The following is a 56,658-nucleotide window of genomic DNA, read 5'->3' as shown; positions in this document are numbered from 1 at the left end:
GTGCCGTGCGACGAGTTGCACGTACCCCGAGCCGAGATCCTGTACGCGCCACTGCTGGTTGGTGCCGCCGTTGCAGCTCCACTGGATCACCCGGGCACCGTCGGCGGTCGCGGTCGCGCCGCCGTTGACGTCGAGGCACTTGCCGCTGTGCACGCTGACCACCGTCTGGTAACCCCCACCGGCGTCCTGGAAGCGCCACCGCTGGTTGGGCTGACCGTTCGCGGCCCACTGCACCATCTCGGCGCCGTCGGTGGTCGCGTTGTTGTACACGTCCAGCAGCTTGCCGCTGTGCCGCGCGGCGAGGGTGTACGTGGTCGGGACCGGCACTGTGGTGTCCGGGGCCAACCGGTACAGCCCGGAGCCGTGGGCGGGGAGCGACCGGGTGAGGGTGCCGGTCACCGTGCCGAGGGCCGCACCGGACCACAGGTCGGTCACGGCGGCCGCCCCGATCCCGAGGTCGGCGAGGTTCACCGACACCTGCGCCGCGCTGCTGTTGCGGTTGAACAGGGCGACGTACCGATCGTCGCTGCCCGGCACGTCGGCGGTCCACACCTGCTGGCTGCCGCCGTAGAGCTGGCGGTTGTTCGCGCTGTTCTGGTTGACTCCGATGACCGCGGCGTTTGTCATCAACGCCAGCTCAGCGGCGCGGTTCTCGACCAGGTTGCCGCCCCACATCAGCGGCGCCCGGTTGATCGCCCAGAGCGACATCAGGGTGCGCTGCTCGTCGGAGGTCAGGTTGGAGTATCGCGGCGACCCGACCGGCCCGTACTTGGAGAGCCGGCCGATCGGGATCATGTCGGCGTCGGGCCAGGCGCCGGTGGTGCGGTACGGGGTCCAGTTGCGCAGTTGGTCGAAGAGCGCGTCCACGGACGACCAGTTGTCCCACAGGTCGTTGACGATCCGCCACATGTGCGCGTTGGCCTGAACGTGTGCGCCGTTGGCCACCGAGGTCGGGCCGGGTGACAGGCTCAGCACCATCGGTCGGCCGCTGCGCTGGATGGCAAGGCGGTACCCCTCGACCTCCGACTGCCGGTACGTCGGGGCGGCGATGTCGTCCACCTTCACGTAGTCGACCCCCCAGGACGCCAGCAACTGGAACATCGAGTCCAGGTAGGTCTGCGCGCAGGGGTTGGACATGTTCAGGCCCCACATCAGGTTGAGCCAGTTCGCGGTGGTGGTGTTGTTGATCTGGTTGGCGCGGCAGGTGGTGCCGAGGATCGGGACGTTGTCGGCGACCGCCTGGCGGGGAATGCCGCGCATCAGGTGGACGCCGAACTTCAGCCCCTTTCCGTGGACGTAGTCGGCCAGGGGCTTGAATCCGTTGTCACCGGCGGCGGACGGGAACCGGGTGGTGTCCGGCAGCAGCCGTCCGTTGGCGTCCATTCGGAGCCGGGGTTGCAGGTTCGCGTTCTGGTTGGGGCTGTTGTTGTGCTGACCGGGGTAGTACCAGGCCCAGTCGATCACCACGTACTCCCAGCCGAACTGCCGCAGGTTGGTGCCCATGTAGTCGGCGTTGGCCCGGACGTCGGCCTCGGTAACACTCCAGTTGAACGAGTCGTAGCTGTTCCACCCCATCGGCGGGGTGTCGGCTACCCCGTTGTCCCACGCGACCGCCCGCTCGGGCGGGTCGGCGACGACCATCCCGGCAGCCACGAGAAGCATCACCAGCAGGGCCGCGACGCGGCGGAACGCCAGAGGTACCAGAACCACACGCATCAGAGCCTCCCCGACGACGCCCACATATCCATCGTGCGTCGTCGATGTTAACGCTCACAAAACCCCGAGGTCAACCCAAGCCGTGATCTTGCACGTTCTGCGGGGCCAAAATGAGCAAAGGCTGACCAATCAACAACCGAAAGTGCAAGATCGGCGCGGGGATCAGGTGTTGAAGCGCCTTTGCACGGCGGCGCGGGTGGGCATGGCGGTGGCGCCGCCAGGCGATTCGCAGACCAGGCCGGCCACCCGCAGCGCGAAGGCGACCCGGTCGGCCCAGCCCGACGGGCTCTCCGGCTCGCCGTCGAGGAGCAGGTCGGCGATCAGCGCGGCCATCACCGAGTCACCCGCGCCGGTGGCGTCGATCGCGTTGACCTTGGGCGCCGGCACCCGGACCGGGTCTGCCTCGGCGGCGGCCAGCACCGCGCCGGCCGCGCCGAGCGTCACCACCACCGTGCCCGCCCCCAGCTCACGCAGGTACGCCGCCACCCCTTCGACCGGCTCACCGGGATAGAGCAGCACCGCGTCGGCGGCGCTCAGCTTGACCAGGTGCGCGCCGGCGGCGAACTCGGCCACCACCTCGCGCAGCCCCTCCAGCGCGGCCGGCCCGTTCAGCAGCCGGGGACGTACGTTCGGGTCGAAGACCCGCAGGCCGGGGGCGAGCGACCAGGCACGTCGGGCGGCGGCCAGCGTGCCGGGTTGGAGCAGCACGATCGAGCCGCAGTAGAGCACGTCGGCGCCCTCCAGCAGCGCCAGGTCCAGATCGTCGGGGCCGAGCAGCGCGTAGGAGGGCGGCTCGCCGTAGAAGCGGAAGTCCGGCTCCGGCCCGGCGTACGTGACCACCGCGAGCGTGGTCGGCGCCGGCACCGTGATCGCACCGGCCACCCCGACGTCGGCAGCGGTGAGGAACGCGCTGATCCGGCCGCCCAGCGCGTCGTCACCGAGCGAGCCGACGAACTGCGCCGCACCGCCAAGCCGGGCCACCCCGACGGCGACGTTGAGCGGCCCGCCGCCGATGGCCTGCCGGTAGACCCGCTCCCCGTCGAGCTCACCGTCGAGCAGGTCGACGAGCGCCTCGCCGAGCACCACCGCGTATCCCATGCCGATCCTCTCGTCGTCGCCACCGACCGCTGCTCGCCGAGCCGATCGCCGTGGCACCAGGCTGGCACAACGCGCGGCCAGATGGGCGCCGAAGGCCGCGCACGGCCGCCGCGCTACCCCGGCCGGTGCAGCGGTCCGTCGAGCGCCGCGAGGGGGCGGCCGGTGCCACCCCACCGGGCCGCGACGATCTGCGCGGCCACACTCACGGCGGTCTCCTCCGGGGTACGACCACCGAGGTCCAACCCGATCGGGGAGGCGAGCCGGGCGAGTTGGTCCCGGCTGAGCCCCGCCTCGCTCAGCAGCTTGTGTCGCTCGTCGTGGGTGCGCCGTGAGCCCATCGCGCCGACGAACGCCAACCGGTGGCGAAGCGCCAGCTCCAGCAACGGCACGTCGAACTTCGGGTCGTGGGTGAGCACGCACACCACCGTCCGCTCGTCGAGCCGACCGGCCGCCAACTCCGTACGCAGGTAGCGGTGCGGCCACTGCGCCACCACCTCGTCCGCCTCGGGAAAGCGCCGCGCGGTGGCGAAGACCGGCCGGGCGTCGCAGACGGTGACCCGGTAGCCGAGGAACACGCCGATCCGGGCCACCGCCGCGGCGAAGTCGATCGCCCCGAAGACGATCATCCGGGGTGGGGTGGCGTACGCGGTCACGAAGAGGCTGAGGCCGGCACCCCGGCGCTGCCCGTGGTACCCGTACCGGAGCATCCCGCTGCGCCCGGCGGCGAGCAGCCCGAGGGCGTCGGCGCCGGCGGCGTCGTCGAGCCGGTCGTCGCCGAGCGAGCCGACGGACCGCTGGCCGGTCAGCACCAGCCGCCGGCCAAGCCGCCGGGCCGGATCGTTCGTCCCGGTGCCGGAAGGAATACCGCCGCCGACGGCTGGGGCGTTGGCGTCGAGGGCTGGATCGTCGGCGTCGGCGGGTGGGGCGTTGGCGTCGGCGGGTGGGGCGTTGGCGTCGGCGGCCACGCAGGTGATGATTGCCGCCGGGTGGCCGCCGTGGCGGGCGGTGGCGACCACGTCCAGTGCCGGCAGGCTGCTCGCGTCGACGCGTTCCACGAACACGTCGAGGATGCCGCCGCAGGTCAGGCCCACGGTGTACGCGTCGTCGTCGCTGATCCCGTAGCGGCGCAGCTCGGGTTGGCCGGTGTCGAGCACCCGGCGGGCCCGTTCGTAGAGATCCGCCTCGACGCAGCCGCCGGAGACGCTGCCGACGACCGTGCCGTCGGTCGCGACGACCATGGCGGCGCCGGGTGGCTGCGGGGCGGAGTGCCAGGTCGCCACCACGGTTGCCAGCGCGACCGGCTCGCCGTCGCGGCAGCGGCGGTGCACCTCGTCGAACACGTCCGGCACCGGCTGCCGCCTCTCCGTTCCCGCTCCCCGTAGGCAGGATATGGCGTCCAGCGGCGACCGGCGGGGCTTCTCACGCATCGAGGAAGCCCTATTGCGCTCGGCCCCTGGGGCGTGGTGGGATGACGCATACCGGGCGGTGCGAGGGCTGCGGCGCCGCCGGTTGCCGGGTTGGTTAGACGCGAGGGCACCGGTCCAGGACAGGACCGTCGACGGCGCACGTCCACTGGCTGTTTCCGCCGGGGCACGTCGCCGTGATCGTCGCACCGCTCACGACAGCGGGGCGATCACGCCACATCCCACCCGATTGCGGCGGGGCGGCTCAGCCAGCGCCCCTCGCGAGTCAGGAGAACCCGTGAACCGTTCCCGTATGGCCACAGTGCTCACTGCGGCCGTGACCCTGGCGCTGGGCGCTGTCGCCCTGGCGGCCAATCCGCAGCCGGCCGCCGCGCACGGCGCGGCGATGACGCCGGGCAGCCGCACCTACCTGTGCTGGCAGGACGGCCGCAGCCAGACCGGTGAGATCAAGCCGAACAACCCCGCGTGTTCCGCCGCCGTGGCGCAGAGCGGGGCGAACTCGCTGTACAACTGGTTCAGCGTGCTGCGCTCCGACGCTGGTGGCCGGACCACCGGCTTCATCCCGGACGGGCAACTGTGCAGCGGTGGCAACACCGGTTACCGCGGCTACGACCTGCCGCGCACCGACTGGCCGCTGACCCACCTGACCGCCGGGGCGCGGTTGGACTTCAAGTACAGCAACTGGGCGCACCACCCGGGCACGTTCTACTTCTACGTGACGAAGAACAGCTGGAGCCCGACCCGAGCCCTGGCGTGGAGTGACCTGGAGGAGCCGTTCCTCACGGTGACCAACCCGCCGCAGCGCGGGTCGGTCGGCAGCAACGACGGCCACTACTACTTCAGCGGCAACCTGCCGTCGGGCAAGAGTGGCCGGCACATCATCTACTCCCGCTGGGTCCGCTCGGACTCGCAGGAGAACTTCTTCGGCTGCTCCGACGTGACCTTCGACGGCGGCAGCGGCCAGGTCACCGGCGTGGGTCCGGGTGGTACGCCGACCGACCCGACCGACCCGCCGACCGACCCGACCGACCCGCCGACCGACCCCACGGATCCGCCGACCGACCCGACCACCCCGCCGCCGTCCGGCGGTGACTGCATGGCCACCTACAAGGTGTCCAGCACCTGGCAGGGTGGCTTCCAGGGCGAGGTCACGATCATGAACCACGGCAGTACGCCGTTCGCCGGTTGGACCGCGAGCTGGACCTGGCCCAACGGACAGTCGATCAGTCAGATCTGGGGCGCCACACAGTCGTCGTCCGGCTCGACGGTGACGGCGACGAACGTCGGTTACAACGGCACTGTCGCACCGAATGGCACCACGACGTTCGGCTTCCTGGCGAGCTCCACAGGAACCAACGGACTCCCCACGGTCACCTGCGCCCGCCGCTAACCACCACCACCGCACCACCAACACCCTGAAATGATCAAGAGGTTTGCGTCACCGGAACCGCTCCGGATGACGCAAACCTCTTGATCAACAGGGTGGGGCAGCAGGGTCAGCGGACCATGGAGCCGACCACCGGCTTTGTGAGCAGTGCGGACTGGTTGCGCTGGATACCCGGGTCGAGGGTCTTGGCCACGAAGATCGCGTGCCAGATGCAGAAGATCAGCACCGTCCACACCTTGCGGGAGTGGTCGGCCTCCTCCCGCTTGTGCTCGTCGAGCAGCCGCAGCGCGTACGACAGGTCGAGCAGGTCGCCCGCGCCCGAGGTGCTGAGCACGTGCCGGGCCCACTCGTACATCTCGCCGCGCAGCCAGACCCGGGTGGGGGTCGGGAAGCCCAGCTTCTTGCGGTTGACGATGGCCGGCGGCACGACACCCTGCAACGCCTGACGCATCGCGTACTTGGTGGCGTCGGAGCGCGGCGGCAGCTTCAGGTCGACCGGGATCTTCGCCGCGACGTCGAAGACCTCACGGTCGAGGAACGGCACCCGCACCTCCAGCGAGTGCGACATCGAGATCCGGTCGGCCTTGACCAGGATGTCGCCGCGCAGCCAGGTGTAGAGGTCGACGTACTGCATCTTGGTGACGTCGTCGAGCTCCGTGCACTCGGCGTAGATCGGGGCGGTGACGTCCGTGTAGCGCACCGAGGGGTCGTAGCGGCGCATCAGGTGCTGCTTCTCCTCCTCGGTGAACATCCGGGCGTTGCCGTAGTAACGCTCCTCGATCGGGGTGGTGCCGCGCTCCAGGAAGCTCTTGCCCTTGACCCCCTGCGGGATCGCCTTGGAGACCGCGCGCAGCCCCTTCTGCACACCGCCGGGCAGGCCGTTGACGGTGCCCAGCGACAGCGGCTCCCGGTAGATCGTGTAACCGCCGAAGAACTCGTCCGCGCCCTCACCGGAGAGCACCACCGTGACGTGCTCGGCGGCCTTCTTCGCCACGAAGTAGAGCGGCACCAGCGCCGGGTCGGCCACCGGGTCGTCCAGGTGCCAGACGATCTTCGGCAGCGCGTCGATCATGTCCTGCGGACCGATCTTGGTGGGGATCGTCGTGACGTCGAGGTGCCGGGCCGACTCCTGGGCGACGTCGATCTCCGAGTAACCCGGCACGTCGTAGCCGACGGTGAAGGTGAGGATGTTCGGGTTGAACTCCCGTGCCAACGCCACCACCGCTGTGGAGTCGATGCCGCTGGACAGGAACGAGCCGACCGGCACGTCGGAGCGCATGTGCATGCGCACGCTCTCCCGCAGCGTCTCGCGGATCTCGTGGTAGAGCTTCTGCTCGTCGTCGACAGGCGCCGGCCGGAACACCGGCCGGTACCACCGGCGTACGTCGATCCGGCCGCCCGGGGTCCAGTTCAGGTACTCCCCGGAGCCGATCCGGCTGATGCCCTTGTGCAGGGTGCCGGGCTCGGGAACGTACTGCAGGGTCAGGTAGTGGCTCAGGTTCGCCGTGTCGACGCCCGCGTCGCCCTGGTAGTTGCTGTGCGCGAACGGCAACAGCGCCTTCTTCTCCGAGGCCAGGTAGAGGCCGTCGGCAGTCTCCAGGTAGTGCATCGGCTTGATGCCGAAGTAGTCGCGGGCACCGAACGCCCGGCGCTCCTGCCGGTCCCAGATGACGAAGGCGAACATGCCCCGCAGTCGGGTGAGCACCTGCTCACCCCAGAAGTGGTAGCCCGCGACGATCACCTCGCCGTCACCGGCGGTGGCGAACTGGGCACCGAAGTTCCTGATCAACTCCTCGCGCAGCTCGATGTAGTTGTAGATCTCACCGTTGAAGGTCAGCAGGTAACGGCCGTTCGCGTAGGGCAGTGGCTCGTGGCTCGACGCGACGTCGATGATGGCCAGCCGCTTGTGGGCGAACACGCCGTCCGCGTACCGGCCGGAGGCGTCGCCGACCACCTCGACCCCGGTCTCGTCGGGGCCGCGGTGGTGCAGGCATTCCAACGCTCCGGCGATGTGGTCGCGATGCGCGGCGGCGTTGCCGTTCGCGCTGAAGAAGGCCAGAAGTCCGCACATGGTGGCCATCTTTCCACGCGCCCTGTCGGCCCTTGCAGCCGTCCGTCGATCCGCCCGACTCACAGGGGGCGTTACCGCCAACCGGACGCGCGGTACCGTCGGGACCAGCAACGAAGCGGAGGGAGCGGCGCAATGACCGAGGGACAGACCGACGGTACGCCGACGGACGGTACGGAATCGCACGATCCGGACTTCCCGGAGGCGTTCCTGTCCTTCATGCGGCAGGGCTGGCGCGACACCGCGCTCCCCGTGACGCCCCGGCCGGAGACGCCCAACTACGCCAAGCGGCGGGCGGCCCTCTCGGCGGCCTTCCCCGGCGAGACGCTGGTGATCCCCACCGGCACCGAGAAGGTCCGGGCCAACGACACCGACTACCCGTTCCGGCCGGGCAGCGACTTCGCCTACCTGACCGGCGACCACGACGCCGACAGCGTGCTGGTGCTGCGCCCGAACGGCTCGGGGCACGACGCGACGCTGTACATGCGGCCCCGGTCCTCCCGGGAGACCGACGAGTTCTTCCGCAGCCGCAACGGCGAGCTGTGGGTGGGCCGACGGCACACCCTCGGCGAGAAGTCGACCGAGCTGGGCCTGCCCACCGCCGACCTGACCGGCCTGGAGGCGACGCTCGCCGACCTGGCTCCGGGGCGTACCCGGGTGCTGCGCGGTTTCGACGCCCAGGTGGACGCGGCCGTCCGCCCCTACGACGGGCCCCGCGCCGAGGGCCAGCCCGCCCGGGAGCGGGAGCTGGCGATCGCCATCTCGGAGATGAAGCTGGTCAAGGACGAGTGGGAGATCGGCCAACTCCAGGACGCGATCGACGCCACCGTGCGCGGCTTCGAGGACGTGGCCCGGATCCTGCCGGCCGACCGGGCGGTCTCCGAGCGGCTGCTGGAGGGCGTCTTCGCGCTGCGGGCCCGCCACGACGGCAACGACGTCGGGTACAGCTCGATCGTCGGTGCCGGCGAACACGCCACGATCCTGCACTGGGTGCACAACCACGGCGCCACCCGACCGGGTGACCTGCTGCTGATGGACATGGGTGTCGAGGGCCACAACCTCTACACCGCCGACGTGACCCGGGTCCTGCCGGTGAGCGGCCGGTTCACCGCGCTGCAGCGCCAGGTCTACGACATCGTGTACGCCTCGCAGCAGGCCGGCATCGAGGCCATCCGCCCCGGGGTGACGTTCAAGGACGTCCACCTGACCTGCATGCGGGTGCTCGCCGAGGGGCTGGCCGAGTTGGGCCTGCTGCCGGTGAGCGTGGACGAGGCGATGGACGAGAAGTCGACCGTCTACCGGCGGTGGACGCTGCACGGCTTCGGCCACATGCTCGGCATCGACGTGCACGACTGCTCCAACGCCCGCAAGGAGACGTACCGCGACGGCGCGCTGGGCGAGGGCTACGTGCTCACCGTCGAGCCCGGCCTGTACTTCCAGCCGGAGGACGAGCTGGTCCCCGCCGAGCTGCGCGGTGTGGGCATCCGGATCGAGGACGACGTGCTGGTCACCGCGACCGGCGCGGTGAACCTGTCGGCCGGCCTGCCCCGCACCTCCGACGAGGTGGAGACCTGGCTCGCCGCGCAGCGCGAAGCCGGCCCCCGCCTACCCAGCTAACCCGCCCGCCGTCACCCGCCCGCCCCTGACCCGTCCGGCCTCACCCGCCTGGCGGGCCAGGGCCAGCCCGGCCCTCGCCCGAGGGTTGGCGGGTCAAGCCTCGCCCCGTGATCCACTCGGGTTCCTTGAAGTCGCGCTGTCCCGACCACTCGGACACCGCGCTTTCAAGTAATCCGAGTGGATCTTTTTTGGCCGGCACAGGCCGGTTGGCCGCCCTCACCTGACCTGCGCCAAATGCGTGGTTATCTCGGATACGTCCGCATCGCGAAGATGGTTCTCATACGGTGAGAATCGGAGGCTACAACCCATTTGTAGCTGGTCGTGGCGCCTCGGGCGGTGCGATCCCGTCTGGTAGCAGGAAAGGGCGGAAGGCTCTGATGTCCAACGACGTAACGAGTACCGACGGCGGGGCCTCGGCAGCTCCGCCGACACGGCGAAGGCGTGCGCTCTGGGTCGCCGGCGTGGCCGGGCTGACCGGGGTGGTCGGCCTTGCGGCCCTCGGCGGCGTCGCCGCTCGGGACGACAAGCCGAAGTCCGACCAGGTGTCGGACGCGCAGCCGTCGACCAACCGGCAGAACGTCAGCGACGACGGCGGCGCGGACAAGGGCGGCGCCAAGGACGACGGCGGTCAGGACGACGAGTGGAGCGGCGACGACTGGAGCGGCTTCGACGACCGGTCGAGCAAGGACGGCACGGAAGGCAAGGACAGCAAGCACGACAAGGACGGCAAGGACCGCACCAAGCAGGTCCCGTGCGACTCCGACAGGCTGATCCAGGCGATCACGTTCGCCAACAGCGAGGACGGCGGCGTGCTGGAGCTGGCCAGGGGCTGCACCTACACCCTGACTCGCAACCAGGACGGCGACGGCCTTCCGGTGATCACCGAGCACATCACCCTCAAGGGTGAGCACACCACCATCGGCCGGGAGGCCACGGCCGACTACTTCCGCATCCTCAATGTTGGCGCCGGCGGGTACCTCACCCTGAAGGGCCTGAGCATCAGGGGTGGCCAGACCCTTCAGTCCCCGATAACCGCCGATCCGGCGACGGTCTGGGCGCCGTACTCGGACGTGGTCCCATCGACCGTGGCCAGGCCGGCGACCACAGCCGCACCCGGCGCCAAGGCGGCGGCGACAGCGGCGAAGCCCGCCGCAACCGCAGCCAACTCGACGGCCGCCAAGCCCGCGGCCCAGGCGGCACCCGCCAAGGCAGCGGTCAAGGCCTCCGCCAAGGCGGTCCAGGCCACCGCCAAGACAGCACCCGCCAAGGCAGCGCCGAAGGCCGCGCCAGCCAAGGCCCCGGCGGCAGCAACCAAGGCCGCAACAACAGCCACCAAGACCGCCGCAGCCAAGCCGGTAGCCGCGGCGGGTGCCGGGCCGGCGGTGACGCCGCTGGTGGAGGAGCCTGGGTTCACCGACGGCGCCGGGGTGCTGGTGCAGCCCGGTGGTCGCGCCGAGATCCTGGACAGCGAGTTGCTCTACAACCAGTCCGGTGGCAACGGCGGCGGGTTGGCCAACTTCGGCAGCACCAGGCTCAGCAAGACGACTGTCGCGCACAACACCGCCTTCTTCGTCGGCGGCGGCATCTTCAACGCCGGCGTACTCCAGGTCGACGAGTCGAAGATCAAGGACAACACCGGAATCATCGGTGGCGGTGGCATCTCCAACGGCGCGCCGGCGATTCGCAGCGAGGGCGTTGTGGGCGGTTCGATCTGGGTCTACAAGAGCGAGGTCACCGACAACGAGACGCTCGGCTTCGGCGGCGGCGTGCTGGATGTCGAGGGCACCACGACGTTGCACCAGACGACTGTCGGTGACAACAACGCGGTGCTCGACGGTGGTGGCGTCGCGGTGGCGGACAGCCAGCTCACCATCAAGGACGCCACGGTGGTCAAGAACAGCGCCGCTCGCGACGGTGGCGGCGTGTTCGTGACCTCCGACAGCGTCGCGACGATCGAGAACAGCAAGATCAAGGACAACACCGTGGGCTCCGGCGGCGGCGGCCTCTTCAACGAAGACGGCGTCACCACGCTGCGCGACAGCGAGGTGGTGGGCAACCGGGCCGTTGGCCCGTTCGCCCGCGGCGGCGGGATCGTCAACGACGAGGGGAGCGAGGTCACGCTCCATCGCACGACTGTGGCGTACAACTTCTCCACCCTCGAACCGGGCGGCATCTTCAACAGCATCGGCGGCACTGTGACACTCGACGACGAGTCCGCGGTCACCGCCAACCGCCCGACCAACTGCTTCAACGTTTCCGACTGCTTCGCCTGATCGGGTGGGGCCGAACCACATAAAACGCCCCTCCGAGCCGTCACGGCTCGGAGGGGCGTACCCGTTTGGGCAGGTCAGGCGCGTCCAGGCCGGCTTGGGTGCCGGTGTGTCGATGCAGGCCCCGCTGGGGGCAACATGAACCGAATGTGGGCTTCTCTCGGATAAGCCCGCGAGGCGAGGAACCTTCTCATACGGTGGTTTTGGGAGCTACAACCGATTTGTAGCAGGGGACACCCGTCTGACGGCGGCGACCCTGTCTGGTACGAGGAGAGGGCAGAGAGCTCCGATGTCCAACTACCTAACGAACAACGAAGCCTCCGGGCGGGCGACGGCCAAGCGCCGCCGCAAGCTCTGGCTCGCCAGTGGCGTGGCCGGTTTGACGGGCGTGATCAGTCTCGCGGCGGTGGGCGTCGCGGGCAGCGCCGGAGCGGTCGGCCTGAACTGGAACACCGCGCAGGTCAGCAAGGACGGTGACCAGCGGGGTGACGAGGCGCGCGACTGGGACAAGGACGAGGACCGGAACAAGGACCGGGACAAGGACAAGGACCGGGACAAGGACAAGGACCACGAGCGCGGGAAGGAGGTGCCCTGCGACACCGACAAGCTGATTCAGGCGATCGTGTTCGCCAACAACAAGCACGGCGGTGTGCTGGAGCTGGCCAAGGGCTGCACCTACAACCTGTCCCGCAACGACTACGAGGGCAACGGCCTCCCGGTGATCACCGAGCGGATCACGCTCAAGGGTGAGCACACCACGATCTCCCGGGAAGCCACGGCGGACTACTTCCGCATCCTCAACGTCGGCGCCGGTGGCCACCTCACCATCAAGGGCCTGACCATCAAGGGTGGCCAGACCCTCGAACTGGAGAACGGTGTCGAGCCGGCCGCGGTCTGGGCCGCCTACTCCGACTCCGAGGCGCTCGCCGCGCAGGTGAAGGCGGGCACCCCGTTGGCCCAGGCGCTCACCGCGCGGCAGGCCAACCCGAAGGCCGGCCTGAAGGCCGCGCCGAAGGTCACCCCGAAGGCCAAGCCGGGCGTCGTCACGCCGCTCGTCGAGGAGCCGGAGGAGAACGACGGCGCCGGCATCCTGGTCCAGCCGGGTGGCACCGCCGAGATCCTGGAGTCCGAGGTCGTCCTGAACCAGTCGGGCGGCAACGGTGGTGGTGTGGCCAACTTCGGCACCACGAAGATCTGGCACAGCACGGTCACCCGTAACACCGCCTTCTTCTTCGGTGGCGGCGTCTTCAACGCCGGCCTGCTCAAGGTCGAGGAGTCGAAGATCACGGACAACACCGCAGTCATCGGTGGCGGCGGTATCTCCAACGGTGCCGCGCGGATCTTCGCCGACGACGTCGACGGCGGAACGGTCGAGCTCAAGAAGGCCGAGATCACCGACAACGAGACGCTGGGCTTCGGTGGCGGCTACCTCGACATCGAGGGCAACACCACGGCGTACGAGACCAAGTTCGTCTCCAACACCGCGGTTCTCGCCGGCGGCGGTATCGCTGCGGCGGACAGCCAGCTGAACCTGCACAACGTGTGGGTCGAGAAGAACAGCACCGCCGGTGTCGGTGGCGGTGTGGCCATCGCCTTCGACAGCGTGGCCACGTTCGAGAAGAGCAGCATCAAGGACAACACCGCCGGCTTCTTCGGCGGCGGGCTCTTCAACGCCGGCAGCGTCACCACGCTGCGCGACAGCGAGGTTGTCGGCAACCGGGCCGTGGGCCCGATCGGGGTCGGTGGCGGCATCTTCAACATCTTCGGCGAGGTCAACCTGTCGAAGACGAATGTCGCCCACAACTTCTCCACCTTCGAGCCGGGCGGTGTCTTCAGCTTCTTCGGAGACGTGAACGTGGACGACAAGTCCGCGATCACCGCGAACCGTCCGACCAACTGCCTGGCCATCCCGGGCGGCACCATCGAGAACTGCTTCGCCTGATCACCCTTCGGGTGACGAGATAGCAGAGCACCAACGAGCCGGCCCCCTTCCGCGAGACGCGGAGGGGGGCCGGTCCATGTCACGTCTGGACGAAGACCGCCACGCTGCGCGCCGGTACGGTGAACGCGCCGGCCGCCCGGTCGAACGAGGCGGTACGCAGCACCGGGTCGGCCGAGTCGACAAGCACCGGGTGCAGTGTCACGTCCGCTCCGCGCAGTCCAGGCACCGTCTGGGTGGCCGCCGACGGGGTGCCGTTGAAGACCACGGTCAGCGACTTCCACGGCCCGCCCAGCCCCCGGGCGTCCAGGGTCATGGTCAGCACACCCGGCGTCTCCTGCGCACCGGACAGCGGGAACGCGACCCGCTGCTGCACCTGCGCGGCGGTGGCCAGCCCGAACACCGGTGACGACGCCCGGATGCGTAGCAACTCGGCGTACCGGGCGTCGGTGGTGTTGATCGCCGTGCAGTCGGGCACCAGCGCCGGGTCGGCAAGCAGCGGCTTCGCGTACGACCACTTGTCCTCGTTGTCGGGCGCGGGCGGCAGACCGGACCCGAATCCGTTGCCCCGTTCACAGTCCCAGCGGATCTGGTTGAACCAGTCACCGGAGTCGTACGAGTTGCGGTCCAGCGACTTCGACCGCAGCCGTTCGGTGCCGGCGGTGACGAACCCGGTGCCCTGGCCCAGCACCACAGTGCCCAGCGCCAGCACCTGCATCCGGGAGCGGTCGGCCGCCGTGGTGGCCTGCGGCAGTTTGTACGCCAACGCGTCGTACAGGATCTCGTTGTCGTGCGCGTCGACGTAGGTGACGGCCTCCCCCGGTGCGGCGGTGTAGCCGGCCGGGGAGCCGTTGTAGTCCACCTGCGCCCCGGTGACCTGCCGCCCGGCGGTGTCGGTGAACCGGTAGCCGCGCAGGTTGCCGGTGAGCCCGACCTTGATCAGGTCCTGGGCGTGCAGCAGCCGGGCCTTCTGCTCGGCCGGTGACCCGTTGATGTCGTCGCCGTTCGGGTCGGTGTAGAGCCCGGAGGCGAAACCCTGCACCCGTGGGTTGGCGTCGAACGGTCCGCCGCCGCGCACCGCGTCGCGCAGCCGGTCGTTGAAGGTGCCGATGCCGGTGCCGGCCATGTTGGCCTGGGTGGCCTGGACGAAACGGGCGTCGTTGGCGACCTCGCCGAAGTTCCAGCCCTCGCCGTAGAGCAGGATCGCCCGGCCGTCCACGCCGTCGCGGGCGACTGTCAACCGGTCCAGTGCCGCACGGACGGCCAGGACGTTCGCCTTCGGGTGGTGGCCCATCAGGTCGAAGCGGAAACCGTCCACCTTGTACTGCCGGGCCCAGGTGACAAGCGAGTCGACCACCAGCTTGCCCATCATGGCGTGCTCGGGAGCGGTGTTGGCGCAGCAGGTGGAGTCGGCCACCGCGCCGTCCCCCAGCAGCCGGTGGTAGTAGCCGGGCACGATCTGGTCGAGCACCGACTTCGGGTCGGCGCCGGCCGTCGCCGTGTGGTTGTAGACCACGTCCATGACCACCCGCAGCCCGGCGTCGTTCGCCCCGGCGACCATCCGCCGGAACTCGGTGGTCCGCGCCGCGCCGACCGGGTCGACGGCGTAGCCGCCCTCCGGCACGGTGTAGTGCAGCGGGTCGTACCCCCAGTTGTAGCCGTCGGTGTCGGCGACCGCCGCCACGCACGCCTGCTGCTCGGCCGAGTCCGGCGGAAGCGCCGCCAGGTCGCAGGTCGGCTGGCGCTGGTCGGCCCGCTTCTCGGGGATCGTCGCGAAGTCGAACGCCGGCAGCAGATGCAGGTGGGTGACCCCGGCGTCGCCGAGCGCACGCAGGTGGGTCATGCCGGCGGTTCCCGGGTCGGCGAACGCGAGGAACGTCCCCCGCCGCTCGGCCGGCACGGTGTCGTCGGCGATGGAGAAGTCCCGCACGGACAGCTCGGTGATCTGCGCCTTCGCGGGCGGCACCGGCGCCGGCTTGCGCAGCGTGCGCCATCCGGAAGGGGCCAGCGCCGCGTCGTTCAGGTCGACGAGCTGGCTGTGCGTGGAGTCCGCGGCGAGGGCCACCGAGTAGGGGTCGGTGACCGACGCGGTGACCACCTTCTGCGCCGCCGGCTGCCACGCCCGCACCTCGTACCTGTAGAACTTCCCGGTCCAGGTGTGGTCGCCGCGCACCGACCAGACGCCGGTGCGGTCGTCGCGGCGCATCGACACTGTCTTCGGGGCGGCGGTGGGCGAGTCGAACAGCTGCAGGCGCACGCTCCGGGCGGTCGGCGCCCACAGCGCGAGGCTCGGCGTCCGGCCCACGAACGTGGGCCCGAGGGTGGCGTCGGCCGCGCGGGAGTACACGTCGTCGAGCACGCCGGGGATCTGCACGCCGGTCGCGGCGAGCAGCGCACCCTCGGCGTCGCGCTCGGTGACCAGCAGCTGCCCCCGCAGCACCGCCGGGACCTTGGCCAGGTCCGCCCGATCCAGAGCGAAGCTACGGTACGACCACAGGTGTGGGAACCTGTCGCGTTGGGCCTCGGTCAGCCCGTTGCGCTGCGCCCGCAACGGAAACGTGGTGTACGTCCCGGTCAGCTCGCCGTCGACCACGCTGACCCCGCCGGCCGGCGCGGCGACCAGCGCGTACGTCTTGCCGTCGGTCGGGGGTGTCTGCCACGCCACGGTGGACCTGTCGATCCAGTGCGCCTTCTGCTTGCTGATGTCGGTGTCCCCGCTGGCGGTGGTGGCCGTCGACGGCAGCAGGCGGCCCGGTGTGGCGGCGAGCAGCCACACCTCCCGGCCGGCGCTGGCGACGTCGAGCCGCTGGTCGGCGGGCAGGTCCTTGGTGTCGCCCTGGTGGATGATGTAGTTCAGGCCGGTGGCGCCGGCCGCCAGCGGCACCCGGAACACCGCCCCGAACGCGTCGGTCCTTGTGGGCTTCAGCGGCGCGGACCACTCGGTCGGATTGGCCGCGCCGTCCCACACGTGCAGGCCCCAGCCGTCGTAGTTGCCGTCGGCCCGCCGGTAGTGCAGCACGGCGGTGCCCTCCTCGACAGGCGGATCCGGCTCGCCGGTGGCCGCCTGCCTGCTCGGGTAGATCGCCGGGTCGCCCTGCTTGAGCCAGATCTCGCCGGTCCGGGTGACGTCGATGCCGCGGTCCTGGGCGACGTCCTTCGTACCAGCCTTGTCGACAACCAGGAAGTTCACCGACGTCGCGCCCGGCTTGAGTTTCACCCAGGCGAACCGACCGTAGGAGTCCTCACCGGCGAACGGCTGGCCCTTCGGCCACTCGGTGACGTACGCCGGGTCGACGTCCCCCCAGGCGTACAAGCCCCAGTCGTCGTACCCCCCGGCGGGGCGCTGGTAGTGCACCACCGCCCACTCCCGGGAGCTGCCCTGCGCCGGGGTGCCCACGGTCGCGGTGGACCGGGCGGTGGCGGTGCGGCCCCGGCCGTCGCAGACCACCGCCTTGTACTCGACAGGGGTGCCCCCGGCCAGGCCGGTCAGGTCGTGCTGCACGGTGTACGGGGCGTGGTCGGCGCTGCCCAGCAGCGTCCACCGGCCGCCGGCCACCCGGGCCGCGACGGTGACGGTGGCCAGTGGGTCGCCGGCCACCCGGGCGGTGACCGCCGCCCGGGTGGCGACCGGCGCGTCCGGAACCGGGCTGGTGATGGTGATGGTCGGCTTGTCGGCCGCCGGCGCGATGGGGCTGTCGGCCCGGTACACGGCCGCCGACAACGGCGGCACGGTGAGGGTCAGTTCGCCGTCACCGCCGGCTTTTGCGCTCGAACGGGCCGGGGGCGCTCCGGCGCAGCATGCGCCGCCGGCCTGTTCGTCGCCTGAGCTGCCGAAGATGCCGGTGAAGGTGGCGCCGGCCGACCAGGTGTCCACGGTGACAGTCTGCGCGGTGTCGGCGTTGTTCACGGCCACCACGTACTCGGTGCGGTCGGTCGGGGCGATCCGGGAGGCGGCGAAGACGCCCGGCCCGTCGGCCGCGTACCGGGTGACCTGCACACCGTCGCGCAGCGCCGGGTGCGCCTGGCGCAGCCGGCCCAGGTCGGCGATGGTCCGGTACAGCGGGTGGGCCGTGTCGAACTGGTCGCTGGCGTGGGTGCGGTCGGTGCCGAGCAGGTCGTCGTCGAGGTAGTCGGGGACCTTCGACGCGAACATGTCCTGGCGGGCGTCCTTGTCCCCGCCCGGACCGGTGAAGCCCTGCTCGTCGCCGGAGTAGACCACCGGCTGGCCACGGGTCAGGAACATCAACTGGTGCGCGAGCTGGTCGCGACGCAGGTGGCTGGCCGGGTCGCTGCCACCACCGGCGATGAACGAACCGATCCGGCCCATGTCGTGGTTGCCGAGGAAGGTGGGCATCCGGCCCGCGTCGGTGTCCCGGGCCGCGTAGAGGTCGTCGCGGGCGTACACGTCCGCGAGAGCCTTCGCCGAGCCGGCGCCGGCGGTGAAGCCTCGTGCGGCCTCCTGGAAGGCGAAGTCGAGGGTGGCCGGCAGGCCACCCTGCCGGACGTAGCTGGAGCTGATCTCCGGGTCGGCGCTGTACACCTCGCCGAACATGAAGAAGTCCTTCTTGCCGGCCTTCTCGGCGGCCCGCTCGATGCCCTGGCTGAACTGCGGCCAGAAGTCCATGTTGACGTGCTTCACGGTGTCCAGCCGGAACCCGTCGACACCTGTCGCGCCGATCCAGTCCCCGTACGCCTTGGTGAGGCCCCGGACCACCTCGGGACGCTCGGTCCACAGGTCGTCGAGGCCGAAGAAGTCGCCGTACTCGCTGTTCTCGCCGGCGAAGGTGGAGTCACCCCGGTTGTGGTACATGGTGGCGTCGTTCAGCCAGGCCGGGACCTTGACGCTCGCGTCCCTCGGCTCGGCGAACGTCGGCGTGTACGGAAAGGACTCCTTGTCGACAGGTGGGAATGCGCGGCTGCCGTCGGCGTAGTTGCGGTCCTCGAACGCCCGGCCCTGCGCGTCGGTGTACGGCGAGGTCGCCTTGTCCACGTACGCGTACGTGTCTTCGGCGTACTTGATGACGTCGGCGGTGTGGTTGACGATCACGTCGAGGTAGATCTTGATGCCACGCTGGTGGGCGAGCCTGACCAGCCGCTTCATCTCGTCCATCGTGCCGAAGTGCGGGTCCACCTGGGTGAAGTCGGTGATCCAGTAGCCGTGGTAGCCGGCCGAGATGTCGTTGCCGGCACCCTGCACCGGTCGGTTCTTGAAGATCGGTGCGAGCCAGATGGCGGTGGTGCCCATCCCCTGGATGTAGTCCAGTTTGTCGATGACGCCGTTGAGGTCGCCGCCGTGGTAGAAGCCCTTGTCGGTCGGGTCGAGGCCGGTCCGCAGCCGGTCACCGGTGAGGTCGCCCCGGTCGTTGCGGGGGTCTCCGTTGGCGAACCGGTCCGGCAGGACGAAGTAGAACTGCTCGGCTCGGGCCGAGTTGCCCGCGGCCTTCGACAGCGCCTCGGCGGTGGGTTCGTCGCGCCACTGGGTCGTGCCGCCGATCGCGAGTGGAGCGCGGTCGGCCGGCCGGGGGCCCGCGGCGGCGGGGTGCGCGGCGACCGGAGCGCCGACGAGCGTGACGGTGAGCAGGGAGGCAAGGGCCAGCAGGGCGGTGCGCGGTATCGGCGTGGGTTTCATCGACGCCTTCCTCTGGTCGCTGATTGGCCGCACGCTAACCCTTGCCGAAACATTCTGCAATGCCTTGCAAACATGGTCGCAACAAAGCAGCATCCTTGCGGAAGCGCCGCTCAAAATCCCGTGCAGCGCACCCCGTCCACCGTGCAGTCCCGTGGTGCGCTGGACGCCCGCTCCATGTGGAACCGCAACGACACCGAGCCCCCGGGCGACACCTCAACCCCGCTGACGTACGTGAAACCGCCGTCGAACTGGCGGATCGTCCCCTGTGGAACGCCCTCCACCCAGGCGGTCACCAGCCGCCCACCGGAGAACTCCAACCGCACCGTCCAACCACGGCTCCGGGCCGACGCGTTGACCATGGCCACCTCGCCGATGAAACCCCCGTCGAAGCTCTGCACCACCCGGTACCGCCCGCTCATCGCCGGCTGACCCTGCGCCGCCCGGCTCGGCGACCGCGTCGCCGTCGGCCTCCCGGTCGCGCCGACCGTCGGCCCGACCGACGGTGAACCCGATCCGGTGGCGCTCGGCGGCAGCCCGCTCGCGCGCCCGGACAACCCCGGCAGCACCGGCACCGGAGACGGCACCGACGTGGGCACGCTCGGCGCCACCACCGCCGACGGCACCGGCAGCGCCGGCAGCCGCGCGCCGTCCGGCGCGGGGCTACGGCCCCGGTACGCGCCCAGCGCCACGAAGAGCAGGACCACCATCACGACGACACCGGCGCCCACCACGATCCAGGGCGACGATGCGATCGCGGCCGGACCGTGCGGCGGGCGCGGAGAACGGCGCATGCCGGACATGTACCTCCTTCAGCGGACCGTCCGCGCAGCGTAGCGATCGGCGGCCCGGGCCGGAAAGCCTTGACGGCGCAACACCCGCCGTACCACCGACACCACTGACCCGGCTCCAGCTCAGCCGATCCGGCAGTCGACCCCGTTGATCGTGCACTTCAGCGGTCGCTGCGCCGACTCACCCCGGCCGACGCGCAGCCGCAGCATCCGAGAGTCACCCGGTTCGAGCGAACGGGTGCCGCGCAACACGAACTCCCCGTGCCCGTGCCCCCGCAACGAGACGCCCCAGTCATCAATTACTCGCAGAGCCCACGTGTCGTCATCGAGAGTCAGCTCCACCTGCCAGTCCGCCGACCGACTCGACTCGTTCGCGATGGACAGCACCGCCGCGTCCCCGTCCCAGCCGTTCGTACCGACCTGGTACCGGGCGCTGACCGTGTCGTCCGCCGGGGCTGCCGGCGCCATCAGGGCGCTCGTCCGCCCCGGAGCCGGCGAGCCGGTCACAGTGGCCCGCGGCGACGGCGTCCGACTGCTGCGCGACGGTCGCGGCGACACCGAGCGCCGCTCCACAGCAGCCGGGGTCGGCCCACCGGTGGCCGACGCGGCCGCCGGCACGGTCGGCAGGAACGCCGGAGGCGCGGCCTGCGGCGCGGCATCCCGCTCCCTGGTCCGGAACGACAGCAGCGCGATCACCAGGAGCACCACCAGCGCGCACACACCGAGCAGCACCACGATCCACGGCATCGACGCCAACACCCGCGCCGCCCGCGAACCTGCCGCACCATCCGGCCGCACCGCCATCAGGTCTCCCCTCGTCCCCACCGACGCGACAGCGTAGCCAGCGCCGCACGGACCGGGAACCGGGCGGGTACGGATCGGGCCGACCGGCCCCGGCGGGTCAGCCCGTCCGGACGACTGTGCAGATCCGTGGACCGTCATCCGAGGTACGCAGCAGGTAGCGGTACCGCTCCCCCGGCACCGACTGCCCCCGACTGTCCAGGAACTCCCACTCCACCGCCACCATCGTCAACAACGCGGACACCGGCTGCACGTCCTCGATCCGGGCGTGGGCCGCGACCAACTCCCGGTTCTGGTAGTCAGGTGCGGCGCCCACGAAGGACAGCGCCACCGCCGCCGGCGTGGTGAACGAGAAGCTGTAGGTGTCGGCCACCACCAACCCCGGCAGGGCGTAACAGCCGGCGATGGCCGGCAGATCGCCGGAGGTCAACGCCACGCCGTACCGGTCGAAGAAGTCGGCCAACGTATCAAGATCCGTGGACGCGTTCACGGTCACAGCAATTGCCGGTCACCGCCCAGGTCAAACCTCAACGCGGCGGCACCCGCACCTCGATCTCCGAACCCAACCGGGCGTCGGCGGCCAGACCAAGGTCGTCCCCACTCCAGAACCGCCCCGGGTCGTACCAGTTCGGACGCCGGCCCGCTGGCAGCAACCCCATGGCCTCATAGGTCACCGCCACCACCTCCGCGCAGTACGCCGTCTCCAGCGCCCGGTCCCGCTCCCCCGCCGACCGGGCCGAGCTGACGGGGCCAGCCGCGTTGGCGCGGTCGGCCGGGTTGGCGCGGTCGGCCGGGTTGGCGCGGTCGGCCGGGTTGGCGCGGTCGGCCGGGTTGGCGCGGTCGGCCGGGTTGGCGCGGTCGGCCGGGGTGGCGCGGTCGGCCGGGTTGGCGCGGTCGGCCGGGTTGGCGCGGTCGGTGCGGTCGGCCGGGTTGGCGCGGTCGGTGCGGTCGGCCGGGTTGGCGCGGTCGGCCGGGGTCGGTCGAGGTGTCGGCTGGCCGAGGCGTGCCAGCGCCGACGATCGACCGAGGTGCGGCAGCGCGGGAATCCGGCCGGGGCGCGGCAGCGTCGGCACCCGACCACGCACCCAGCGCCATGCCAACTGCGCGGTCGACGGGAACGGCGTACCGTCCAGCCGCGCGATCGTCCGCAGCACCGCCTGCTCCATCTCCCCGTCGGCCGGCGGGTCGAGCTGTCGAAGCCAGGCCCGTTGGCCGTACCGGTTGGCCCAGACGCAGACCGCGTCCCGCAGGTCGTGCAGTTGGACGCCGCGCTGGTGGGTGCCGGACCACAGGTCCGGCAGCGACCTGCCCAACTCCGCGTGCCACATCAGCGGCGGCATGTCGTCCAGCACCACCGCCATTCCGACGTGGTTCACCGGGCTGTTGGTGGTGAACTGGATCGCCCGGTCCGGCACGCTGCGACCCCGGAACACCCACACGTCACCGGTGCGGGTCAACTCGACGGCCTCATCCAGGCTGATGCTCATGAGGGTCTAGCCTAGGCCGATGCGGCAACGAATGCGGTGGTGGAAGGTCCTCGGGCTGGCCGGGCTCGCCGGCGTAGCGGCCTCCGGCGTGGTCATCGCGCGGGCCGAACGGCGTCGGCGTGCGTACACCCCGGAGGAGATCCGGCAGCGGCTGCTGGAGCGGCACGCCCAGGCCGGCGACGCCGCGAAGCCCGACGACCCAACCTGACCGACCGTCCCCTGTAGATCTCGCTCGGGGCAGTCGGGCAGCTTGAAGATCGACGCGATGAGGGCGTGACGACGCCCGTCGCACAACGGCCCTTCGTCCTGTCCACCCCGGCCGCGCCGATCGAACGACACGGCAACGTCGACCTGCACCTGCCGACCCGACGCGTTCCTCCCCGCGGCGACCGCGCAGGGCTGGCCGATGCGGGTGATCGAGGTGCCGGCCGGTCAGCACTCCTTCGACATCCTCAACCCGGCCCGCAGCCCGAGGCAGCCGTACTTGCCCGCGACGCCGTCCTGGAGCTGCTCGACGCGACCTGACCGTTCCGGCCCCGCATGATCGCGCTCGATCCTTGTTGTAGTGGCCTCCTCATTCTGGCGAGGGGCCTCTTTCCTGGATCCAGCACGATCTTGGGGTGGGCCTGGTGCGTGTCCGGTCGGGCAAGCCAGGTCCGGTCCTGACCCGTGACGAACCGGGTCAGGTCGATGATGTGCTCACGTCCGGTCCTCGCGCTGCGGCCCGAACGCGTCGTCGCGGCTGAGCAGACCCCGGGCCGTGAGACGTTCTGCCACCGGGCCGGGTCGGGCGGGACACGCAAACGACCCAGACCGACATGATCGACTCGGGTTCATGAAGTCGGGGTATCCCCGGCACCCGGACACCGCGTTTTCAAGGAACCCGAGTGGATCACGCCACCTTGGGCGCCGTGTCCGATTGCCGGGTGCATGATGTGCCCGTTTTAACGTCGGATGTCGGGTGGTCGGGGCTACCCCGGCGGCGGAATCGGCGGCCGGGCCGGGTCGTTATACCTGGCAGGCCACCGCAGTCGTCGAAATGGCAGGCCACCGCGACCCGTCGAGTCGCCGGGCGCGGCAGCCGCCGGGAACACCCGCCACGCCGCCCCGGTTACATCCCCCGCACGGCCGAGCAGCACAACCGGCCGGCCCCGCAGGTAAGCGGAATGACCCGCCGCCGCAGGCCGTTGCACCCTGTCCCGACGCCGACCCCCTTCGCGGGTCGCCGGGCACCCCCTCGAACTTTCCCGCACCACCACCACACCCCCGAGGTGGTGCGGGCACACCCCCGAATGCAGAGGAGCACGCCATCATGCGTACCGATCTGATCCGTAAGACCGCCCTGACCGCCGCTGGGCTCGCCTTCACCGGCGGCGCGATCGCCGGCCCCGTCACCACCGCCTTCGCCGCACCGAGCACCGGCAAGCCGACCACGCAAACCCAGACCGACCGCAAGGGCCACGGCGAGCGCGAACTGGGTGTGCGCTACGAAGCCCAGCCGAACTTCTACTACTGCGGCCCCGCCGCCACCCGCAACGCCCTGTCCGTGCAGGGCAAGAACATCAACGTCGACGACATGGCCAAGGAAATGGGCACCACCGAAGCCGGCACCAACTCCATCAACGACATCACCCCCGTCCTGAACAAGGAAACCGGCAAGACCAACGCCTACCGGTCGGTTGAAATCAGCAACCCCGACGCCGACGCCAAGCAGACCGACACCCTGCGCGCCGACATCATCAAGACCGTCGACGACGGCCGCGCCGTCGTCGCGAACATCGCCGGGACCAGCACCGACACCGACGGCGTGAGCCACTCCTACGAAGGCGGGCACTACATCAGCGTCGTCGGCTACCACGACAACGGCAACACCGTCACCATCGCCGACTCCGCCGACCCCAACCAAGCCGCCTACCAGATCAGCGTCGAGCACCTCGCCGACTGGATCGCCACCCGCGGCTACGCCACCAGCTGACACCCACACCGCACGAAGCGAAGGGCCGGACCCCCACCAGGGTCCGGCCCTTCGGCATGCCTAGGTCGGCGCTCGCCCGCGCGGACCGGCTCAACGCGGATGGCGACCACCACAGCCGACTAACCGCCCGGGGCCACGTCGACCGACTGACCGCCGGAGGCCACCGCACCCGACTGACCGCCAGAAGCCGCCCCAGCAGCCTGGGAAGCCGGTTCGGCCGCAGCCAAGCCGGAGGCACCGTCGGGCGCCCCCATGCGGTGGGCACGTCGGCGCAGCCACCAGGTGCTGCCGAGCCCGGCGAGCACCGCGAGGACCAACCCGGCCCAGGAGATGTCCTTCAGCCAGTGTTCGGCCGCGCGGCCAACCGAGTAGAGCAGGTACGTCGTGCCGAAGGCCCAGACCAGCCCGCCGGCCGCGTTCGCCAGCAGGAAGCGGCGGTACGGCACGTGCAGGGCACCGGCGAGTGGCCCGGCCAGGATTCGCAGCAGTGCCACGAACCGACCGAAGAAGACCGCCCAGACGCCGTGCCGCGCGAAGCTCTGTTCGGCACGGGCGAGTTGCGCCGGGCCCAGGTGTTTGGGGAATCGTCTGCCCAGCCGGGCGAGCAGCGGTCGACCGCCGCGTCGGCCGACGGCGTATCCGACGGAGTCGCCGACGATGGCGCCGAACGCCGCCGCGCTGGCCACCCACTCCGGCTCCACCACGCCGGTGGCGGCGAGCAGTGCGGAGCTGACCAGGACGATCTCGCCGGGCAGTGGGACGCCCATGCTCTCCACGCCGATCACTCCGGCGACGATCAGGTAGATCACGCCCGGAGGCAGCGCCGAGAGCCAGTGCTGAACGTCTATCACTCGGCACCCCTTCCGATCGGCCCCGACCCTACCCCGCCGACCTGACGACGCGGGGCTGTCGTGGGCTGCCCGGCTCGTGACGCCGGGTTGCGCAGATAGCAAGACGGACGTACGGTTTTGTTGGAAGCGGAATCGGGCGGTAAGTGTCACCTAACCTCGGCGGCACCCCGGCCGGTGCGACAGACTGCTCAGGACTACTCACGGTCGCTGGTGTGAAGGAGTACGACGTGGCGAGCCTCGACACCTTCGGTGCGAAGACCCAGCTACGCGTCGGAGACGCGAGCTACGAGATTTTCAAGATCGACAAGGTGGACGGCCAGGCCCGGTTGCCGTACAGCCTGAAGATCCTGCTGGAGAACCTGCTGCGGACCGAGGACGGCGCGAACATCACCGCCGACCACATCCGCCAGCTCGGCGAGTGGGACTCCACCGCCGCCCCGAGCGTGGAGATCCAGTTCACCCCGGCGCGGGTCCTCATGCAGGACTTCACCGGCGTGCCCTGCGTGGTCGACCTGGCCACCATGCGCGAGGCCGTCCGTGACCTGGGCGGCGACGCCAGCAAGGTCAACCCCCTCGCCCCGGCCGAGCTGGTCATCGACCACTCGGTCATCGCCGACCTGTTCGGCCGCGAGGACGCGTTCGCCCGCAACGTCGAGCTGGAGTACGAGCGCAACAAGGAGCGCTACCAGTTCCTGCGCTGGGGTCAGACCGCGTTCAACGAGTTCAAGGTCGTCCCGCCGGGCACCGGCATCGTGCACCAGGTCAACATCGAGTACCTGGCCCGCACGATCATGGAACGTAACGGCCAGGCGTACCCGGACACGGTGGTCGGCACCGACTCGCACACCACGATGGTCAACGGCCTGGGTGTGCTGGGCTGGGGCGTCGGCGGCATCGAGGCCGAGGCCGCGATGCTCGGCCAGCCGGTAAGCATGCTGATCCCCCGGGTGGTGGGCTTCAAGCTTTCCGGCGAGATGCCGGCCGGCACCACCGCCACCGACCTGGTGCTGACCATCACCGAGATGCTGCGCAAGCACGGTGTGGTCGGCAAGTTCGTCGAGTTCTACGGCCCTGGCGTGAGCGCCGTGCCGCTGGCCAACCGGGCCACCATCGGCAACATGTCCCCGGAGTACGGCTCGACCGTGGCGATCTTCCCGATCGACGCGGAGACGATCCGCTACCTGGAGCTGACCGGCCGCGACGCCGCGCAGGTCGCGCTCGTCGAGGCGTACGCCAAGGAGCAGGGCCTCTGGCACGACCCGAACCACGAGCCGGAGTACTCGGAGCGCCTGGAGCTGGACCTCGGCACCATCGAGCCGTCGCTCGCCGGCCCGAAGCGCCCGCAGGACCGGGTGCCGCTGGGCGCCGCGAAGACGCTGTTCCGCTCCGCGTTGACCGACTACGTGGCCGACGACTCCGTCGGTGAGCGTGACCTCAAGCCGGGCGTGCCCCGCGAGGAGCTGCCGCGCGGCGCCAACGGCCCGGCCGACGAGGCCAGCGCCGAGTCGTTCCCGGCCAGCGACCCGCCGGCCAACGAGTTCAGCGACCCGGCCGACGAGCCACGTGACCTGGAGACCGCGGCGGTCGGCGCGGGTGGCCGGGCCAGCCACCCGATCCGGGTCACCGGCGCTGATGGCGTCGAGTACGAGCTGGACCACGGCGCCGTGGTGATCGCCGCGATCACGTCCTGCACCAACACGTCCAACCCGCAGGTGATGATCGGTGCCGCGCTGCTGGCCCGCAACGCCGTGGAGAAGGGCCTGACCCGCAAGCCGTGGGTGAAGACCACCCTGGCCCCGGGGTCGAAGGTCGTCATGGACTACTACGAGCGGGCCGGCCTCACGCCGTACCTGGACAAGCTCGGCTTCAACCTGGTCGGCTACGGCTGCACCACGTGCATCGGCAACTCGGGCCCGCTGCCCGAGGAGGTGTCCGCCGCGGTCAACGAGCACGACCTGTCGGTGGTCTCGGTGCTCTCGGGCAACCGGAACTTCGAGGGCCGGATCAACCCGGACGTCAAGATGAACTACCTGGCGTCGCCGCCGCTGGTGGTCGCCTACGCCCTGGCCGGCACGATGGACATCGACCTGGCCAACGAGCCGATCGGTGAGGACTCCGAGGGCAACCCGGTCTACCTGCGCGAGATCTGGCCGAACAGCGCCGAGATCCAGGACGTCATCGCCCAGGCGATCGGCGCCACCGGTTTCAGCGCCGCGTACGCCGATGTCTTCGCCGGCGACGAGCGGTGGCAGTCGCTGCCGACCCCGACCGGCGACACCTTCGCCTGGGAGAGCGACTCCACCTACGTGCGGAAGCCCCCGTACTTCGAGGGCATGCAGCAGGAGCCGAGCCCGGTCGTCGACATCTCCGCTGCCCGGGTGCTGGCCAAGCTGGGTGACTCGGTGACCACCGACCACATCTCGCCGGCCGGCGCGATCAAGGCGGACTCCCCGGCCGGCACGTACCTCGCCGAGCACGGCGTGCCGCGCCACGAGTTCAACTCGTACGGTTCCCGTCGGGGTAACCACGAGGTGATGATCCGGGGCACCTTCGCCAACATCCGGTTGCGCAACCAGCTGGTGCCGGGGGTGGAGGGCGGCTTCACCGTCAACCACCTCACCGGCGAGCAGACCTCGATCTACGACGCCTCGGTGGCCTACCAGGAGGCCGGCATCCCGCTGGTCGTGCTGGCCGGCAAGGAGTACGGCTCGGGCTCGTCGCGGGACTGGGCGGCCAAGGGCACGATGCTGCTGGGCGTCCGGGCGGTCATCGCCGAGTCGTACGAGCGGATCCACCGCTCCAACCTCATCGGGATGGGCGTGCTGCCGCTGCAGTTCCCGGTTGACGTCACCGCCGAGTCGCTCGGCCTGACCGGCACGGAGACGTTCACCATCACCGGGGTGACCGCCCTGAACGACGGTGAGACCCCGCGCACCGTGCAGGTCAGCACCGACACCGGCGTCGAGTTCGACGCCGTGGTGCGGATCGACACCCCCGGTGAGGCGGACTACTACCGGCACGGCGGCATCCTGCAGTACGTGCTGCGCCGCATGATCGCCAACTGATCGCGTACGGCTGATAGAGGGCCGCTCCCGCTTCGGCGGGGGCGGCCTTTGCCGTCAACACCGAGGAAGGCTTGCGGTCAGAGCGCCCGAAGTCGCTCGTCTATCGCCGCATCCACCTGCCGGACGTCGTAGCCGCGTAACCGCCGTCGCAGGGTGGTCGCCCGCAGCGCGTCTCGCGCGGCAGCCCGTGCCACAGCGCTGTCAGTAGCCAGAGCCCCATCGACCTCGGCGAAGAGACTTTCGACCTGACGCATGTCATAACCGCGCAGAGCAACCACGAACGGCAATTCCATGCGGCCACCATATCGGTCACCGGTCGTGCCGACGGGATTGGCGACGGGGTGCGACGTCACCAGGCTCCTTCCCGCCCTCGGCGGGAGGGAGCCTGTGTCGTTCCCGGGTCGCTCCCCCTGCCGGGCCGCGCCACGGGCTAACCTCTTAGCTAAGGAGGTGCCACGGTGGCCGGTGAAGCTGCGGCGCAGTTCAACATCCACGATGCGAAGACGAACCTGTCACGCATCATCGAACGGGTCGAGCACGGCGAGGAGATCGTGATCAGCCGGGCGGGTAACCCGGTCGCCAAGGTCATTCCTCTGCGTCGTACGACACGCACCGGTCGCGGATCTCTGCGCGGTGCGCTGGACCTCACCGGTGACTGGGATTCCGACGAGGTCAACGATGAGGTTGCTCGCGGCTTCGGGCTGTCCGGATGAGGCTCTTGCTCGACACGCATGTGGTGCTCTGGTGGCTGACCGATGACCCGGGCCTCGCCACTGACATCAAGGACCGCATCGACACCGAACCCGACGTGTACCTGAGCCCGGTCACGCTGTGGGAGATCGCGATCAAACAGTCGCTGGGCAAGTTACCCGGCCCGACCGACCTCGCCGAACGGGTCCGTGACGCCGAACTGCGGGAACTCACGATCCGCCACGATCACGCCATCGCGGCTGGTCGGCTGCCGGCGATCCACCGGGATCCTTTTGACCGGATGCTGGTCGCGCAGGCCCTGCACGAAGGGCTGACCCTGGTGACCCGGGACGACCGCATCCAGAAGTACGACGTACCGATCCTGGTGGCGTGACTCTCGTCCGCTCGCTGATGAGGTCGTCGAGCCGGTCGATAAGGGCCCGGCACCTGTCGGGGTGAGAGCTCAGCGCAGCCGCAGTGCGACCGCGCGGGCGCACCCTCGACGGAGACCGGGCCATGATGCGCGAGCAGTGCGAGCGGCTGGCTGAGCAGGCCGCGCTGCCGAACGTGTCGCTGTTCGTGGTGCCCGCCGACGGCGGCATGTACCCGGGCCTCGGTGGGCCGTTCACCGTGGCCGAGATGCCGGACGGGGCACGGGTCGCCCACGTCGACAGCCAGGCGCAAGCGCAGCTCATCGACAAGGCCGCCGACCTTGCTACGCTCGATCGACGGTGGGAACGCATTCGCGACGGTGCCCTGTCGCGTGCGCAGTCCCTCAGCCTCATCAGAGAAGCGGCAGCATCATGGACCTGACCGGCGCTCGGTGGCGCAAGAGCAGCAAGAGCGGCAACAACGGCGGCGATTGCGTCGAGGTGGCCGACAACCTCGCGGGCGTCATCGGCGTACGTGACTCGAAGGACCCGGCCGGTCCGGCGCTCGCCTTCGACCCGGCGGCCTGGACCCGTTTCCTGGTGTTGGCCAAGCGCGGCTGACCCCCACTGTCCTACCGGTCGAGTTCGTCGGCCCGGTCGAGTTCGTCGGCCCGGTCGAGCAGCGCACGGCGTTCGGCGGTCGAGCCGACCGCTGCCGCCGCCTCCCGGAACAGGCCGGCGGCGCGCAGGCGGTCTCCCTGCCGGGCCACCAGATCGGCCTCCACCGCCACGCTGAGCGGGTAGCCGTCCAGCCCGCCTCCGGCACGCGCCGCGTCGAGCAGGGCCAACCCGGCGGCCGGCCCGTAGGCGTAGCCGTGCGCCACCGCACAGTTGAGCGCGATCACCGGCGAGGGGCGCAGGTCGGCCAGCGCGTCGTAGGCCCGCGCGATCGTCGGCCAGTCGGTGTCGTCGGCGGAGGCTGCGGTGGCGTGGCAGGCGGCGATCCGGGCCTGCCAGGCGTACGGCCCGTCGTGGCGTACCCGATCGAGGGCGGCCAGGCCCTCGGCGATGGCGGCGCGGTCCCACCGGTCGCGGTCCTGTCGTTGCAGGGTGAGCAGGGTGCCGGCGGCGTCGCGGCGGGCGTCGGCACGGGAGTGTTGGAACAGCAACAGCGCCAGCAGCGCGGCGACCTCGGACTGCTCGGGCATCAGTCGGTCGAGCAGCCGGGCCAGCCGGACCGCCTCGTCGGCGAAGGCCGGCTCGCCGTCGGCGACGTAGCCCCGGGTGAACAGCAGGTACAGCACGGCGAGGACGCCGGGTAGCCGCTCGGTGAGCGCCGGCCCGCTGGGCACCCGGTACGGGATGCCGGCCTGCGCGATGCGGGTGCGCGTCCGGGTCAGGCGGCGGGTCATCGTCGACTCGCTGACCAGCAGGAGGCGGGCGATGTCGGCGGTCGGCACACCGCAGACCGTTCGCAACGTCAAGGCCACCCGGGCCTCGAACGCGAGCGCCGGGTGGCAGCAGGTGAAGATGAGCCGCAGACGGTCGTCCACCACGTCCTGCCCCACCTCCGGCTCGGGCGACGTGCCGTCCGGTGTGAGCAGCGCCAGGTCGTGCAGCTTGCGTCGCTCCACGGTGGCCCGGCGCAGCACGTCGATCGCCCGGTTGCGGGCCACCGTCATGAGCCAGCCGCCCGGGTTGGCCGGCACACCGTCGGCGGGCCAGCGCTCCAGGGCGACGGCCAACGACTCCTGGGCGCAGTCCTCGGCCAACGCCCAGTCCCCGGTCACCCGGATCAGGGTCGCGACGATCCGGGGGTACGCCTCGACGCCGGCGGCGGCGACGGCCTCCGCCGCCACCGCGCCGGCCGGTGCCTGGGTGCGCATCGGCCGGCGCTGCGAGATGGACAACCGCGTCAGTCGGACAGGTCCGCGAACGGGCGGAGTTCCAGTCGCCCCTGGCGGGCCATCGGGTGGGTGCGGGCCACCTCGATCGCCTCGTCCAGGTCGGCGCAGTCGAGCAGGTCGAAGCCCACGATCACCTCGGCGGTCTCCGCGAACGGCCCCTCGGAGACGAGCAGCTCACCGTCGCGAACACGCACGGTGGTGGCCGCGCTCGTCGAGCCCAGCACGTTGCCGGTCAGGCGGCGGCCCTGGGAGTCGTTCTCCGCCACCCACTTGTGGACGTCGGGCAGTTCGGTGGGGTCGGTGTCGGGCTCGGTGTCGCTGCACACGAACATCATGTACTTCATCTGGTCGCTCCCTGGTTTCTCGGGGTTTCGCCAGCATGACGATCGGCCGAGGGCGTTCCGGACACCCTCCCCCGAAAAACTTGTGTCAGTCTCCGCTGGCGGCGCGGCGGCGGGCCTCGCGGGTCTTCATGGCGTGCTCCATCAGCGTGACGAGCACCTCCTTGCTGGACTCGCGTTGCCGGGCGTCGCAGAGCAGCACCGGCACACCCGGGTCCAGGTTCAGCGCGGCCTGCACCTCGTCGAGCCGGTACTTCCGGGCGTCCTGGAAGCAGTTGACCGCCACCACGAAGGGCGTGCCCCGACCCTCGAAATAGTCGATCGAGGGGAAGCAGTCGGCGAGCCGGCGGGTGTCGGCCAGCACCACGGCGCCGATCGCACCCAACGCCAGCTCGTCCCAGACGAACCAGAACCGGTCCTGCCCCGGCGTACCGAACAGGTACAGCACCAGGTCGTCGCTGATGGTGATCCGGCCGAAGTCCATGGCCACCGTGGTGGTGGTCTTGCCCTCCACCCCGGACAGGTCGTCGATGCCGACCCCCGACTCCGTCAGCACCTCCTCGGTGCGCAACGGCCGGGTTTCGCTGACCGCGCCAACCATTGTCGTCTTGCCCACGCCGAAGCCGCCCGCAACCAGGATCTTGATCGCGGTGGGCAGTGGCGTCGCTCCCGCCGGCCGGTCAGAGTGCCCGTAGTCCATTGATTACCGCCTCGAAGATGCTGTTGTCGGGAAGACCGGCCGTGGTCTGCGGCTCGCGGACCTGCACCAGGCTGCGGGCTGCCAGATCACCGAGAAGCACCCGGATGGTGCCCACCGGCAGGTCGAGATGGGCGGCGATCTCGGCGACGGACTGTATGCGCTGACACAGCCCGACGATCGCCAAGTGCTCGGGACCGAGACCGACCTCGGGCGTGACCTCGGCTCGGGTGGCCGTGACCAGGGAGATCAGATCGAATGTGCCGGTGACCGGGCGGGCCCGACCGCGCGTCACCGCGTACGGACGCACCACCGGACCCGCATGGTCGTCCACCCACTGATGGTCTGCGGACTCCCCCTGGACCGTCATCGCCGCTACCTCTCGCCGACCTGCTGATCGGCGCCGCGTGACGGCGACGCGACGTACTTGCCGACCCGGGTGACAAGCATTGCCATCTCGTAGGCGATCAGGCCGACATCGGCGTCCTCGGTGGCCAGCACTGCCAGGCAGGCGTTGCGGCCGGCCGCTGTGACGAACAGGAACGACGACTGCATCTCGATGATGGTCTGCTGCACCTGGCCGCCACCGAAACGCTTGCCGGCGCCCCGGGCGAGGCTCTGGATGCCGGCCGCCATCGCTGCCAGGTGCTCGCCGTCGTCCCGGCTCAACCCCTGGGAGGAGGCCATCATGAGGCCGTCGGTGGAGAGCGCGACCGCGTGTTCGGCCTGCTTCACCCGGCCCACCAGGTCATCCAGCAACCACGTCAGGTCGGCGCTCGAAGCCGTCTTCTGGGTCACTTCGTCGTCCTCTTCTCGCCCGGCTGTGCGCCGTGTTCGTCTGGGGCTTGACCGTCACACCGCGCGGAAACCCGCGTCGTCGGTGCTCGGTCAGGTCGCTTGTGGATCCTCGTCGGTCGGCTCGGACGGCGTCGCCGCCGGGGTGCCGGAGGCGCCGCCGAGCAGCCGAGCCGCGTCGGTCCGCCCACGGCGGGTGCCGGTCTGGTAGGAACTCATCATCCGGCGAACCTGCTCCGGTGGACGCACCACATCCTCGTCGTCGGTCTCCGACATCGCCGGGTCGTCTCGCAACTCGGGAACGATGTTCGCCTGTCGGACCCGGACGGGCAGGCCGGAGTCGGTCCGCTCCGCCTCGGCGCGGGCGGGCACCGGACCACCGTCGCCGGCCGCGACCGGCTCCGCGTCGCGGGCCTCCGGGCGGGTGCGTTCGACGGCGGGCAGGCCGGTGGGCACGGTCGGGGCTTCCAGGGCTGGCTGACCTGGGCTCCGCCGGGCGCGGGTGGGCAGGTCGGGTGTGCCGGATGCCGGGGTGGTCCGCTGTCGGGTGGGTAGCACGGTGTCCGCCTCGGCCTCCTCGTCCGTCGTCGGGGTGGTGGTGTCGGTCGACATGGGCACCTCCGACGTCACCTGCACGTCAGGCGTGGTGGTGGTCGGCGGTGCGGCGAGCGCGACCGGCGCGAGGGACGCCGGGCGGCCGGTGTCCGCGGCGGGCGTCGACGGCATCGGGATGGCCGAACCGGCCCGGAACGAGCCCGAGTCCTCCGGGGAGGCGTCGGCCTCGGTGACCAGCTCCAGCGGAATCAGCACGACAGCTGTGGTGCCGCCGTACGCGGACTCCTTGAGCCGTACCCGCACGCCGTGTCGTTCGGTCAGCCGGCTCACCACGTAGAGCCCGAGGCGGGCGGCGTTGGCGAGGTTCAGCTCGGACTGGTCGACGATCCGGTGGTTCGCCGCGGCCAGGTCCTCCTCGCTCATGCCGAGGCCCCGGTCCTCGATCTCGATGGCGAACCCGTTGGAGACCAGCTGACCGCGGACCTCGACCGTCGTGTGTGGCGGGGAGAACGACAGGCCGTTCTCGATCAGCTCGGCCAGCAGGTGGATGATGTCGCCGACCGCGCGGCCGGCGAGGGAGACCGGCCCGAGCGGCAACACGTTGACCCGGGTGTAGTCCTCCACCTCGGCCACGGCACCGCGCACCACGTCGACCATGGGGATGTTGCGCCGCCAGGCCCGACCGGGGGTGGAGCCGGAGAGCACGATCAGGTTTTCCGCGTTGCGCCGCATCCGGGTGGCCAGGTGGTCGACCCGGAACAGGTCCTCCAGCTCCTCCGCGTCGTGTTCGCGGCGCTCCATCGAGTCGAGCAGGGTGAGCTGGCGGTGCACGAGCGCCTGCGTCCGTCGGGCCAGGCTCAGGAAGACCTCGCGGACGTTGCGACGCAGGTCGGCCTGCTCGACGGCGGTCCGTAGGGCGGTCTCCTGCACGGCGTTGAACGCCTTGCCGACCTGGCCGATCTCGTCGGTGCCGAACTCCAGCGGGGGCGCTTCGGTGGCCACGTCGACCTCCTCGCCGCGCCCGAGGCGCTCCACCACTCGGGGCAGCCGCTCGTCGGCGAGCTGCCAGGCGGCCTCCCGCAGCCGGTCCAGCTGGCGCAGCAGGTTCCGCGCGGTGGTGATCGAGATGACGACGGAGGCGATGACGGCGAGCAGGCCCAGACCGGTGGCGAGCACCAGTCGGACGACGACCATCACGGCCACGCCGGTGGCCCGACCCACGATGCCCTCGCCGCCCGCGGTCACGGCGTCGTTCACCTCGGCCAGCGCCGGCTCGACGGTGCCCCGCCACTGCTCGGCGCCGATCGGCAGCTGGGTCGACGGCCGGCCCTCACGGATGATGCTGTCCTGCACGGCGCGCAGTCGGGTGAACGCCTCACCCTCGACGAGCCGTTGGTAACGGCGCTGGTCGGCGTCGGCGAGGCGGACCCGGGTCTCCTCGCCGAGGAACCGCTCGGAACCGACTAGCGCGACGTAGCGGGCGTACTCGGCACCGCTCATCCGACCGTTGCCGAAGAGGCCGCTGAGCAGCGCGTCCTCTTGGGAGATCAGTTCCTTCGTCCGGTTCAGCTGGATCAGGGCCGCCGCTTCGGCGGCGATCTGCTTGTCGTCCAGACTGCCCGTCACGTCGTAGATCTGAAAGATCGACTCAATCGCGCTGGTGTACGCCTCGGCGGCGGTGATCCGGTCGATCTTGCGGTCCAGCACCTCGGCGCGGGTCTGCTCCAGCGCGTTGACCTGGGCGATCGTCATGCCGAGCTGGGTGTCCAGTGCGGAGCTGCCGGCGATGTCGACCTGCCAGTTGCGCACCGAGTCAGCGAAGTCGCCAGCCAGGTCCGCGGCCTTGCGCTGCTCGGCCTCGAGAGCCGTCCGCTGCGCGGCGTCGGGGTTGCTCAGGTACGCCTGGGTCAACCGCCGCTCCACCTGGAGCTCCTGCAACAGCGGCTCGCTCGGCGTGTAGACCTTACTGTTGAGCAGCTGGACACCGAGCAGGTTGAAGCCGTCCCGCAGGGTCACCCAGGCCGCGAACATCCACAGCGCGACCAGGGAGAGCAGCAGGGCGACAATCTTGGTGCGGATACTCGTACCGCGAGAACGCATTGAACCGTCCCAGGCCGGGCGTTGACTCAGCTCATCAACGGGTGATCAGAGGGGGCGACGTCCCACCGCAGCGGGGCATCCGGGGCTGAGGCTGTGCGTACGCTAGCAGTGTCCACACAACCCCTCAAGTTGTTGTTTTTGTTGACCGGTAGCCGCAATCCATCACCGATCGGTCCACGCCGGAGGCCCGATCGCCGACCAGCCGGCAGGCGGCGAGCACGGCGGCGCGAACGATCACGGTCGGACAGTACAGCTCCTTGCCGTACCACAGTGGAGGGTGTTCCCCGGCGGCGGATTCGTGCAGGTAGGCGTGCCCACGAGCCACGGCGTCGTCGACCCGTGGCACCGTCGTCGGCACCGTCAGCAACACCTGGAGGGCGTACGCGGTCTCCTCAGCGGTGCCGTCCCACCGCCCCCACGACCCGTCCGCGCGTTGGCTGTTCAGGACCCAGCCGGCCGCCCGATCCACCGCCTCGGCGGCGGCCGCACCACGCCCGAACTCGGCAAGTGCCAGCACGCAGCAGGCGGTGGCGTAGTACGGCGAGGCGTGCCAGCGGTCCTGCCAGGCGCCGTCCGCGCGCTGGCGCCCGGGCAGCACCACGCTCAGCCGGTCGACCGCACGGTGATAGCGCGCGTCCGCGGCCGGGTGCCGGGTCAGGTGCTGACCGAAGGCGTCCAGCACGTGGGCGTTCGTGGTGACCGAGAAGCCGTCCTCCCCCTCCCCCGGCCAGGTGCAGAAGCCGTCGGCGGTCTCGTACGCCCACAGGCTGGCCGGGTCGGCCGGACGACCGAGTCGGGCCAACGCGTCGAGCGACACCGAGGTGGTGTCGGCGTCGGTCGGCAGGCCCTCACCGGTGGCGATGCCCTGGCCGGCGGTGGCGGCGGTCAGGGTCTCCACGACGGAGTTCGGCGGGTTGATCGGGATGCCGGCCCGACTCAGGCCGCTCAGCACCCAGGCCCGCTCGAAGACGGTGATCGGTGCCGGGCAGGGCACCGGGCCGCCCTCGTCGCGGATCAACGCCCGCAGGAAGGCGTACGCGGTGGGGCCGGCGGACGGGCCGGCCGTGGTCAGCCACGCCGCGGTCGCGGCGGGCGAGGCGCCGACCGCGGTGAGCGTGGGGCCGGCGTTCGCGGGTGCCGCGTCCAGGATCTCGTAGAAGTGCGCCAGCTTCGGTGGCAGCGCCGCTCCGGCGGCCACCGCGGACCGCACCGCGCGCAGCCGGTCCCGGTTGAGGCCGGCGGGCAGCGGCAACGGCGGGCGGGGCAGTCGGTCGGCGGTCGCCGGCTCCAGCCCGGCGAGCCGGTCGTTGATCGTGCCGACAAGCGCCGGGACGATGAGGTCCAGCGCGGGAGTGTCCGGCAGGGTCCGGGCGTCGGCGCGCAGCAGCGTGCCGACGAGCGCGCCGAGTCCACGGGCCACCGGGGCGAGCAGTTCCATCCCGGCCCTGCCGTCGACAAGCGCGGCGAGCAGCGCGTCGGTGGCGCTCAGCGTCGGCACCAGGGCGTACCCCTCGGGTGGGCCCCACGCCCCGTCCGGGCGCTGACTGCGCACCAAAAACGCGATCCGCTGGTCGTGCCCGGTCAGCCAGGGGGCGACGGCGACCAGACGCCCGGTCTCGTACACCGACGCGGCGACCTGCCCCCAGGGCCGCAGGCCGAGACCGGCGATCAGTTCGCGGGCGGCGTCGGCGACCGGGTCGGCGGTGGTCGGCGCGTCGGCGAACAGCCGGGTGGCGCGGTCACTCATCGCGTGCGCCCCAGAAGTCCGACAGTTGGTAGAAGCCGCCGGTGAAGGAGATCTGCCGGTTGAGGTAGTCCGCCTGGCGGGGACACCGTTCGGCGAGGGCGGCCAGGTCCCCCCGGGACCGGGCGGTCAGCTCGGCCAGCCGGTCGTGCACCTGCGCCGGGTCGTCGACCAGCAGAAGGGCGTTCAGGTCACCCCACTCGGCGTCCCGACCGTGGGTGGCCAGGTCGTTGACCAGCCGCAGGACGCGCTGCACGCCACGGCCGGCGTCGAGCAGGTCGGTCAGCTGGGCGAGGGTCCGGTCGTCGCCGGTGGCGATCCAGTGGGTGACGTTGACGAAGGAGCAGGCGAGGTTGTCGGCGTTGTCCAGGTAGCGGTCCAGGTCGGGCAGGCGCCGCCCGGTGGTCGGGTCGGTCGGCAGGTTCTTCCAGTCCCACTCCCGCGCCACGGCGGCGAGCATCCGGGCCAGTTCGTCGCGCCAGATCGGGCGCAGCCGGGCGAACGCCGGCACGGTGGTCAGCTCGTCGCGCAGGTCGGCCAGCAGTCGTGCCAGGTGTCGCCCCGGTGGCGGCGCCGCGCCGTCGGCCACCGCGAGGCAGTCGGTCACCACCTCCCGGACGTCGTCGACGGACCGCGCGAGGTAGTCCACCTGCCAGTCCGCGGCAAAGACCCAGAGCAGGGTACGGGTGGTGATCCGCAGCTCGGCGGCGGTGTGCCATGGCGCGGTGAAGGCGATGGCGGTGGCCACCGAGCTGAGCAGCGCCGGGTCGAACGGTGCGGCGTCGAACAGCTCGGGGTGGGCGGCGGTGACGCCTTGCAGGTCGCGTACGCCCCGCACGGCGAGCGCGCACACCCGGCCCTGCTCGGCGATAGCGTCCTGACCGGCCCGTGCCGGTCGCGGGGTCTCCGTCACGATGCGGCCGCGCGCTCGACCGGGCTGAGGATGAGCTCGGCCCGTTGCTTGGGTTGCAGCGAGGCGCCCATCCGAGGGGTGAGGTCGACCGGTTCGCGGAGCCGGAAGCGGTAGCGGCTCAGCACGGTGCTGACGATGAGCTGGGCCTCCAGCAGGAACAGGTACTGCCCGAGGCACTGGTGCGGGCCTCCGCCGAACGGGAAGTACGAGTAGCGGTAACGCCGCCGGGGCAGCTCCGGTGCGAACCGCTCCGGGTCGAACAGCGCCGGGTCGTCCCAGAACGTCGACATCCGCTGGGTGACGTACGGGCTGACCAGCACGGTGCCGCCGGCCTTGATCCGCACCCCACCCAGCACGTCGTCGCCGACGGCGGTGCGCGGGATCATCCAGCCGGCCGGGTAGAGCCGCAGCATCTCGTCGAGCACCATCCGGCCGTAGCGCAGCTGGGGCAGGTGCTCGCGGCCGACCCGTTCGGCGCCGACCACCCGCTCGATCTCGTCGGTCATCCGCTCGGCCACGTCGGGCCGGGACGCCAGCACCGGCCAGAGCCAGGAGAGCAGGGCGATGGTGGTCTCGGTGGCGGTGGAGAACATCGCGACCACGTCGCCGCGGATCGCGTACTCGTCGGGTTCGCTGCCGTCGGCGCGCGGTCGGCAGAGGGTGGAGATGATGTCCTCGCCGTCGGTGGGGCGGGCCCGAGCCTCCCGGATGATCGGCAGCACCACCTCGTCGATGGTGCGCACCGCCTCGCGGAAACGCCTGTCGCCGGGCATCGGCACCGCGTACGGCACGGCGGGCATCAGCAGTCGCGGGAGCATCGCGGTGGTGACGGTGTCGAGCGCGGCGCTGATCCGCAGCGCGTCGGGGACCGAGATCCGGTCGGCGAAGAGCACCCGCATGGTCGTGCGCAGGACGATCCGGGTCAGCTCGGCGCCGCCGTCGATGGGGCGACCGGCGCGGGCCGGTTCGAGCCACTCGTCGACCGCCTCGTTTATCGCCTCGGCCATCTTGTCGACGAGCGTCTCGGCCCGTTTGGCGGTGAACAACGGTTGCAGCGCGCCTCGGCTGGACTCCCAGACCTCACCCTCGGCGACCAGGATGGCGTCACCGACGATCCGACGAACGGGTCGCCAGAGCAACCCGTCGCCGTCCCGGGTGTAGTTGGCAACGTTGTCCCGCAGGACGCGTTGCAGGTGCTCAGGATGGCTGACCAGATAGGGGCGGAACGAGCCGAGGTTCAGCCGGATGACCTCGCCGTCGGCGGCCTGCGCGAAGTCGACGAGCGCGCCCAGCGGATCACGGACCAGTGCGGGCAGAGCGCGTCGTAACGGGATCGTCCGGGGTTCGGTGCTGACGGTGGCGGGGCGCGCCTCGAACACCTGCGACATCGAACCACTTCTCCTCGTCGTCCCGGCGACCGCAGCGGTCCACTTCGGTCGGGCAGGCTGATGAAACTTTCACCTTCTGGGCCGACGGAAGCATCTCACCAAACGAGGGGCACTTACAGACTTGCGGGCAGCGCAATTTCCGTCTAAGCAAAGGTACGCACGTCGATGTCCGGCTCAGCGAGAATCCTCAATGGATGGTCAGGCGGCACCACGCCGGGCGGGCCGACGAGCCAGCGTGACGGGCGGAGCGGCCGCGTGCCGCCGACCCGGCCACGGCATCGGCGCCAGACGGGCGCGTCGGAGCTGGCCCGGTGCGGGTCGGTGACCCCTGACGCACCGGTACCCCCGAATCCGGGCGATGCCCGGCACCCTGTGCCAGGCTCTGTGGCATGGACGACAAGACCATCCTGAACCGGATCTCCGAGCTGGTCGACGAGGAACACAAGCTGCGTGCCGACGCCCAGGCCCACGAGTCGGGCACCGAGGGCGATGCCAGCGAGCGACTGCGCGCCCTGGAGGAGTCCCTCGACCAGTGTTGGGACCTGCTGCGCCGCCGACGGGCGGCCCGGGAGACCCACGGCGACCCGGACGCCCAGGGCGAACGCCCCAAGCCCGAGGTGGAGCGCTACCTGCAATAGCCGACGCGGCGGGTCGGGCGGTGTGGCCGCCCGACCCGCTCCGATCAGCGGAGGCCCGCCTCGCGCAGCAGCTCTCCGGTCAACACGCCGGGATCGACCTGCTCGGCGGGGAGACCACGAGCCGCGAACCAGGCGCCGACCACCCGCACGTCGCGGGCCAGGAACTCCGGCCCCTGCGGGTTCGCCACCACGTCGACCACCTGCGGCAGGTCGATCACGACCAGCCGACCCCGGTGCACGAGCAGGTTGTACGGCGACAGGTCGCCGTGCGCGTAGCCGGCCCGGGCCAGCACCCGCAGCGCCTCCACCAGCTGGGCCCACAGGTCACGCAGCTCGGCCGGGTCGGGTCGCAGCTGGGCCAGTCGGGGCGCCGCCTCTCCCGACTCGGCGTCACCGACGAACTCCAGCATCAGCTCGGTGCCCCGCACCTGCACCGGGTACGGCACGGCGATCCGGTCGTGCCCGGCGCCGATCTCCCAGAGCCGGCTCAGCGCGGCGAACTCGGCCGCGGCCCACTGGCCGGCGATCATCTGCCGGCCGAACGCCGTCCGGCCGGCCATCGCCCGGTTCTCCCGGGACCGGCGCACCCGACGGCCCTCCAGGTAGCCGGCATCGCGGTGGAACAGCCGGTGCTCGGGATCGCGGTAGCGCTTCACCGCGAGCAGGCAGGACCGGTCGGTGTCGGGCACCGCCCGACGGACCAGGTGGACGTCCGCCTCCTTGCCGGTCTTCAGCACACCGAGTTCGGTGTCCTTGGCGGCCAACTCGGTGACCAGCCAGGCCGGGTGGGGCCGTGGCCCGTGCACGGCGTCGTCCCAGGACGACCAGCGCTCGCCGGTGTCCGGGTCGGGCTCGCTGTCCGGGTTCGCGAGCGGCTCGGTGGGCCGCCCGCGTTTCAGAAACTGTGGTTCGTCGTCGTCGAAGCGGCTCTTGCCGCGGCTCCGGCGCTCCAGCGCCGGAAGGTCATGATCGCGCACTGTGGTGAGGTTCCCTTGGTCGAGGCTGAGTTAGGCGGCTGGAAGCGACCTGCGAAGACGGCCATGGCCGACCTCCTCTCCTCAACCGGGCACACGCCCGGGATGCACCATGCGCGGACAATGCTCGTACCACCACGGCGGCCGGTCAACCGAATTACCGAGCCGTCGCCTGAACGCGACCGCCAGCGCGGGAACCCTCAGCGAGCCAGGACGGTGGCGACCGCGGCGATCAACCCGTCCACCGTGTGGCTCGGCGCGAACCGGACGTCCGACCAGGTGCGCCCGCGGTGCAGCCAGACGCTGGGCAGCCCGACGGCCGCCGCGCCACCGATGTCCGCCTCCGGGCTGTCGCCGATCACCCACGCCCCACGCAGCGGCATCCGGACCCGCTGGGCGGCGAGCGCGAAGATTCTCGGGTTGGGCTTGCTGACGCCGGCCTCCTCGGAGATCACCCAGTCGGCGACGTACTGGTCCAGCCCGGTCCGGCGGATCTTGGCGTCCTCGAGGCGTACGGTGCCGTTGCAGACCACCACCGGCACCCAGCCGGCGTCGTCGGCGATGCGGAGCGCGCAGGCGGTCAGCGGGTCGAGCCGGGTCTGCGCCACCACGCCGTCGTGCAGCTCCTCCACCAGGTCGATCGAGGGAATGCGCAGCTCGTAGCGGTCCCGGATGGCGTCGGCAAGGTCCCAGCGGTCGGTCAGACCGTCGGCGTCGATCGAGACGAGCCAGTCGATGTCGGTATGGGGCGCGCCGATGCTGTCCAGGAAGCGCTCACCCCAGCGGTGGAACGGCCCGGCCCGATCCAGCAGGGTGTTGTCCAGGTCCAGCAGGAGCAGTGGCACTCGGGCACCCTACGGGACCGACGTGTCCGCCAACAGATGCGGCGGGTATCGACCTTTCCAGGGGCTCAGCCAGGCATCGACGCGCGCGGGCCGCCCTGCTCCGACACACGATCGACGAGCATCGAGTGGGCCGCCCGGGTGGCCGCGAGCACGGCGGGATCCAGCGTCGCCACGAGCACCGCCGCGCCGTCGTCGGCCCCGCGGGCCAGCACCCGCCCCTCCGGGTCGTAGATGGCCGCGCCGCCGTTGAACCGCCACGGGTCGACGCCGCCGACCGCGTTGGCGAAGACCACGAACATCGTGTTGTCCAGGGCACGGGCGGCGTAGTAGAGATCCCGGCGGTGCGCGGAGCCGACCAGGTATCCGCTGGGGCACAGGTAGGCGTGTGCGCCGTCGAGGGCGGCGGCCCGGCCGTGCTCGGGGAAACAGCCGTCGTAGCAGATGCCCAGCCCGAGCCGCCAGTCGTCGACGAGCAGCGTGGCACCCCGATCGCCGGCTGTGAACAGCTCCCGTTCGTCGCCCCACAACTGCTGCTTGTCGTACCCGACCCGCACCTCGCCGGCCCGGTCGACCACGAGCGCCGCGATGGTCCGCCGACCGTCCGGGTGCCGGACGGCCGCGCCGACAAGCGCGGTGACGCGGGCCTCGCGCGCCGCGACGCGCAGCGGGTCGAGCCGGGGATCCGCGACCATCCCGGCCGGATCGGCCGCGACGTCCGTGCCGGCCGGGTCGGCGGCGAGGGCCGGCGGGTGGTACGCGCAGAGGAACAGCTCCGGCAGGACGGCCACCCGGGCGCCCCGCTCGCCGGCTTGGCGCACCAGGTCGGCGGCGACGACCGCGTTGCCGACGACGTCGCCCGGTGTGGGGGTGGCCTGGACGGCGGCCACGGTCAGCGGGGAGCTGGGCACGGTGCGGGGCTGGGTCACCGGGCGATGGTAATCGGCGACATCCCAAGCCGTACGTACGGTTTGCATGCCCCGAGGTGACCTGCAACGATCGACGTGTGCCCAGAGTAAGCCAGGACCAGCTCGACGCGCGCCGGCAGGAGATCCTCGCCGCAGCTCGGGCGTGTTTCGCCCGGCTCGGCTACGAGGGGGCGACCGTACGCCGCCTCGAGGAGGCCACCGGCCTGTCCCGTGGCGCGATCTTCCACCACTTCCGCGACAAGGACTCGCTCTTCCTTGCCGTCGCCGAGGACGACGCCGCGGCCATGGTCGAGACGGTGGCTCGCAACGGTCTGGTGCAGGTGATGCGCGATCTGCTCGCCCGCGCCGTCTCCCCGGACACCACCGGCTGGTTGGGCAGCCAACTGGAGGTCTCCCGGCGACTGCGCACCGACCCCGCGTTCGCCCAGCGGTGGGCCGAGCGGTCCGCCGCCATCGCGGAGGCGACCCGGGACCGGCTGGCCCGCCAACGCGACGCCGGGGTGCTGCGTGAGGACGTACCGATCGACGTGCTGGCCCAGTTCCTGGAGCTGGCCTACGACGGCCTGGTGCTGCACCTGGCCATGGGCCGACCGGCCGGTGACCTGGGCCCGGTGCTCGATCTGGTCGAGGAGGCGGTCCGCCGCCACTGACCGCGCGGACACCGGTCGGTCGCCCGTGGCGAGGCTGATCCACAATGGGGCCGCCGATCCCTCCGGTGACAGGAGCAGTCGATGATCATCCACGCCGCTTCCGGCGACACCTGGGGCATCTCCGGCCCGACCTTCCTCCGCTACTACCTCGCGGCGGCGATCGTGGTGGTGGCGATCGTGGCCTACTACCGGGTCCGGCTGCTGGCCGCCCCGGTGCAGACCACACTCGACCCACTCGGGCCACAGCAGGTCGCGTACCTCAACGGTGGCCCCCAGCTCGCGGTACACGCCGCCCTGGGCGGGCTGCGCGGCAGCGGCGCGGTCGGCGTGCGCCCGGACCGCCGGCTGACCACCGTCGGTGCCGCCCCGTCCGGACTCACCCCGCTGGACCAGGCCATCCACTGGGCCGCCCACCGGCACTCGCGGGTCCGGGACCTGCCGCAGGACGAGCGCGTACGCACCGCGCTGGACCAGATCCGCAACGGCCTGGAGCAGCGCGGGCTGCTGACGAACGACACGCAGCGCGCCCGCGCGCGCCTCTGGAACCAGATCCTGCTGGCCGTGCTGGGTCTCGGCGTGCTCCGGCTGTTCTCCGGCCTGTTCAGCGGCCGCCCGGTGGGTTACCTGCTGCTCACCCTGGCGGGCCTCCTGGTCGTGGCCCTGCTGCTGGGCCGGGCACCCGTACGCACCCGGGCCGGTCGCACCGCCCTGCGCTCCGTCCGCCGCGAGCACACCCACCTCGCGCCGGCCTCCGCGCCCGCGTACGCCACCTACGGAGCGGCAGGCGCGGCGATGGGCGTGGCCCTGTACGGCACCGCCTCGCTGTGGGCACTCGACCCGGGCTTCGCCGAGCAGGCCGAAATCCAGCGCCAGGCCATCTCCAGCAGCGGCGGTTGGACGGGCGGCTCCGACGGATCGTCCGGCGGCGGAGGCGACAGCTCCGGTGGAGACGGCGGCAGCTCCTGCGGCGGCGGTGGTGGAGGCGGCGGGTGCGGGGGCGGCGGGTGCGGCGGATGACCGGCCCGTCCGGCGTCGGCATCGGCTGGCGTCCGGAGATCGCCGGCTTCGTCGCCGAGCTGCCCGGCCTGCGCTTCGTCGAGGTGGTGGCCGAGGGGGTGCCCGCGTCCGGGCCGCTCCCGCCCGGCCTGACGCAGCTGCGGGAACGCGCGGTGACAGTCGTACCGCACGGGGTGCGGCTCTCCCTCGGCGGCGCCGAGCCGATCGAGCCGGCCCGGGTCGCCCACCTGGCCGCGGTCGCGCAACGCCTGGACGCCCCGCTGGTCAGCGAGCACATCGCGTTCGTCCGGGCGGGTGGCCTGGAGGCCGGCCACCTGCTGCCGCTGCCGCGCAGCCGGGAAGCCGTCGACGCGGTCTGCGCCAACGTGTCGCGGGCACAGGCCGAGCTTCCGGTGCCGATCGCGCTGGAACCGATCGCCGCATTGGTCGACTGGCCCGACGACGAGCTGGACGAGGCGGACTTCCTCACCGAGATCCTCGACCGGACCGGCGCACTGCTGCTGCTGGACGTGGCCAACGTGCACGCCAACGCCCGCAACCGGGGCGCCGACCCGCTCGCGTTGCTGGACCGCCTGCCGCTGGAGCGGGTCGCGTACGCCCACGTGGCCGGCGGCGCCGAGCACGGCGGTTTCTACCACGACACCCACACCGACCCGGTGCCGGCGGCGGTGCTGGAGCTGGTCGGCGCGCTCTGCGCCCGGCGGCGACCGCCGGCGCTGCTGCTGGAGCGCGACGGCCACTACCCGCCGGCCGCCGAACTCCGCGCCGAACTGGACGTCCTGGCCGCCGCCGCGGGCTTCCCGGCCGTGACATGACCGGCGTACCCGACGGCGACCTCGTGCCCACGCCCCGCGCGGGGCTCGCCCAACGGCAGGCCGAACTGGTCGCGGCGCTGGTCGCCGGAGGGTCACCCCCGGCGGGGTTCGCGCCGGGCCCCTTGGCCGCCACCCGCGCGGCCCTGCTGCGCAAGCGGGCCGGCGAGGTGGCCCGGCACTGGCCACTGCTCGCCGCCGGCCTCGGCGCCGGGTGGTCGAGCACCTTCGCCGACTGGGCCGCCCGGCGACCCACCGCCGGATCACTGCGCGACGGTTGGGACCTGGCCCGTGCGCTGCACGAGCAGCACGCGCTGCCCCCGGCGGCCGCCGAGGAGTTGGCCGTCCGGGAGGCGCGCCTGCGCTATGACGGGCTCCGAGCGCCGCGTCCGCGCCGAGTGCCGGCGGTGGGCCGCGCCGGCGGCGCCGTCGCGGTGCAGATCGCCGGCCGGGTACGCCTGCTGCGCCCCGCCCCACGGGTATCCACCCCTCCTGGCGACGGCGTATCGGATGCGGCAGGATCGAAGTTATGGATCTCGGACTGACCGACCGCGTCTACGTCCTCACCGGCGCCTCCCGCGGCCTGGGTTACGCGACCGCGCAGAGCCTGGTCGCCGACGGCGCGCGGGTGGTGCTCTCGGCCCGGGACCCGGAGGCGGTGGCCGCCGCCGCGCAGCAGCTGGGTGGCCCGGAGCACGCCGTCGGGCTGACCGCGGACCTGACCGACCCGCAGACCCCGGCGCAGCTCGTCGCCGCCGCCCAGGAGCACTTCGGCCGACTCGACGGCGCGCTGATCTCGGTCGGCGGCCCACCGGCCGGCAACGCCGCGGCGATCACCGACGAGCAGTGGCGGCTCTCCTTCGAGACCGTCTTCCTCGGCACCATCCGCGCGGTCCGCACGATCGCCGCCGTGCTGCCCGAGGGCGGCGCGATCGGGCTGGTGCTCTCCACCTCGGCCCGCGGCCCGGTGCCCGGCCTGGGCATCTCCAACGGCCTACGGCCCGGCCTGGTCGGCGCGGCCAAGGACATCGCCGACGACTACGGGCCGCGCGGGGTCCGGGTGGTCGGGCTGCTGCCCGGCCGGATCCTGACCGACCGCAACCGGGAGCTCTTCGCCGCGACCGGCGACCCGGATCGGGCCCGCGCAGACGCGGAGGCCACCATCCCGCTGCGCCGCCTCGGCGACCCCGCCGAGTTCGGCCGGGTGGCCGCGTTCGTGCTCTCCCCCGCCGCGAGCTACCTCACCGGGATCACCCTGCCGGTCGACGGCGGCGCGCTGCGCGGCCTGTGACGGCGGGCGGGGCCCGAGCTGCCCGTGCCGTGACGCCACCCGAGAAGGCTCGGTCCGACTACCCGGCCGTTGATCGACTCGGTTTCCAGGAAACCGCGCGGTCGAGGCGACCAGGACACCCCGACTTCCAGGAACCCGAGTCGATCAACGCGCGGCACACCGAACGGCCAGAACCCGGGGACCAGGCCGATCATCACCCGACGGCGACGCCTGGGTCCACCCGGCCGAGCCGGGCGGACCTGACGACAGAGACCACCCGGCCCACCCGGGCGGAGCTGGCGGCGGCCGCGGACCGCACCATTCCCGACGTACTCGCGCCGGGGCTCGCGGTGCTCTTCGTCGGCATCAACCCGGGCCTGTGGTCGGCGGCGACAGGCTGGCACTTCGCTCGACCTGGCAACCGGTTCTGGCCCGCGCTGCACCGGGGCGGGTTCACCCCTCGGCTACTGCACCCCAGCGAACAGGATCAACTACCCGCGCTCGGGCTCGGCATCACCAACATGGCCGCCCGGGCCAGTGCCCGCGCGGACGAGCTGAGCACCGAGGAACTCCTCGACGGCGCGGCGATCCTGACCGACAAGGTGGCCCGGTACCGGCCGCGCTGGGTGGCAGTGGTGGGGGTGACCGCGTACCGGATCGGTTTTCAGCGGCCGAAGGCCACCTTCGGGCCGCAGCCGGAGACGCTGGCCGGCGCCCGGCTGTGGGTGCTGCCCAACCCCAGCGGCCTGAACGCGCACTTCACCCCGGTCACCCTTGGCCTGGCGTTCGCCGAGCTGCGGGCGGCGGCGTACTGACGAGCGGTCAGCGACGGGCTTGTCGCTCCGCCCGGGCGCACCTACCCTCATCGCTGACAGCGATTCCGCCACAGTGGAGCGACCATGACGGATGTGTCAGCCAGCACGGCCCAGGGCTCGACCCTCGAGACCCCCGACCAGTGGTCGACCGGGCTGATCCGAACGCTTGTCGGCATCCAGTTGTACGCCGTGGCGGCCTACCTCGCCGCAGCCGTCATCCCCTATCTGTGGGCTCCCCGGCCATACCCGCCGACCTGGACCTTCATCGTGCCGGGCTGGCTGCTCGGCGTGCCGGGTTTCTACCTCACCCTGCTCGGGCCGGTGCCCGGCATCCTGCTCGCGGCGGTCGGGGTCGCCGTGCTGGTGGCGCAACGCCGCCACCACCCGGCGGCTCGGTACCGGTGGTGCGTCGTCTCCACCACCCTCGCGGCCGCGTACGGGCTGTTCGCCTGCACGCCGTTGGCCAGCACCATCGCGACCTTCGTGGCCGACTGAGCCGAGACAGGCGCGGTGTCGACGGCCCGGTCGCCGGCCGTCAGTTGGCGGCGGCGGGCGGCAGCACCTCGTCGGCGCGGTAGGTGGCCAGCGGCATGACCACCGGCTCGGGGCCTGTCGCGTCGACGAACGGGGTGGGCGAGTCGGCGACCGCGAACTGGGTCCGGTACAGCTCGGCGTAGAGCCCGCCGACCGCTACCAACTCCTCGTGCCGACCCCGCTCGACGATCCGGCCGCCGTCGAGGACCAGGATCTGGTCGGCGTCGCGCACGGTGGAGAGCCGGTGTGCGATCACCAGGGCGGTGCGCCCGGCCAGCGCCACCGACAGCGCGCGCTGCACCGCCGCCTCGCTCTCCGAATCCAGGTGTGCGGTCGCCTCGTCGAGGATCACGATCGACGGGGCCTTGAGCAGCAGTCGCGCGATCGCGATGCGCTGCTTCTCGCCGCCGGAGAACCGGTAGCCGCGCTCCCCCACCGTGGTGTCCAGACCGTCGGGCAGGGCCCGGACCAGGTCGGCCACCTGTGCCCCGGCCAGTGCGGCCCAGATCTCGTCGTCGGTGGCGCCCGGCTTGGCGTAGCGAAGGTTCTCGGCGATCGTCTCGTGGAACAGGTGCGAATCCTGGGTGACCACACCGATCTCGTCGCGCAGGGAGGCGAGCGTCGCGTCGCGCACGTCCAACCCGCCGACGAGCACCTGCCCGTCGCTGACGTCGTAGATCCGGGAGATGAGCATCGACAGTGTCGACTTACCGGCCCCGGACGGGCCGACCAGCGCGACCATCTGCCCCGGCTCGACGCTGAACGAGACCCCCTTGAGCACCGGTTCGTTGACGGTCCGGTCGAGCGTGGCGACCTCCTCCAACGAGGCGAGGGAGATCTCGGCGGCACTCGGGTACCGGAAACGCACGTCGCGGAAGTCGACCCGGCCGGCGCCGACTGGCACCGGCACCGCGTCGGGCTTCTCCACGATGCCCGGCTTGAGGTCGAGCACCTCGAAGACCCGGTCGAAGGAGACCAGCGCGCTCATCACGTCCACCCGCACGTTGGAGAGTGCGGTGAGCGGCCCGTACAGGCGGGTGAGCAGCAGCGCGAGCGTCACCACGGTGCCGGCGCTGACGCCGCCGGTCACCGCGAGCCAGCCACCGAGGCCGTAGGTCAACGCCTGCGCCAGTGAGGCGACAAGCAGCATCGCCACGAAGAAGGTCCGCGAGTACATCGCGGACTGGATGCCGATGTCGCGCACCCGCTCAGCCCGGTCGGCGAACCGGCGGGCCTCGATCTCGGGCTGGCCGAAGAGCTTCACCAGCAGCGCGCCGGCCACCCCGAACCGCTCGGTCATGGTGGCGCTCATCTTGGCGTCGAGGTTGTACGCCTCGCGGGTGATGTCCGCCAGCCGTCGTCCGACCCGGCGCGCCGGAATGATGAAGATCGGCAGCAGCACCAGTGAGAGCGCGGTGATCTGCCAGGAGAGGGTGAACATCACCGCCGCGGTGAGCACCAACTGGATGACGTTGCTGACCACACCGGACAGGGTGGAGGTGAACGCCCGCTGGGCGCCGAGCACGTCGTTGTTGAGCCTGCTGACCAGGGCGCCGGTCTGGGTGCGGGTGAAGAACTGCAACGGCATCCGCTGCACGTGGTCATAGACCCGGGTGCGCAGGTTGAAGATGATGCCCTCGCCGATGCGGGCGGAATACCATCGTTGGGCCAGCGACAGCAGCGCGTCGGCGACCGCCAGCGCGGCGATGAACAGGGCCAGCCGCACCACGAGCCGGCCGGCCTCGGTGCCGCCCCGGTTGATCGCGTTGATCACGTCACCGGCGAGCACCGGAGTGGCCACGCCGATGATGGCGGCCAACACCACGGTGGCCAGGAAGACGATGATGTCGCGCCGGTAGGGCTGGGCGAACGCGACGATGCGGCGGGCCACCCCGCGCTTGAGCCGGTGGGCGGAGACCTCGTCGCGGTTGCGCATCGACCGGAGCATGCTCCACCCGACCATGCCACCGCCGGACATCGGGTTGGACATCGCTCACCTCCGGGTCGCCGGGCAGACCGCACCGTCAGGTCAATTCTCCCGACGAGTGTGACAACCTCGGTCGTAACCCGGTTCTTCCCGTGCGGTCCTTACCTATTCTCCAGTGCCGGCGAGGTCACGCAGCCGACGGGTCTGCGCCTCCCGCTCGGCGCGCTGCTGGTCGGCGTGTGACCGCCCGGCCGCGCCGGCGAGCAACGCCTTGATCTCGACCACCGCGTCGCGGGCCCCGGAGAGCAGGCCGGCGGTCAGGTCCCGTACCGCGCCGTCCAACTCGGCCGGGGGGACGACCAGGGTGGCCAGCCCGATCCGGTCCGCCTCGGCGGCGTCCAACCGGCGGCCGGTCGCACAGATCTCCAACGCCCGCGCGTAGCCGACCAACTCGACGAGACGCTTCGTGCCGGCCAGGTCGGGCACCAGGCCAAGGGTCACCTCGGCCATCGACAACTTCGCGTCCGCGGACAGCACTCGCAGGTCACAGGCGAGCGCGAGCTGGAAGCCCGCACCGATCGCGTGGCCCTGCACGGCCGCGACGGAGACGACGTCGGGCCGGTGCAGCCAGGTGAAACCGGCCTGGAAATCCGCGATGCGCTCGGCGCACTCCTGCTCGGACAGGGTGGCCAGCTCGGCGAACGACCCCGGGCCGGAGGCGCCCGCCACCGCGAGGTCGAGGCCGGCCGAGAACGCGCGACCCTCACCACGGACCACGACCACCCGCACGTCGCCGGGCAGGTCACGGGAGAAGTCGCTCATCGCTCGCCACATGGCGGGCGTCTGGGCGTTGAGCACGTCGGGCCGGCACAACGTCACCGTGGCGACCGGCCCGTCGCAGGTCAGCCGAACCCCGGTCGCCTCGGCGGTCACCGGACGTCCCGGGGCGCGGCGCTGGTGGACGACGCTGAGGGGCGGGTCACGCCTTCTTGCGGCGCCGGGCACCACCGCGCTGACGCAGCTGCACCCCGGACTCGGTGAGCACTCGGTGGATGAACCCGTAGGAACGGCCGGTCGAGGCCGCCAACGCGCGGATGCTCTCCCCCGAGGTGTACCGCTTTACCAGGTCCTTGGCGAGCGTCTGACGCTCGGCTCCGACGATCCGGCGACCCTTCTCAGTGCTGGTGGCTGTGCCAGTGGCTGCCATGCTGTGTCCTCACGTCCCAGACTGTGCGGTTCGGATACGGTCCCACCTATTAGACCGCCTCGGACGATCATGCGCCAGATATCAACTCTTCGCCAACCGACACGCTATGCAATGTCAGCTTCCCGATAGAGTGATCCTGGCGATGGGGTCCGCCGCGGCGTCCGGGCGTACGACCGTCGCGAACTGGCGGCTGTCGACGACCCGTAGCCTTCGGTCGTGATCGACCTGTTGAGCACCGCGGGCGCGGCGGCGGTGGTCTTCGCCGCCACCGACATCGACGACATCGTCATCCTGACGCTGTTCTTCGTCGCGGCCCGCACCACCGGCCAACCCCGCACCTGGGAAATCGTCGCCGGACAATACCTCGGCATCGGCGCGCTCGCGCTGGCCAGCGCGGTGATCGCGGGTGGCCTCCTGGTGGTGCCCGACCCGTGGACGGGGTTGCTCGGCCTGCTGCCGATCGCGCTCGGCGTACGCGCGTTGCGGGGTTCGGGTGACGACGAGACGCCCGCGGTCGTCAGCGGAGCGCTCGGCGTGGCCGGGGTGACGATCGCGAACGGCGCCGACAACGTCGCGGTCTACGTACCCGTCTTCCGGGCCTTCGGTGTGGCCGACAGCGCGGTGTTCCTGCTGGTCTTCGTGCTGCTGATCGCCCTCTGGTGCGTGGCCGGGGCGTGGCTGGGCGGGCACCGGAGGGTGATCCGCCTGGTCGAGCGCGCCGGCGCCTGGCTGGTGCCGACGATCTTCATCGCCATCGGGCTGGTGATCCTGGTCAGCTCCGGTGTGCTCGGCCGACTGGTCGACCTGCTCGGTTGAGCGCAGGCCGGGCCTCCTCGCTCAGGCCAGCTCGACCAGTTCGAGCAGGTCGTCGCTCCAGGCGTCCTCGTCGCCGTCGGGCAGCAGGATGGCCCGGTCCGGCTTGAGCGCCAGCACCGCGCCCGGGTCGTGGGTGACCAGGACGATCGCGCCCGGGTAGTTGGCGATGGCGTCGAGCACCTGCTCCCGGCTGACCGGGTCGAGGTTGTTCGTCGGCTCGTCGAGCAACAGCACGTTGGCGCCGGAACAGACCAGGGTGGACAGCGCCAGCCGGGTCTTCTCGCCACCGGAGAGCACGCCGGCCGGCTTGTTCACGTCGTCACCGGAGAAGAGGAACGCGCCAAGGATCTTGCGCAGGTCGGTGTCGGACTGCTCGACGGCGGCGGCGCGCATGTTCTCCAACACCGTCCGCTCCACGTCGAGCGTCTCGTGCTCCTGGGCGTAGTAGCCCAGCCGCAGGCCGTGCCCCGCGTGCACGCCGCCGGTGTCCGGGCTGAGCAGCCCGCCGAGCATCCGCAGCAGCGTCGTCTTGCCGGCGCCGTTGAGCCCGAGGATGGCCACCCGGGAGCCGCGGTCCACCGCCACGTTGACGTCGGTGAAGATCTCCAGCGAACCGTACGACTTGGAGAGGCCGGTCGCCGTGAGCGGGGTCTTGCCGCACGGCGCGGGGCTGGGGAAGCGCACCTTGGCCACCCGGTCGGAGACCCGCACCTCCTCCAAGCCGGAGATCAGCTTCTCGGCACGACGGGCCATGTTCTGCGCGGCCACGGTCTTGGTGGCCTTGGCCCGCATCTTGTCGGCCTGCGCCATCAGCGCGCCGGCCTTCTTCTCCGCGTTGGCCCGCTCCCGACGGCGGCGCCGCTCGTCGGTCTCGCGCGCCTCCAGGTACGCCTTCCAACCCAGGTTGTACACGTCGATGACCGACCGGGTGGCGTCGAGGAACCAGACCTTGTTGACCACCGACTCCAACAGCGCGCCGTCGTGGGAGATCACGATCAGGCCGCCCTTGTGGTTGGCGAGGAAGCCCCGCAACCAGGTGATCGAGTCGGCGTCCAGGTGGTTGGTGGGCTCGTCGAGCAGCAGGATGCCGCCGCCGTTCTCGCCCGCGTCGCGGAACAGGATCCGGGCCAGCTCGATGCGCCGACGCTGACCACCGGAGAGCGTGCCGATGGTCTGCGCGAGCGCCCGGTCCGGTAGGCCGAGGTTGGCGCAGATCCGGGCCGCCTCCGCCTCGGCCGCGTACCCGCCGAGGGCGGCGAACTGGTCCTCCAGCGCGCCGTACCGACGGACCAGCTTGTCGCTGGCGTCCTCGGCGAGGCGGGCCTCGACCTCCTGCATCTGGGACATCAACACGTCCAGGCCGCGCGCCGAGAGCACCCGGTCGCGGCCGGTCACCTCCAGGTCACCCGTGCGCGGGTCCTGCGGGAGGTAGCCGATGGCGCTGCGCGTGTCGATCTGGCCGCCGTACGGCTGCCCCTCGCCGGCGAGCACCTTCAGCGTGGTGGTCTTGCCGGCGCCGTTGCGACCGACCAGGCCGATCCGATCACCGGGCTGCACGCGCAGGGTGGTGTCGGACAGCAGGATCCGGGAACCGGCACGCAGTTCCAGGCCGGTGGCAGTGATCATGTTTGCGGGCTCGCTCTCGGGGTTCGGAAGGCTGACTCGGGGCACGCGAAACGGCCGGCGGGCTCAAGGGGCCCGACGGCGCGGGGCGGTTCAGCCTTCGCAGCGCAGCACCCGACAAGTGTACCGGGCGCCGCAGGGCGGTCCGCCCGGATTACCGATCAAGATCATCGGGTACGAGGAACGCCTGTCGGACCCCGTCCGGCACTCGATGGACGAAACGACACACAAAAGACACTCACCGGCATACGGCGATCGGGGTCACGATGGAACTCAACGAGCGGGCCGAGCTCGACACCTCCCAGGCCAACGACCTGGGCCGGGGTAGCGGCGGGTCGGGCGGCGGCTTCGGCATCCCCATCCCGGGCGGCGGAGGCAAGGGCGGCATCATCGGCATCGTGGTGGCCGTCCTCGTCGCCCTGCTCGGTGGCGGCTTCGGTCTCAACGCCATGACCAACGGCGACGAGGGCGGACAGGCCGGAGGCACCGACCTGGAGCAGTTGTGCTCCACCGCGAACCCCGACCGTCTCGACGACGCGCGCTGCCGCAACCTGCTCTACGTCAACAGCATCCAGGACTACTGGAAAAAGGCGTACCCCGAGCTGGGCAGAAGCGATTACGAGGTCACCACCACGAACTTCTTCCAGGCGGCCGTGAACACCGGCTGCGGGCAGGCCGACTCGGGTGTCGGCCCGTTCTACTGCCCCGCCGACCGGAAGGTGTACATCGACCTGAGCTTCTACGACGAGCTGGCGTCCCGGTTCGGGGCGAAGGGCGAGTTCGCCCAGCCGTACGTGCTCGCCCACGAGTACGGCCACCACGTCCAGAACCTGCTCGGCACCAACGCGAAGGCCGGCCAGGGCGACCAGAGCGGCCCCCGCTCCGCCTCCGTACGGCTGGAGTTGCAGGCCGACTGCTACGCGGGCGCCTGGGCCAGGCACGCCACCGAGAGCAAGGACAAGACCGGCCAGCAGCCGCTGTTCAAGTCGATCACCGAGGCGGACATCAGTCAGGCCATCGACGCCGCCGAGGCGATCGGCGACGACAGCATCCAGGAACGCTCCGGCGGGCAGGTCAACCCCGACCAGTTCACCCACGGCACGTCCGAGCAGCGCAAGCGTTGGTTCAACCAGGGCTACGACCGCGGTGAGCCGAAGACCTGCGACACCTTCGGCACCGACCAGCTCTGACCCCGTTCGCGAGATCGTGGCAGACCCCTCGGCGGGTCTGCCACGATCGCCGTTCGAGGCCGGATCAGGCGAGCCGCGAGACCTGGTAGTGGCCGATGAGCCAGTCGTCGTCGACCCGCCGCAGGAGCACGCCGAGGTTGACGATCAGGGCCGGACGGTCGGTGAAGCCGAACTCCACCTCCAGGTAACCGAGCAGCACGTCCTCGGCCAGACGGCGGATCTCCCGGATGTCGTACGCGGCGGTCAGGCCAAGCGGCTGCCCGGCGTAGTACGCGGCGACGCCGACACGACCGACCGTGTACGGCTGCAACCCCTGGAAGATCGCGTCGTCCGTGAAGCACGCCGCGACCCGATCGGGCTCGTGGGCGTCGACCGCCGACTTCCACCGATCGAGGACGGTACGCAGAACCTGCGCCTCGGACATGATGACCTCCCTGCTGACGGACGTGTCCCCTGGCGTGCCTGTCGAACCGACGTTCCCCGCAGGCTCAGCGAGGCGGCTGACCCGGGTCGTTCGGGTGCGGCGTCAACGGCGTCACGGTCTCGCGCCGCCAGGCGCGCAGCGGCATCGACGCGAGAACGGCTTCCAACTCGTCGGCGTCGTCGGCCTGGAACAGCCCCCACGTACGCCACTCCCCCGGCGCCAGCGGCGGCCGCCACAGCCGTAGGAGGCTGCCCTGCGCCGTCAGCTCGGCCGAGCGCGCCGCCTCACGCGCACGCATGTCGGCGACCCCGTCCTCGGCGGTTCCCCGCGGCACCGTCGTCACCATGTCAACCAGAAACTCCACGCGCCCATCCTCCGGCCACCAGCCGGGCAGCACGCCGCGAACCCCATTTCGCGTGGCGGTCGTCTCCCCCTCCGACCCGCCCACGAACGCCGAGGTCAGTCGGGGTCGCGCACCAGGATCCGTACCGCCCGGGCCGCGCCCACCGCCGCGACCAGCACCACGTGCCGGGGCTCCGGCACGTCGAGCAACCGCTCCGCACGCAACGGCACGAGCGGGGCCAACCGCCGGTCGGCCAGCACCCCGTCCACCGCCCGCCGGTCACCACCGCACACCAGCGCGGTGAGCTTCGCCGCCTCCGGCAACAACAGCCGTACGGCCAGGTCCGCCGCGTCACCCAACGCAGCCTTCGCCTGGTTGTCACGCCGGCGGGCGAACCGGTGCTGCGACCATCCCCCCGCGGCGGTGCGCCCCTGCACGTACCGGGTGTCCACCTTGGAGACGACGAGGTCGGCGCCGTCGGCCACCCCGATCGCCACCGCACCCTTGCGGGCCAGCAGCAGGCCGATCCGGCGGGGCATGACCGCGGCGGCCACGAACCCGGCCACATCCGCGCCGGTCGGCGCACCCGGTGGGGCGTACAACTCGGCGGTCGCCCCGTCCGGGGCGGCGAGCAGCAGGCCGTACTCCCGCGCGCTGGTGGTGGGCGGGCCGTGCCGGTCGGCGAAGCCCTCGACCCAGCGGCCCACGCGGGCCGGGTCGACCTCGACCCACCGGCCTCCGCCGGCTGCGGGTCGACTGGTCACCGCCCGACCGTACGGCACAGCGAGCCCGCCCGGACTCCCGGGCGGCACCCGGATCCAGCGCGGTCGGCCAGCCCGGCGGATCCAGCGCAGTCGGCCAGACCGGGCGGATCCAGCGCAGTCGGCCAGACCGGCTCGGCCCCGGGGCAGTCGGACGGCCCGGCTCGGCCCGGCGCAGTCGGACGGCCCGGCCCGGCCCGGCGCAGTCGGACGGCCCGGCCCGGCCCGGCGCAGTCGGACGGCCCGGCCCGGCCCGGCGCAGTCGGACGG

General features: G+C 71.3%; 50 protein-coding genes and 2 pseudogenes (1 of these 52 cut by a window edge). 22 read left to right on the top strand and 30 right to left on the bottom strand.

What is annotated here, in order from left to right; all coding sequences use genetic code 11:
- From ACLQ3B_RS03565 to ACLQ3B_RS03555, 3 genes are all read right to left on the bottom strand, one after another.
- A protein-coding gene (locus tag ACLQ3B_RS03565) for an alpha-galactosidase (RefSeq protein WP_425777269.1) crosses the window boundary here: on the bottom strand, positions 1 to 1,716 show its 5' portion. It extends 111 nt beyond the left edge of the window; the window shows 1,716 of its 1,827 coding nt (coding positions 1–1,716); the start codon lies at positions 1,714 to 1,716; its stop codon lies beyond the left edge, outside the window.
- Positions 1,717 to 1,878: 162 nt separating this feature from the next.
- Positions 1,879 to 2,814: a PfkB family carbohydrate kinase gene (locus ACLQ3B_RS03560; protein WP_425777268.1), complete on the bottom strand. Its 936-nt coding sequence runs from the start codon at positions 2,812 to 2,814 to the stop codon at positions 1,879 to 1,881.
- A 113-nt stretch (positions 2,815 to 2,927) separates the two neighbouring features.
- Positions 2,928 to 4,241, bottom strand: coding sequence for an XdhC family protein (locus tag ACLQ3B_RS03555; protein ID WP_425777267.1), 1,314 nt, complete (start codon positions 4,239 to 4,241; stop codon positions 2,928 to 2,930).
- A gap of 289 nt (positions 4,242 to 4,530) precedes the next feature.
- Here ACLQ3B_RS03555 and ACLQ3B_RS03550 point away from each other — a divergent pair, with 289 nt between their 5' ends.
- Positions 4,531 to 5,628, top strand: coding sequence for a lytic polysaccharide monooxygenase (locus ACLQ3B_RS03550; RefSeq protein WP_425778025.1), 1,098 nt, complete (start codon positions 4,531 to 4,533; stop codon positions 5,626 to 5,628).
- A gap of 106 nt (positions 5,629 to 5,734) precedes the next feature.
- Here ACLQ3B_RS03550 and asnB read toward each other — a convergent pair whose 3' ends face one another.
- The gene (gene asnB, locus ACLQ3B_RS03545) at positions 5,735 to 7,696 is read right to left on the bottom strand and encodes an asparagine synthase (glutamine-hydrolyzing) (RefSeq protein WP_088951893.1); all 1,962 of its coding nucleotides are present in this window, start codon (positions 7,694 to 7,696) and stop codon (positions 5,735 to 5,737) included.
- Positions 7,697 to 7,828: 132 nt separating this feature from the next.
- Between asnB and ACLQ3B_RS03540 the strand changes: the two genes are divergently transcribed.
- From ACLQ3B_RS03540 to ACLQ3B_RS03530, 3 genes are all read left to right on the top strand, one after another.
- On the top strand, positions 7,829 to 9,310 hold the full coding sequence (locus ACLQ3B_RS03540; RefSeq protein WP_425777265.1) for an aminopeptidase P family protein: 1,482 nt from the start codon (positions 7,829 to 7,831) through the stop codon (positions 9,308 to 9,310).
- Between the two features lie 377 nt (positions 9,311 to 9,687).
- Positions 9,688 to 11,583: a hypothetical protein gene (locus ACLQ3B_RS03535; protein ID WP_425777264.1), complete on the top strand. Its 1,896-nt coding sequence runs from the start codon at positions 9,688 to 9,690 to the stop codon at positions 11,581 to 11,583.
- Positions 11,584 to 11,869: 286 nt separating this feature from the next.
- Positions 11,870 to 13,522: a hypothetical protein gene (locus ACLQ3B_RS03530; RefSeq protein ID WP_425777262.1), complete on the top strand. Its 1,653-nt coding sequence runs from the start codon at positions 11,870 to 11,872 to the stop codon at positions 13,520 to 13,522.
- Positions 13,523 to 13,601: 79 nt separating this feature from the next.
- On the opposite strand, the gene pulA is transcribed toward ACLQ3B_RS03530, so the two are convergent.
- The 5 genes and pseudogenes from pulA to ACLQ3B_RS03505 form a co-directional block, all read right to left on the bottom strand.
- Positions 13,602 to 19,148: a pullulanase-type alpha-1,6-glucosidase gene (gene pulA / locus ACLQ3B_RS03525; protein ID WP_425777260.1), complete on the bottom strand. Its 5,547-nt coding sequence runs from the start codon at positions 19,146 to 19,148 to the stop codon at positions 13,602 to 13,604.
- A gap of 110 nt (positions 19,149 to 19,258) precedes the next feature.
- Positions 19,259 to 19,939 carry a cellulose binding domain-containing protein gene (locus ACLQ3B_RS03520; RefSeq protein ID WP_425777258.1) on the bottom strand — a complete coding sequence of 227 codons (681 nt, stop codon included), beginning with the start codon at positions 19,937 to 19,939 and terminating at the stop codon, positions 19,259 to 19,261.
- A 120-nt stretch (positions 19,940 to 20,059) separates the two neighbouring features.
- A complete protein-coding gene (locus ACLQ3B_RS03515) occupies positions 20,060 to 20,740 on the bottom strand; it encodes a hypothetical protein (protein WP_425777256.1) in 681 nt (226 codons plus the stop codon).
- Between the two features lie 97 nt (positions 20,741 to 20,837).
- Positions 20,838 to 21,227 (bottom strand): hypothetical protein, encoded by a 390-nt coding sequence (locus ACLQ3B_RS03510; protein ID WP_425777254.1) that lies wholly within the window; start codon positions 21,225 to 21,227, stop codon positions 20,838 to 20,840.
- Positions 21,228 to 21,789: 562 nt separating this feature from the next.
- A pseudogene (locus tag ACLQ3B_RS03505) lies at positions 21,790 to 22,224 on the bottom strand (hypothetical protein); the annotation flags it as partial.
- 19 nt (positions 22,225 to 22,243) lie between these two features.
- Here ACLQ3B_RS03505 and ACLQ3B_RS03500 point away from each other — a divergent pair.
- From ACLQ3B_RS03500 to ACLQ3B_RS03490, 3 genes are all read left to right on the top strand, one after another.
- Entirely contained in the window at positions 22,244 to 22,432 is a 189-nt protein-coding gene (locus ACLQ3B_RS03500) for a hypothetical protein (RefSeq protein ID WP_425778070.1), read from the top strand.
- 65 nt (positions 22,433 to 22,497) lie between these two features.
- A complete protein-coding gene (locus tag ACLQ3B_RS03495) occupies positions 22,498 to 22,749 on the top strand; it encodes a hypothetical protein (protein ID WP_425777252.1) in 252 nt (83 codons plus the stop codon).
- A gap of 787 nt (positions 22,750 to 23,536) precedes the next feature.
- Complete coding sequence (locus ACLQ3B_RS03490) at positions 23,537 to 24,199, top strand: C39 family peptidase (protein ID WP_425777250.1); 663 nt, start codon at positions 23,537 to 23,539, stop codon at positions 24,197 to 24,199.
- Between the two features lie 119 nt (positions 24,200 to 24,318).
- Here ACLQ3B_RS03490 and ACLQ3B_RS03485 read toward each other — a convergent pair whose 3' ends face one another.
- Complete coding sequence (locus tag ACLQ3B_RS03485) at positions 24,319 to 25,050, bottom strand: DedA family protein (protein WP_425777249.1); 732 nt, start codon at positions 25,048 to 25,050, stop codon at positions 24,319 to 24,321.
- Between the two features lie 212 nt (positions 25,051 to 25,262).
- On the opposite strand from ACLQ3B_RS03485, the gene ACLQ3B_RS03480 reads away from it, so the two are divergent.
- Positions 25,263 to 28,115: an aconitate hydratase gene (locus tag ACLQ3B_RS03480; protein ID WP_425777247.1), complete on the top strand. Its 2,853-nt coding sequence runs from the start codon at positions 25,263 to 25,265 to the stop codon at positions 28,113 to 28,115.
- Between the two features lie 77 nt (positions 28,116 to 28,192).
- Here the strand turns inward: ACLQ3B_RS03480 and ACLQ3B_RS03475 are convergent, their stop codons facing one another.
- Entirely contained in the window at positions 28,193 to 28,408 is a 216-nt protein-coding gene (locus ACLQ3B_RS03475) for a hypothetical protein (protein WP_425777246.1), read from the bottom strand.
- Positions 28,409 to 28,573: 165 nt separating this feature from the next.
- Here ACLQ3B_RS03475 and ACLQ3B_RS03470 point away from each other — a divergent pair, with 165 nt between their 5' ends.
- From ACLQ3B_RS03470 to ACLQ3B_RS03455, 4 genes and pseudogenes are all read left to right on the top strand, one after another.
- Positions 28,574 to 28,828, top strand: coding sequence for a type II toxin-antitoxin system Phd/YefM family antitoxin (locus ACLQ3B_RS03470; protein WP_425777244.1), 255 nt, complete (start codon positions 28,574 to 28,576; stop codon positions 28,826 to 28,828).
- On the top strand, positions 28,825 to 29,199 hold the full coding sequence (locus ACLQ3B_RS03465) for a type II toxin-antitoxin system VapC family toxin (RefSeq protein ID WP_425777242.1): 375 nt from the start codon (positions 28,825 to 28,827) through the stop codon (positions 29,197 to 29,199). Before ACLQ3B_RS03470 ends, ACLQ3B_RS03465 begins: the two co-directional genes overlap by 4 nt.
- Before the next feature lie 98 nt (positions 29,200 to 29,297).
- Positions 29,298 to 29,618, top strand: a pseudogene (locus ACLQ3B_RS03460) (Scr1 family TA system antitoxin-like transcriptional regulator); the annotation flags it as partial.
- Positions 29,609 to 29,797, top strand: a complete 189-nt coding sequence (locus ACLQ3B_RS03455) for a DUF397 domain-containing protein (protein WP_238688187.1) — start codon at positions 29,609 to 29,611, stop codon at positions 29,795 to 29,797. The pseudogene ACLQ3B_RS03460 and the gene ACLQ3B_RS03455, both read left to right, overlap by 10 nt.
- Before the next feature lie 11 nt (positions 29,798 to 29,808).
- Here the strand turns inward: ACLQ3B_RS03455 and ACLQ3B_RS03450 are convergent, their stop codons facing one another.
- The 9 genes from ACLQ3B_RS03450 to ACLQ3B_RS03410 all read right to left on the bottom strand — a co-directional run bounded on the left by ACLQ3B_RS03450 (position 29,809) and on the right by ACLQ3B_RS03410 (position 39,562).
- The gene (locus ACLQ3B_RS03450; protein ID WP_425777240.1) at positions 29,809 to 31,062 is read right to left on the bottom strand and encodes an RNA polymerase sigma factor; all 1,254 of its coding nucleotides are present in this window, start codon (positions 31,060 to 31,062) and stop codon (positions 29,809 to 29,811) included.
- Positions 31,063 to 31,091: 29 nt separating this feature from the next.
- Positions 31,092 to 31,427: a YciI family protein gene (locus ACLQ3B_RS03445; protein WP_425777238.1), complete on the bottom strand. Its 336-nt coding sequence runs from the start codon at positions 31,425 to 31,427 to the stop codon at positions 31,092 to 31,094.
- A gap of 85 nt (positions 31,428 to 31,512) precedes the next feature.
- Positions 31,513 to 32,124 (bottom strand): GTP-binding protein, encoded by a 612-nt coding sequence (locus ACLQ3B_RS03440; RefSeq protein WP_196924375.1) that lies wholly within the window; start codon positions 32,122 to 32,124, stop codon positions 31,513 to 31,515.
- Positions 32,105 to 32,491, bottom strand: coding sequence for a DUF742 domain-containing protein (locus ACLQ3B_RS03435; protein WP_030337267.1), 387 nt, complete (start codon positions 32,489 to 32,491; stop codon positions 32,105 to 32,107). Before ACLQ3B_RS03435 ends, ACLQ3B_RS03440 begins: the two co-directional genes overlap by 20 nt.
- Positions 32,492 to 32,496: 5 nt before the next feature.
- Positions 32,497 to 32,919, bottom strand: a complete 423-nt coding sequence (locus tag ACLQ3B_RS03430; RefSeq protein ID WP_425777236.1) for a roadblock/LC7 domain-containing protein — start codon at positions 32,917 to 32,919, stop codon at positions 32,497 to 32,499.
- Positions 32,920 to 33,009: 90 nt separating this feature from the next.
- Positions 33,010 to 35,571, bottom strand: coding sequence for a nitrate- and nitrite sensing domain-containing protein (locus tag ACLQ3B_RS03425; protein WP_425777234.1), 2,562 nt, complete (start codon positions 35,569 to 35,571; stop codon positions 33,010 to 33,012).
- Between the two features lie 124 nt (positions 35,572 to 35,695).
- Positions 35,696 to 37,318, bottom strand: a complete 1,623-nt coding sequence (locus ACLQ3B_RS03420) for a prenyltransferase (protein WP_425777232.1) — start codon at positions 37,316 to 37,318, stop codon at positions 35,696 to 35,698.
- The gene (locus ACLQ3B_RS03415) at positions 37,311 to 38,228 is read right to left on the bottom strand and encodes a terpene synthase family protein (RefSeq protein ID WP_425777230.1); all 918 of its coding nucleotides are present in this window, start codon (positions 38,226 to 38,228) and stop codon (positions 37,311 to 37,313) included. Before ACLQ3B_RS03415 ends, ACLQ3B_RS03420 begins: the two co-directional genes overlap by 8 nt.
- Positions 38,225 to 39,562, bottom strand: a complete 1,338-nt coding sequence (locus ACLQ3B_RS03410; RefSeq protein WP_425778023.1) for a cytochrome P450 — start codon at positions 39,560 to 39,562, stop codon at positions 38,225 to 38,227. Before ACLQ3B_RS03410 ends, ACLQ3B_RS03415 begins: the two co-directional genes overlap by 4 nt.
- Positions 39,563 to 40,005: 443 nt before the next feature.
- On the opposite strand from ACLQ3B_RS03410, the gene ACLQ3B_RS03405 reads away from it, so the two are divergent.
- Positions 40,006 to 40,254 (top strand): DUF2630 family protein, encoded by a 249-nt coding sequence (locus ACLQ3B_RS03405; RefSeq protein WP_124821979.1) that lies wholly within the window; start codon positions 40,006 to 40,008, stop codon positions 40,252 to 40,254.
- Between the two features lie 44 nt (positions 40,255 to 40,298).
- Here the strand turns inward: ACLQ3B_RS03405 and ACLQ3B_RS03400 are convergent, their stop codons facing one another.
- From ACLQ3B_RS03400 to ACLQ3B_RS03390, 3 genes are all read right to left on the bottom strand, one after another.
- Positions 40,299 to 41,231 carry a serine protein kinase RIO gene (locus tag ACLQ3B_RS03400; protein ID WP_425777228.1) on the bottom strand — a complete coding sequence of 311 codons (933 nt, stop codon included), beginning with the start codon at positions 41,229 to 41,231 and terminating at the stop codon, positions 40,299 to 40,301.
- A 197-nt stretch (positions 41,232 to 41,428) separates the two neighbouring features.
- Positions 41,429 to 42,073, bottom strand: a complete 645-nt coding sequence (locus tag ACLQ3B_RS03395) for an HAD family hydrolase (RefSeq protein WP_425777226.1) — start codon at positions 42,071 to 42,073, stop codon at positions 41,429 to 41,431.
- A 65-nt stretch (positions 42,074 to 42,138) separates the two neighbouring features.
- Complete coding sequence (locus ACLQ3B_RS03390) at positions 42,139 to 42,999, bottom strand: carbon-nitrogen hydrolase family protein (protein ID WP_425777224.1); 861 nt, start codon at positions 42,997 to 42,999, stop codon at positions 42,139 to 42,141.
- Between the two features lie 77 nt (positions 43,000 to 43,076).
- Between ACLQ3B_RS03390 and ACLQ3B_RS03385 the strand changes: the two genes are divergently transcribed.
- From ACLQ3B_RS03385 to ACLQ3B_RS03355, 7 genes are all read left to right on the top strand, one after another.
- Positions 43,077 to 43,649, top strand: a complete 573-nt coding sequence (locus ACLQ3B_RS03385; RefSeq protein WP_030491546.1) for a TetR/AcrR family transcriptional regulator — start codon at positions 43,077 to 43,079, stop codon at positions 43,647 to 43,649.
- Between the two features lie 81 nt (positions 43,650 to 43,730).
- Positions 43,731 to 44,666: a TIGR04222 domain-containing membrane protein gene (locus ACLQ3B_RS03380; protein ID WP_425777222.1), complete on the top strand. Its 936-nt coding sequence runs from the start codon at positions 43,731 to 43,733 to the stop codon at positions 44,664 to 44,666.
- A complete protein-coding gene (locus ACLQ3B_RS03375) occupies positions 44,663 to 45,481 on the top strand; it encodes a DUF692 domain-containing protein (RefSeq protein WP_425777220.1) in 819 nt (272 codons plus the stop codon). Before ACLQ3B_RS03380 ends, ACLQ3B_RS03375 begins: the two co-directional genes overlap by 4 nt.
- On the top strand, positions 45,478 to 46,023 hold the full coding sequence (locus ACLQ3B_RS03370; RefSeq protein ID WP_425777218.1) for a hypothetical protein: 546 nt from the start codon (positions 45,478 to 45,480) through the stop codon (positions 46,021 to 46,023). Before ACLQ3B_RS03375 ends, ACLQ3B_RS03370 begins: the two co-directional genes overlap by 4 nt.
- Positions 46,008 to 46,769 carry an SDR family oxidoreductase gene (locus tag ACLQ3B_RS03365; protein WP_425777216.1) on the top strand — a complete coding sequence of 254 codons (762 nt, stop codon included), beginning with the start codon at positions 46,008 to 46,010 and terminating at the stop codon, positions 46,767 to 46,769. The genes ACLQ3B_RS03370 and ACLQ3B_RS03365 overlap by 16 nt, the downstream gene beginning before the upstream one ends.
- Positions 46,770 to 46,912: 143 nt before the next feature.
- The gene (mug, locus tag ACLQ3B_RS03360) at positions 46,913 to 47,563 is read left to right on the top strand and encodes a G/U mismatch-specific DNA glycosylase (RefSeq protein ID WP_425778021.1); all 651 of its coding nucleotides are present in this window, start codon (positions 46,913 to 46,915) and stop codon (positions 47,561 to 47,563) included.
- 84 nt (positions 47,564 to 47,647) lie between these two features.
- On the top strand, positions 47,648 to 48,058 hold the full coding sequence (locus ACLQ3B_RS03355) for a hypothetical protein (protein WP_425777215.1): 411 nt from the start codon (positions 47,648 to 47,650) through the stop codon (positions 48,056 to 48,058).
- Between the two features lie 40 nt (positions 48,059 to 48,098).
- Here the strand turns inward: ACLQ3B_RS03355 and ACLQ3B_RS03350 are convergent, their stop codons facing one another.
- The 3 genes from ACLQ3B_RS03350 to ACLQ3B_RS03340 form a co-directional block, all read right to left on the bottom strand.
- Positions 48,099 to 50,075: an ABC transporter ATP-binding protein gene (locus ACLQ3B_RS03350; protein ID WP_425778019.1), complete on the bottom strand. Its 1,977-nt coding sequence runs from the start codon at positions 50,073 to 50,075 to the stop codon at positions 48,099 to 48,101.
- 114 nt (positions 50,076 to 50,189) lie between these two features.
- A complete protein-coding gene (locus ACLQ3B_RS03345) occupies positions 50,190 to 50,957 on the bottom strand; it encodes an enoyl-CoA hydratase/isomerase family protein (protein ID WP_425777213.1) in 768 nt (255 codons plus the stop codon).
- A 46-nt stretch (positions 50,958 to 51,003) separates the two neighbouring features.
- A complete protein-coding gene (locus ACLQ3B_RS03340; protein ID WP_007462679.1) occupies positions 51,004 to 51,231 on the bottom strand; it encodes a helix-turn-helix domain-containing protein in 228 nt (75 codons plus the stop codon).
- A gap of 216 nt (positions 51,232 to 51,447) precedes the next feature.
- Here ACLQ3B_RS03340 and ACLQ3B_RS03335 point away from each other — a divergent pair, with 216 nt between their 5' ends.
- Positions 51,448 to 52,047, top strand: coding sequence for a cadmium resistance transporter (locus tag ACLQ3B_RS03335; protein ID WP_425777211.1), 600 nt, complete (start codon positions 51,448 to 51,450; stop codon positions 52,045 to 52,047).
- Positions 52,048 to 52,068: 21 nt separating this feature from the next.
- Here the strand turns inward: ACLQ3B_RS03335 and ACLQ3B_RS03330 are convergent, their stop codons facing one another.
- Positions 52,069 to 53,673, bottom strand: a complete 1,605-nt coding sequence (locus ACLQ3B_RS03330; protein ID WP_425777209.1) for an ABC-F family ATP-binding cassette domain-containing protein — start codon at positions 53,671 to 53,673, stop codon at positions 52,069 to 52,071.
- A gap of 263 nt (positions 53,674 to 53,936) precedes the next feature.
- Between ACLQ3B_RS03330 and ypfJ the strand changes: the two genes are divergently transcribed.
- Positions 53,937 to 54,860 carry a KPN_02809 family neutral zinc metallopeptidase gene (gene ypfJ, locus ACLQ3B_RS03325; protein WP_425777207.1) on the top strand — a complete coding sequence of 308 codons (924 nt, stop codon included), beginning with the start codon at positions 53,937 to 53,939 and terminating at the stop codon, positions 54,858 to 54,860.
- Between the two features lie 64 nt (positions 54,861 to 54,924).
- On the opposite strand, the gene ACLQ3B_RS03320 is transcribed toward ypfJ, so the two are convergent.
- The 3 genes from ACLQ3B_RS03320 to ACLQ3B_RS03310 form a co-directional block, all read right to left on the bottom strand.
- Positions 54,925 to 55,284, bottom strand: a complete 360-nt coding sequence (locus ACLQ3B_RS03320) for a YybH family protein (protein WP_425777205.1) — start codon at positions 55,282 to 55,284, stop codon at positions 54,925 to 54,927.
- Between the two features lie 64 nt (positions 55,285 to 55,348).
- On the bottom strand, positions 55,349 to 55,648 hold the full coding sequence (locus ACLQ3B_RS03315) for a muconolactone Delta-isomerase family protein (RefSeq protein WP_425777203.1): 300 nt from the start codon (positions 55,646 to 55,648) through the stop codon (positions 55,349 to 55,351).
- Between the two features lie 95 nt (positions 55,649 to 55,743).
- Positions 55,744 to 56,391 (bottom strand): acVLRF1 family peptidyl-tRNA hydrolase, encoded by a 648-nt coding sequence (locus tag ACLQ3B_RS03310; RefSeq protein WP_425777201.1) that lies wholly within the window; start codon positions 56,389 to 56,391, stop codon positions 55,744 to 55,746.
- Between the last annotated feature and the right edge of the window lie 267 nt (positions 56,392 to 56,658).

It is taken from the genome of Micromonospora sp. DT53, from assembly GCF_049841535.1.
GTDB lineage: Bacteria > Actinomycetota > Actinomycetes > Mycobacteriales > Micromonosporaceae > Micromonospora.
The sequence above is the reverse complement of the archived record's forward strand: the minus strand, read 5'-3'. Positions and strand labels throughout refer to the sequence as shown.

Excerpts from the sequence above, each read along its gene's own strand:
- ACLQ3B_RS03560 (WP_425777268.1), bottom strand. The coding sequence starts at position 2,814 with ATGGGATACGCGGTGGTGCTCGGCGAGGCGCTCGTCGACCTGCTCGAC.
- ACLQ3B_RS03555 (WP_425777267.1), bottom strand. The coding sequence starts at position 4,241 with ATGCGTGAGAAGCCCCGCCGGTCGCCGCTGGACGCCATATCCTGCCTA.
- ACLQ3B_RS03550 (WP_425778025.1), top strand. The coding sequence starts at position 4,531 with ATGGCCACAGTGCTCACTGCGGCCGTGACCCTGGCGCTGGGCGCTGTC.
- asnB (WP_088951893.1), bottom strand. The coding sequence starts at position 7,696 with ATGTGCGGACTTCTGGCCTTCTTCAGCGCGAACGGCAACGCCGCCGCG.
- ACLQ3B_RS03540 (WP_425777265.1), top strand. The coding sequence starts at position 7,829 with ATGACCGAGGGACAGACCGACGGTACGCCGACGGACGGTACGGAATCG.
- ACLQ3B_RS03535 (WP_425777264.1), top strand. The coding sequence starts at position 9,688 with ATGTCCAACGACGTAACGAGTACCGACGGCGGGGCCTCGGCAGCTCCG.
- ACLQ3B_RS03530 (WP_425777262.1), top strand. The coding sequence starts at position 11,870 with ATGTCCAACTACCTAACGAACAACGAAGCCTCCGGGCGGGCGACGGCC.
- pulA (WP_425777260.1), bottom strand. The coding sequence starts at position 19,148 with ATGAAACCCACGCCGATACCGCGCACCGCCCTGCTGGCCCTTGCCTCC.
- ACLQ3B_RS03520 (WP_425777258.1), bottom strand. The coding sequence starts at position 19,939 with ATGCGCCGTTCTCCGCGCCCGCCGCACGGTCCGGCCGCGATCGCATCG.
- ACLQ3B_RS03515 (WP_425777256.1), bottom strand. The coding sequence starts at position 20,740 with ATGGCGGTGCGGCCGGATGGTGCGGCAGGTTCGCGGGCGGCGCGGGTG.
- ACLQ3B_RS03500 (WP_425778070.1), top strand. The coding sequence starts at position 22,244 with ATGCGGCAACGAATGCGGTGGTGGAAGGTCCTCGGGCTGGCCGGGCTC.
- ACLQ3B_RS03490 (WP_425777250.1), top strand. The coding sequence starts at position 23,537 with ATGCGTACCGATCTGATCCGTAAGACCGCCCTGACCGCCGCTGGGCTC.
- ACLQ3B_RS03475 (WP_425777246.1), bottom strand. The coding sequence starts at position 28,408 with ATGGAATTGCCGTTCGTGGTTGCTCTGCGCGGTTATGACATGCGTCAG.
- ACLQ3B_RS03465 (WP_425777242.1), top strand. The coding sequence starts at position 28,825 with ATGAGGCTCTTGCTCGACACGCATGTGGTGCTCTGGTGGCTGACCGAT.
- ACLQ3B_RS03455 (WP_238688187.1), top strand. The coding sequence starts at position 29,609 with ATGGACCTGACCGGCGCTCGGTGGCGCAAGAGCAGCAAGAGCGGCAAC.
- ACLQ3B_RS03450 (WP_425777240.1), bottom strand. The coding sequence starts at position 31,062 with ATGCGCACCCAGGCACCGGCCGGCGCGGTGGCGGCGGAGGCCGTCGCC.
- ACLQ3B_RS03445 (WP_425777238.1), bottom strand. The coding sequence starts at position 31,427 with ATGAAGTACATGATGTTCGTGTGCAGCGACACCGAGCCCGACACCGAC.
- ACLQ3B_RS03440 (WP_196924375.1), bottom strand. The coding sequence starts at position 32,124 with ATGGACTACGGGCACTCTGACCGGCCGGCGGGAGCGACGCCACTGCCC.
- ACLQ3B_RS03435 (WP_030337267.1), bottom strand. The coding sequence starts at position 32,491 with ATGACGGTCCAGGGGGAGTCCGCAGACCATCAGTGGGTGGACGACCAT.
- ACLQ3B_RS03425 (WP_425777234.1), bottom strand. The coding sequence starts at position 35,571 with ATGCGTTCTCGCGGTACGAGTATCCGCACCAAGATTGTCGCCCTGCTG.
- ACLQ3B_RS03420 (WP_425777232.1), bottom strand. The coding sequence starts at position 37,318 with ATGAGTGACCGCGCCACCCGGCTGTTCGCCGACGCGCCGACCACCGCC.
- ACLQ3B_RS03405 (WP_124821979.1), top strand. The coding sequence starts at position 40,006 with ATGGACGACAAGACCATCCTGAACCGGATCTCCGAGCTGGTCGACGAG.
- ACLQ3B_RS03380 (WP_425777222.1), top strand. The coding sequence starts at position 43,731 with ATGATCATCCACGCCGCTTCCGGCGACACCTGGGGCATCTCCGGCCCG.
- ACLQ3B_RS03375 (WP_425777220.1), top strand. The coding sequence starts at position 44,663 with ATGACCGGCCCGTCCGGCGTCGGCATCGGCTGGCGTCCGGAGATCGCC.
- ACLQ3B_RS03370 (WP_425777218.1), top strand. The coding sequence starts at position 45,478 with ATGACCGGCGTACCCGACGGCGACCTCGTGCCCACGCCCCGCGCGGGG.
- ACLQ3B_RS03365 (WP_425777216.1), top strand. The coding sequence starts at position 46,008 with ATGGATCTCGGACTGACCGACCGCGTCTACGTCCTCACCGGCGCCTCC.
- ACLQ3B_RS03355 (WP_425777215.1), top strand. The coding sequence starts at position 47,648 with ATGACGGATGTGTCAGCCAGCACGGCCCAGGGCTCGACCCTCGAGACC.
- ACLQ3B_RS03350 (WP_425778019.1), bottom strand. The coding sequence starts at position 50,075 with ATGTCCGGCGGTGGCATGGTCGGGTGGAGCATGCTCCGGTCGATGCGC.
- ACLQ3B_RS03340 (WP_007462679.1), bottom strand. The coding sequence starts at position 51,231 with ATGGCAGCCACTGGCACAGCCACCAGCACTGAGAAGGGTCGCCGGATC.
- ACLQ3B_RS03330 (WP_425777209.1), bottom strand. The coding sequence starts at position 53,673 with ATGATCACTGCCACCGGCCTGGAACTGCGTGCCGGTTCCCGGATCCTG.
- ypfJ (WP_425777207.1), top strand. The coding sequence starts at position 53,937 with ATGGAACTCAACGAGCGGGCCGAGCTCGACACCTCCCAGGCCAACGAC.
- ACLQ3B_RS03320 (WP_425777205.1), bottom strand. The coding sequence starts at position 55,284 with ATGTCCGAGGCGCAGGTTCTGCGTACCGTCCTCGATCGGTGGAAGTCG.